We start from the raw sequence: 57,671 nt of genomic DNA on the forward strand, positions 1-57,671 counted from the left end.
CCGAATCCGAGGTCAAGGAAAAGAAGGACCGCATCGACGATGCGCTGAACGCCACGCGCGCGGCCGTTGAAGAAGGCATCGTTCCCGGCGGCGGCGTCGCGTTGCTGCGCGCCAAGGCTGTGCTGAAGGGGCTGACCGGAGCCAATGCCGATGTGACGGCAGGCATCTCGATCGTGCTCAGGGCCCTTGAAGCGCCAATCCGGCAGATCGCCGAGAATTCCGGCGTCGAAGGTTCGATCGTCGTCGGCAAGCTCGCCGAGGGCAAGGATCACAATCAGGGCTTCGATGCCCAGAACGAGGTCTATGTCGACATGATCAAGGCCGGCATCGTCGACCCGGCGAAGGTGGTGCGCACCGCGCTGCAGGACGCCGGCTCGATCGCCGCCCTTCTGATCACCGCCGAAGCGATGATCACCGACATTCCGGCTCGGGATGCCGCACCGGCAGTTGGTGGTGGCGGCGGCGGTGGCGGCGGCAGCATGGGATACTGAGACCTTGGCGTCCGGAGAAGCCCGTGCGTGAGCCGACGCTGCTTCCGGTATTCGGCAGACTTGGGGTCAAGCCGCCGGTCGGCGTTGCGGCCACGCCGGGCAGGAGAATGAAGAACGGGGTACCCCGCATGCGGGAGGGCATCTCACGGCACGGGGGCCTGGCTTTGAAGGTGTGCGTGGTGCTGTGGACAGTCGTTGGCCTGGCGGCAGTCTTTGTCATTGTGCAGGCCTGAACCGATCGACACAAATTGGTGCCGGCAAAAATGAATAGGACGCGACTATGGCAAACCGCTACGCGCTTCGCATGGACCGCCCGGACAGCTGGACCGTTTTCGACGTTTTCACCGGCCAGCCCGCCGAGTCCGATCACAAGATCATGCTCGGCATCAATGCCGGCGAAGCGGACGACATGGTCGGCCGGCTGAACGATGAAGACGCCAAGCGGCGGGAACAGGCCGGCCGCTGAGCTAGCACACCGGCGAGCAAATTCGCCGGAATGATTCGCTAAGCACCTGTGCGGGGCGTACAGTCCGTTGTCGCCGGCCACAGAACAATGGGCACCGGCGCTTGAGAGCGTCCATCGTACTCCCGCCCCCTCGATGGGAGCCGCATTATGGACAACGATCAATCGGCCGATGTGATTTCGACTTTTGACTGCAGTATCCTGCGTGACGCGTTCAGAACATCGGTCATTGAAAAGCAGATCCCCGAGGATCAGTGGCAGGCATACGCCGCGCTTTTGATCCGCGACTATACCGGCAACTCCGATTTTAATCCGGCGTTGCTGGCCTGGATCGTGCGACCGTAATTTTATCGCCGTGCAAGGTGCCGGGGCGGACAGCCGCTCCGCGCTCTCTTTCATTTTTGCCTAAAAGGATAATAAGCATGAGGTACATGAAAACTCCGGACGCTCCGGCCATACCGGTCAAGCCAATCGTCGAAACTGGAAAAATCCTGTCGAAGCGGCTGACGATCAGAAGCGACGAAGCAACAAGACGAAAGTCCGCCGACACCGACGGCACGGTGCGGCGGGCGCGTCAAATTGCGGAAAGCAACCGCCTGATTTGATGCCCCTATGTCCCTTTGGGCAAAACCCGGACATCACCCGATGCCTTGGTACAACGTTCGCGTCATGCCGGAGAGCGACATTCGGTCATTCTATCGATATGTGAAGTCGCTCGGTGATCCCGGCGCCTTCCTCCCGAGAACGGCGAGACCGGGGGAAGAGCCGAGGACGCCCTTCGTCACGCTGGAGCCACCGCAAATGCCGGAACCTTGTTCACGCGACCTGGACTGCGGCGTGGGCGAAGTTTGCTCGGCCGCACCAGTCCGCCAATGCGTTAAGAAGTAGGCACCTTGGGCAGCGGCCCTCTTAAGACAGCCGACCCCAACTACGCGGTAGGGCGAAACCTTAAGTTTCGGAATAGTAGCGAACGCCGCCCTCGGGCCAGACGTCAAGTCAGACCGTCAATGATAAAGCTTAGGGTGAGCGCCTCGCGGATCGCCTGTGGATTTGGGCTTGACGTTTTTCGGAATCGCCAGGGCATGAGTTCCTCGATCTGGGTCTGCGGATGGCCGTTTGATGATGGCGTCGAGGGTTTCGGCGAGGTAGGCGACCGGGTTGACGTCGTTTAGCCTGCAGGTGGCGATGGAGGCGAGCAGCGCCCAATTTTCGGCCCCGACTTCGTGACCTGCAAACAGGGCATTTTTTTCTGGTCAGGCATACTGGCCTGATCGCGTTTTCGACCGGGTTGGTGTCGAGTTCCAGGCGGCCATCGTCCAGGAAGCGGGTCAGGCCTTGCCAGTGGCCGAGCCCATGCCGGATGTCTTCGGCTAGGCCAGAGCCGGAGGAGATCATCGATAGCTGCTTTTCGAACCATGGTTTCAGGGCAGCGATGATGGGCGCGGAATGCTCCCGTCGGGCGGCAAGCCGGGCTTGAGGTGATGCGAGCATCCGCGCGTGATCCGCACCCATTACCCCTACGCCGATAATTCCAACGCGTATACTCAAGTTGACCTCCGTATTATTCCAATGCGTTCAGTCAAGCCAGCCGGTTGTCCGGGCTTTTCCGGCCTCGTGCGAGTCGGCGGCCGCCTGGATGAATTTCACCCAGCGCAGCCCGTCGAGCACGTTCGGAAACAAGATCGTGACTGCCTCCGCATGAACGGTTGCACGGTACAACGCGGTACGCGATGCCGTTTCGTGAGACGCTTCTCGCAATGAATCCTGGCCGGCTCCGCGGGCGAAAGCGCGTCAGAGAAGCAGCCGCTGGTCCGTTGTAGGCAAGATGCGGATCATATCCGCAGTAGGATGAACCTGCCGTGCCGGCGTGTCTATCTTCTGAGGCTGACCGGTGCTGGCGGCGCGCTCAATGGCAAGCAGGGCGCGCACGTCGGCAAATCCTTCTCCACCGTCGGCTTCAGGCGGTTGTGCATTCAGGATGCAGTCGGAGAAATACGCGGTCTGTCCGGCGAAATGGTCTGTCTGCGGGAACGTCGTTTCGGTTCTGATGTCGCCATGCCGAAGCTTCATTTGCACGGCAGTCTCGAAACGGAAGCCAGGGTCGGCTGTTACGCTCCCCTTCGTTCCGGCCACGTGGTAAAAATCCGAATTGTCCGCGCCGAAGCTGGCAATGAACTGTGCAAGCCGGCCCTCGGGGAAGCGCAACGTCACGGCAATGCTTTCCTCTACCTCCCCGACTGAGGCGCTGCCGAAACTCCTTACCGCGACTGCCTCGATCGGCTCAGTGGCAAAGATATGGCGCGCGGCATTCAGGCAATAGACGCCGATGTCCTGCAAGGGACCGCCCCAATAGGCGGCCTTGAGGCGGTGATTGTCGGACGACGCTACGAAGGAGAAGACCGCGGCAAAGATGCGGGGATCGCCGATCTCACCGCTGCGGATGCGCTCCAGCACCTCGACAGTGCCGGGCTCGTTGTGCAGCCGATACGCCGTCATCAGGTACGCTCCGCTCTCATTGGCGGCGGCGATCATCGCCTCGCATTCCGCCTCGGTCGTGGCCAGCGGCTTCTCAACGAGCGCGTGCTTGCCGGCTCTCAGGGCTCGGATCGCATAGTCGGCATGCATGGAGTTCGGCAATGCCACGTAAACTGCATCGGCGACGTCCGATGCGAGCATCTGGTCGTACTGCTCATAGCTGAAGACGTGTTCCACGCCGTAGAATTCGGCGAGCTTAGCGGCGTTTTTGGCCGAGCCGCTGACGATCGCCGTGATTGTCGAGTTTCCGGTCTGGGACACACCGGGCATAAAGGCTTCCTGTGTGATCCAGCCCGCGCCCACCACGGCATATCGTATCTTTCTCAATTGCTCCTCCCGAATGGGATCACTCCCGGCACTCGTCTAAAAATGGTCACGCCGTGGCCAGCGGAGCGTCTCTGAGGCCTGACGGCAGCGGTCGATTTGAGCCAGTCGCTCGATGGGTCTGTTGTCGCCTCTCAGGGGCAAAGGCGGGCAAGAGTCATCCCTCGCCCGCCGCAGAGTTGCGCCCCCCGCCTACTTTCCGATGCAGGTGTCGGCGGTTTCGGGGGTGCAGACGTCGAGACCGGTGTAGGTCGGGTCGGCCGGCGCGGGCTTGCCGTCCTTGATGTCCTTCAGCGCCAGCATGGTCTTGTAGCCCATTTCGAACGGCCGCTGTCCGACCTGGCCGAGCGACAGGCCTTCCTTCATCTGGTCCATCTGCACCGGCAGCGTGTCGGCGACGACCAGAGCCAGCTCCTTCTTGGCGATCTTATCCTTGTACGGCTCGACCGCAGCGCGATTGGCATCCGGTATGAATTGCGGAAAGCCGCCTGTCGGCACGAAGGCGTCGAGGTTTGGCGTCTTCGCCATGAAGTCCTGGAACTGCTGAACCGACAGAGGGAAGTCGTCGTTGGTATAGAGAGGGCAGCCCGGTGCTTCCGTCCAGCCGTTCTGGCCGGTCAGGGCATCACCTGGCGAGGCAGCCGACTCCTTGCCGGCCAGCGTATCGCGTATACCCTTCATGCGCTCATTGTGGTTGGCCGCGGCAGCTCCGCCCGACTGGATACAGATGGTGCCGCCTTTCGGCTTGATGGTCTGCACGATCTTGGCGAGGTTGACGCCAATTTCGTAATTGTGCGTGCCGATATAGGCGACACGCAGGTCCTTGTTCTCCGGTAGCACATCCGAGTCCCAGGTAAGCACGGGAATGCCCGCTTCCCTGGCGGCCTGAAGCGCGACGGCCATTGCCGCGGCGTTCGACGGGGCGACGGCGATGCCGTCGACCTTCTTGGCCACCAGGTCCTGCACGATCTGCACCTGCTCCTCGCCGCCGCCATGCTCGCCGGGGCCGATATACATGCATTCGATCGCGCCGCTGGATTCGGCTTCGGCCTTCTTGCAGCCGTCACGAGCCTGGTCGAAGAAAGGATTGTTCATGTTCTTCGGCACAAGGGCGAAGACGTATTTCTGCTGGGCATAGGCCTGCCCTGCCATCAGCGCGGAAAACGCCACGGCCGCCGTCAGAATGTATTTTTTCACCTGTTCCTCCACTTTGTTTTGACGTCCACTATCCCCGACGGCTTGCGGCCGCCGGATTCTATTTGCGCTTCCAGGTAAACATACCCTCCAGCGTCGCCCGCAGCGACTTGCCCGAGGTCTGCATGCCGAGAAGCACGGCAAGAATGATGAAGGCCCCGACAAAGGCGCCCTGCCAGTTCGAATCGATCCCGGCCATCAGCAGCGCGTTGCGGATGACCTCGAGGAAGGCCGAACCGATCACAGCGCCAAACGCGGTTCCGTAGCCGCCCATCAGGCTGGCCCCCCCGATGACGGTGCCGGCGATCACCCTCAACTCGTAGCCGGTTCCCATCGCGTTGATGGCCGAGCCGCTGTAGCCGAGCAGCAGCAGGGACGCGATCGATGCGGTAAATGCGCAGAAGACATAGGCCTGGAATTTGATCCAGTCGACGGGGACGCCGGTCATCCGCGAGGCGTTCTCGTTGCCGCCGATCGCGAAGAGGTGGCGCGCCCAGGCGGTGAAAATGAAGACGGAGCCGACGATGAGCGCGAGGATCACCATCACCCAGAACTGCGAGGACAGTTCCGGGATCCAATGAGGCACCCAGCCGTCAGGCGTGTGCCTCGGCCATTTGGCCTGGCCGATGGCCTTGACGATCGGCGCATCGGGTCCGAACTGGTAAAGCATCTGGTTGCCGGACAGCACGACCGCCAGCGAGCGCGCGATCGACAGCATGCCTAGCGTCACCACGAAGGACGGCATGCCGATATAGGCCACGAAGAAACCGTTAAAGGCTCCGCAGGCGATGCCTGCGAGCAGACCCGCGCCAAACGCCACATACCAAGGCTGGTGCCAAGTGAGCAGCAGGCCGGCGACGATCGCGACCAGCCCCATCACCGAGCCGACCGACAGATCGATGCCGCCGGTGATCAGCACCACCGTCATGCCCAGCCCCATGATGGCGATAGGTGCAAAATTGCGGGTGGTGTTGGTAACGTTGTCGACCGTGCCGAAGCTGGGCTCCAGCCACGTCATGAAGACCACCAACACGAAAAGCGCGATCGCGACCCAGAAGGCCTGGCTGGCGATCATCTTCTGGAAAACGCTCTGCTCTATTATGCCGACCACATCACCGATGGACGCATGGCCTTCCTTCAGCATGTCGCTCTGGCTATGCATCACGGATTGCTCCCGTAATTAGGCCGGTGATCTCCTCCGGCGATGTCTTCTCCGTCGCCTTGTCGGCCACTTTCGAGCCGCGTCTCAGCACGATGATGCGGTCGCAGACCGCGAACACATCGGGCATGCGGTGGCTGATCAGCATTACCGACACATTTTGCGATTTGAGCCGCCGGATCAGCTCCAGCACCTCGGCTACCTGGCGGACGGAAATCGCCGCGGTCGGCTCATCCATCAGCACGAGCTTGGAGTTGGATAGCCGGGTGCGGGCAATGGCGACCGCCTGCCGCTGGCCGCCTGACATTTTTTTGACCAGATCGCGCGGCCGCGTCTCCGACTTCAGCTCCGCGAACAGTTTTGCCGAGCGGTTGATCATCGTCTGCTTGTCGAGCACGCGGAGCGGCCAAAACCCCTTCTTCATCTCGCGGCCGAGAAAGACATTTTGGGCGGCCGTCAGATTGTCGGCCAAGGCCAGATCTTGATAGACGACCTCGATCCCTTCGCCCCGTGCCTCGATCGGCTTGTGGAAATGGCAGACCTTGCCGTCCACCGCGATTTCGCCGTCGGAGGGTGGGAAGTTCCCCGCAATCAGCTTCACCATGGTCGATTTCCCGGCACCGTTGTCGCCCATCAGGCCAACCACCTCGCCGGCAGCAACCGCGAAGCTAACATCTGACAAGGCGCGGATAGCACCAAAGCTTTTCGAGACGCTTCGTACGTCCAGCACAGACACATTCTCCTCCCTGTGCGACGTCGACTTGAGCACTCAGCCGACGTACCTCTCTCCGGCTGCAATCTATATTGCAAAATGTACAAACATGCAACGTTTATTTCAGACGCATGCGGGGCGGCGACCAACTCTCCCTCGCATCAGTCTGTTCGCAGCCACTTGCTCTCCCGGGCCGAGCCCTGAATTGCCTCCACGAGTTCCTGGATGCGTTGGCCGGCCCGGAAGCCGAAAGACTCGTCTCGCTTCCCGGCGATCGCATCGACGAACCGCGCAATCTCGATAGCCTTCAGATCGTTGAAGCCGAGCTGATGGCCTGGTGCGACGCAGAAGAATCCATAGGGATCGTGATCCGGACCGGCCTCGATGCGCCGAAAGCCACGCCGGCCGCCGGGATCGGCCGTGCTGTAGAAATGCAGCTCGTTGAAGCGCTCCTGGCTGAAGACGAGCGCCCCCTTGGTGCCATAGACCTCGAAATCGTGCTGCATCTTGCGGCCGGTGGCGACCCAGCTCGCTTCGATGCTGCCGGATGCACCATTGGCAAAACGCAGAAATGCGCGACCGATGTCGTCGACCTCGATGGTCCGGCGCCCGCCTCGGCCATCCTGACGGCTCGCTATGACGGTGACGGAATCGCCGAGGACCCGTTCCACCGAGCCAAGCAGAAACTCCGCCGTGGCCAGAGCATGGCTGCCCAGATCCACCAATGCGCCACCGCCGACAGGATCGTGCCGGAAGGTAAATGGGCTTTCCGCATCCGCCATGTAATCCTCGGCGTGAATGCCGCGATAGCTGCGGATCTCGCCCAACTCGCCCGCGCGGATCATCTGCCGCGCCAGCGCGAGCAGCGGGTTGCAGAGATAATTGAACCCGACCTGCGTCCTGACGCCGGCCGCTTCCGCCGCCTCGGCCATCCGTCGGGCATCCGCCGCAACGGGCGCCAGCGGCTTCTCGCAATAGACGTGCTTGCCGGCGGCAATGGCGGCGAGCGCCATCTCCTTGTGGAAGGCGTTCGGCGCCGTGATATCGATCATATCGATCTCCGAGTCCTCGACCAGACGCCTCCAGTCCCCGCTCGCCCGCGCGAACCCCAAGGCCTGCGCCGCCTGCGCGGCGAGGTCATCGGTTCTGTCCGCAACCGTGTGGAGCACCAGTTCGTAGGGAAGATCGAAGACACGTTGTGCGGCAGCAAAGCCGAACACATGGGTCTTGCCCATGAAGCCGGTGCCGATCAGGCCGATTCTGAGTTGAGGTTTTTCACCGGCCATTCAACGCGGCTCCGTTTACCACCAGCGCCGAGTCAATCCGCCCGGCGAAAAAATCGAGCACGTTCCGCACGGACGAGATCGCCATGCGTTCTCCGCATTCGGCGGTGAGCCCGGCTAGATGCGGCGTCAGAATCACTTGGTCGAAGCCGAAGAGCGGATGGTTCGCGGCAGGCGGTTCATCGTCGAAGACGTCGATACCGGCTGCGGCGATGCGCCCCTCTCGCAGCGCCGCGATCAGCGCCGCCTCGTCGACCACGCCGCCCCGCGCAGTGTTGATGAGTACGGCAGTCGGCTTCATCGCCGAGAGTTCCATTGGCCCGATCACCGGGCGCTCGGCCTTGGGTACGTTGACGGAGATCGCATCGGCCCAGGCGAGTCCCGTTTGCAAGTCGCTCACCGACGCGACCGGCCCCTCCGGCCAGCCTTGCCTTGCAAGGAATGGATCATATGCGCGCACGTTCATGCCGAATGTCGCCGCCATGCGCGCCAAGTGGCGGCCGATCCGGCCGAACCCGAGGATCAGCAGTCGCTTGCCCGCGAGTTCGTTTGGCTCCAGCCGGTTGCGCCAACCCCATTCGTTGTCGCGGACCGAACGATCCGCGCGGATGAGCCGCTTGGTTGCCGCCAGCAACAGCATCATAGCGTGCTCGGCCACCGACACCGAATTCACGTCGCCGACTATCGCCAGCGCGATACCACGTTCGTTGAGAGAAGGCAGATCCACGGCGTCGTAGCCGACGCCATGGCGCGAGACGATCTTCAGTCTCTCGGCGCGTGCGACGGTCGGAGCCGACAAGGGCTGGGTGCGGATGACGAGACCATCGGCCTTGCCGATCAGAGGTGCATAGCTTGGCTCGGAGACATCTTCGACATAGTCGTAGGTGACGCCGGGCGACCCATCGAGAAGTTCGATGCCGCTCGGATGAAGCTTTCCGGCGACCAGGACGTGGGGCATCAATAGCCTCCCTTGCCGGCTTCGGCCGGGACGGCTTTCGCACCCGTCAATTCGCGGAAGCGAGCGACACTTGCCTGCGCGGCGGAGGCAAGCAGTCGGGAGTCACCCGAGATGGTTGTCATCTCGAAACCCCATTCGACGGCACGTGCGGCGTAGTCGGCCGTGCCGCAATGGAGCGCGGCGCGTTTGCCGTTCCTCTTGCAGGCCGTAACGATCGTCCGCAGAGCGGCGATCATGTCAGGCTCCTCGCGATCGAAGGACGGCGCGAGACGCCCCTGGTGCAGGCTGAAGGTCAGGTCTGCGGGACCGACATAGATGCCGTCGAGCCCTGGCGTTGCGGCGATCGCATCGAGATTGCGCATTGCCTCGGCGGTCTCGACCATGGCGAAAGCCAGGATCTCGTCATTGGCCTCGGCCGCGTAGTTGGCACCCGCCGAGAAGTTGGCACGCGTCGGCCCAAAACTGCGCTGGCCGGCCGGCGGATAGCGCAGGTAGCTGACGAGCTGAGCCGCCTGTTCCGGCGTGTTGATCATGGGACAGATCACGCCATAGGCGCCGGCATCCAGCACCTTCATGATGATGCCCGGCTCCAGCCACGGCACGCGCGCCATGGGCACCACCCTGGATGCACGCATCGCCTGGAACATCGGAAGCAGCATCGAATAGTCGAGCGCGCCGTGCTGGACATCGATGCTCACGCTGTCATAGCCCTGCGCGGCCATGATCTCGGCGGTGAATGGATTGCCGATCGAAAGCCAGCCATTGATCGTGGGCCGCCCTTCGGCCCAGATCTGCTTGAGCTCGTTCTTGATCAAGGCGGCCTCCTCAGAACACGATCTGCGCAAGCTTGGTGTCGAGGTAGTCACCGATACCTTCGCTGCCGCCTTCGCGACCCATTCCGGAATATTTCGTGCCGCCGAACGGAGCCTCGGACGCGGCAAGAGCGAAGCTGTTGATGCCCACCATGCCCGCCTTGAGCTCCGCGACAACTCGCCTGGCCCTGTCTGGACTGCGGGTGAACGCATAGGCCGAAAGCCCCACCGGCGAAGCATTTGCTCGCGCGAGCACCTCGTCGTCGGAGCTGAATCTGGCGATCGCCGCGATGGGTCCGAAGTTCTCTTGGGCAAAGACCGTCATGTTGTCGGTAACGTCACTGAGAGCGGTGGGCTCATAGAAATGGCCCGCATTGAACGAGGCGGCGCGACCAGCTCCGGTCGCTACTTTTGCTCCGGCCCCCACCGCGTCGTCGACGATGGCTTCGATCTCCGCAAGCCGGCGGTCGCTGATTAGCGGTCCCATCTGAACCGAGGGGTCGAGGCCGTCGCCCAGCTTCAATGCTCTTGCGCGTTCGACGAAGCCTTCGACGAAAGAGTCGTGGAGGCTTTCGTGGACGAAGAAGCGATCAGGCGTCACGCAGACCTGCCCGGCATTAGCGTATTTGGTTGGCACCGACAGGTTGAGCGCAGTGTCTAGATCTGCATCGTCGAAGACGATCAGCGGCGCGTTGCCGCCAAGCTCCATTGACACCTTCTTCACGGTGTCGGCGGCATCGCGGATCATTTGCTGGCCGACTCGAGTGGAGCCGGTCAGCGATACCTTGCGGACAGCAGGCGAAGCCATGATGGGCGCATAAGTCGTGTCCGTCAGGCCGATGACGAGGTTCACCGTGCCGGCAGGAAGCCTGCCGGCGCGCATGCAGTCGACCATCACCATCGCCACGCCGGGAGTCTGGCTCGACGGACGGATGATAGTCGAACAGCCGGCAGCTAGCGCCGGCGCCACCTTGCGGGCAACCAGAGCAGCCGGAAAATTCCAGGCCGTGAACGCTGCCGCAACCCCGACCGGTTCGCGCAGGACCTCAAACCGGCCGCCCGGTACGCGGCTTTCGATGACTCGACCATAGATGCGCCGCGCCTCTTCGGCATACCAGCGGAACTGGTCGATCGAGAGTCCCCATTCCCGCTCAGACTGGGCGATTGGCTTGCCGGTCTCGGTCGAGATCATCCGCGTCGCTTCGTCCTTGCGGCGGATCATCTCGTCGGCGATGGCGTGAAGCGCGTCAGCCCGCTCGAAGGCGCTTTTGACTTTCCAGGCGGCGAAGCCGCGGACCGCACTTTCCAGAGCCTCCTCGGTATCGACGAAGGCGGCAGATGGCGCATTCCCAAGTGACTCTTCTGTGACCGGGCTCAGGACCGTGGAGGTGGCATTTCCGAACGCCGGTCGCCAACGACCATCGATAAACAATCCGTATTTCGCGTACATGGCTTATCCGATCTCGCTGACCTTCACGGAGCGGCCTTCGACCGCCGATTTCATCGCCGCTTCGGCCAAGACCAGAGCGCGGCGCCCGTCCTCGAAACCGACCAGCGGCCGCTCGGCCTTCTCGACGCAGGTAACGAAGGCGTCGATCTCGGCATCGAACGCTTCGCGGTATCGCTCGATGAAAAAGTCGAGGTAGGGCGTGGTGGCTTCGGCCCGCGCGGCCGAGTAACGGCGCAACTCATGAGGCTTCCGGTTGCCGCTGATCACCATGCCGGTGCTGCCCAGAAGCTCGACGCGCTGGTCGTATCCATAGGTTGAGGTGCGGGAATTGTTGATGTGGCACTGCTTGCCGCTTTTGGTTCGCATCACGACCATGACGCTGTCGTAGTCGTTTAGTTCCTCCATCATCGCCGGGTCGATCAGCCGGCCTCCTATGGCGAACACCTCCTCCGGCTCCTCTCCCAGCATGAAGCGGGCGAGGTCGAAATCGTGGATCGTCATGTCGCGAAAAAGCCCGCCCGCGACCTCGTAGTAGGAACGGGGCGGCATGCCAGGATCACGCGAGGTGATGATGACCTGGTGCAGGTCGCCGATCTCGCCGGATCGTACGGCGTTCCACGCCGCACGATGACCGGGGTCGAAACGTCGGTTGAAGCCGATCTGGACCGGCACGCCCTTGGACAAAATTGCTTCGGCGCAACGGTTCACCCTTTCCAGACTAAGATCGATCGGCTTCTCGCAGAGCACGGGTTTGCCAGCGGCCACCGCCTTTTCGATGTAGTCGGCATGCGTGTCAGTCACCGTCGCGACAAGGACCGCATCTACATCTGCCGAGGCAAATACCTCGTCGGCGGATCCCGAAGCGCGAACGCCGTGCCGCGCCGCGACAGCCTCCGCGGACGATTCGTCGATGTCATAGACGGTGGCCAGTTCCGCACGGGGATGCGCGGTGATGTTTGCCGCATGCATCCTACCTATCCGACCACAGCCGAGCACAGCAATCCTGAGCAAGAAATCCTCCCGGTTTGAATTTTTGCAATGATCGTTGCAAACATATTGATTTGTCAATGGGCATTCCGTATAGATTTGGAAAGACCGTCGTTAGGGAGGAGACAAAGATGACCAGGGCCACCGTCCGTCTGACCATGGCACAGGCGCTCGTGCGCTATCTGTGCAACCAGTTCACGGTCGTCGACGGCGAGAAAGTTCCGCTTTTTCCGGGAGTCTTCGCCATCTTCGGGCACGGCAACGTGACGTGCCTTTCTGAAGCACTCGAGGCGGTGAAGCACGTGCTGCCGACCTGGCGCGGCCAGAATGAGCAGTCGATGGCGCTTGCAGCGATCGGCTTTGCAAAGGCGAAGCGCCGGCGCCAGATCATGGTTGCGGCGACCTCGATCGGTCCGGGTGCGCTGAACATGGTGACGGCGGCGGGTGTCGCCCATTCGAACCGGCTGCCGGTGCTGATGCTCTCAGGCGACACCTTCGTCAGTCGCCGGCCCGATCCGGTCATGCAGCAGGTCGAGCACTTCGGCGACCCAACCATCAACGTCAATGACGCCTTTAAGGCGGTCACGCGCTACTGGGACCGCATCGTCCATCCCGAGCAGATCATCTCGTCGTTGCCGCAGGCGGTTGCGGTGCTGCTTGATCCGGCCGATTGCGGGCCTGCCTTCATCGCTTTGCCGCAGGATGTGCAGGAGATCGCCTGGGATTATCCCGAAGCCTTCTTCGAACAGACGGTGAATGAGGTGCCGCGCCCCCGGCCCGATCGCAGCCGGCTCGCCGAAGCGACCCGCCTCCTCAAAGGCGCAAAGCGGCCGCTGATCATCTCGGGTGGTGGCGTGCGTTATTCGGGTGCCGAGAAGGTTCTTGGCGATTTCGCCAAAAGGCATGGGATCCCGCTCGCGGAGACGATTGCCGGCAAAGGCACGGTTACGCACGACCACCCCGCGCATGTCGGACCGATCGGCATCGTCGGCTCAACCTCCGCCAACGCGCTGGCGGCGGAAGCCGACGTGATCATCGCCGTCGGCACACGGCTCATGGACTTCACCACCGGATCCTGGAGCGCCTTCTCGGCCGACGCAAAGTTCGTCTCGATCAATGCCGCACGCTGGGATGCCACCAAGCACCGGGCGCTCGCCGTCGTCGGCGACGCGCTGGAGACGGTGAGCGAACTCGAAGGTGCCCTCGGCGACTGGAAAGCGGAGAGGGCCTGGACAGACAAGGGTCGCATCGAGTTCGCCAAGTGGAACACGATGCTTGACGGCTTCCAGAAGCCGACCAACGAGCCGGTCCCGACCTATGCGCAGGTCGTAGGCGTGGTGAACGCCAAGGCGGGCGAGCGTGACCTGCTGATCACCGCGGCCGGCGGACTGCCCGGCGAGGTGATGAAGAACTGGCGGGTGAAGGAACCCAACACTTTCGACTGCGAGTTCGGCTTCTCCTGCATGGGTTATGAAATCTCTGCCGGCTGGGGCGCGGCCATGGCCGACCCTACCCGCACGCCGATCGTCATGATCGGCGACGGCACCTACATGATGATGAACTCCGACATCTATTCGTCGGTGCTCGCCGGCCACAAGATGATTCTCGTGGTATGCGACAATGGCGGCTATGCGGTGATCAATCGGCTGCAGAACGCCAAGGGCGGCGCCTCCTTCAATAACCTTATCAAGGACTGCCGGGTCAAGGAGCCGTTCTCGGTCGACTTCGCCAAGCACGCGGAAGCCATGGGCGCGCTGGCGCGGCGTGTCGAAAGCCTTGCCGATCTCGGCCAAGCGATCGAATGGGCGAAGACCACCGACCGAACCACCGTCATTGCCATCGTCTCCGACGCCTTCAGCTGGACGCCCGGGGATGCATGGTGGGACGTCGGCGTGCCCGAGATCAGCGGGCGCCAGCAGGTCTGCGACGCGCATGCCGCGCAAACCGAAGGTCGCAAGAAGCAGCGCGTGGGTGTCTGAACCGTTCGGGCGCGCGGGGGCGTCCCCTGCCGGAACGATGCAAAACTCCCTGAGCATTGTTCCGGCAGTTTTTTGTCGCTGCGCAGGCAGCCAGCAGCATTCGAAAATCATGATTGGAGATGACGATGAGAGCCAAGCTTGGCATCGCGCCGATCGCCTGGTGGAACGACGACCTTCCCGAACTGAGCGACGACGTCTCGCTGGAGGAGTGCCTGCGGCAGGCCCGTGAGGCCGGCTTCACCGGCATGGAGACTGGCCGCCGCTTCCCGATGGACGCGGCCGTGCTTGAGCCCATCCTGAGGCAGCATGCCATGAGCGTCTGTGGCGGCTGGTTCTCCGGCCGCTTGCTGGTCGGCAATATCGATGAAGAGAAGGACCGCATCGCCGCGCAGATGGAGTTGTTCAAGGCGACCAACGCGCCCTGCATCGTCTATGGCGAGACGGGTCGCACCATTCAGGGCGACCGCGGAACGCCGCTGGCTATGCGCCCGCGTCTCGACGACGATCAGATCAAGGCCTACGGCCGTAAGCTCACCACTTTCGGCGAATGGTGCGCGGGTCAGGGCATGCCGATTTGCTACCACCACCACATGGCCGCGCCGATCGAAAGCGAACAGGACGTCGATCTGCTGATGAAGCATTCCGGCGAGGGTCTGCCCCTGCTCTACGATGCCGGCCATATGGCCTTTGCCGGCGGCGACGTGCTGCGGGTGGTGGACAAGCACCACGCCCGCATTTCGCATGTACACACCAAGGACATCCGCCAAGCGGTCGTGGACGGGCTCGACCGCAGCCGGGAAAGTTTTCTCGACGCAGTGGTAAAGGGGGCCTTCACCGTACCCGGTGACGGCTCGCTCGACTTCGAGGCGATCGTGAAGCGGCTGGCCTCCTACGGTTACGAAGGCTGGTTCGTCGTTGAAGCCGAGCAGGATCCCGTCAAAAGTCCGCCACTCGAAATGGCGAAGATCGGGCATAAGGAATTGCGGCGCGTCATGGCCGCGGCTGGCTACACTGTGGAGAGCTGAAGTATGAATCGCATGGATGGAAAGGTCTGCGTTGTCACGGGTTCAACGCAGGGGTTGGGAGCGGCCATTGCGCGCCGGCTGGCGGAAGCCGGCGCTGCCGGTCTTGTCACTCTCGGCCGCAACGAGGCGAAGGGCCGTGCCGCGGCCGAGGCGATCACGCACGACACCGGCGTGCCTGTCCACTTTGTCAAGGCCGATCTCGGCAAAGTCGAAGATTGCCGAAGCGTGATGGCGGAGGCCGAGCGCGTTTATGGCAAGATACATGTGCTGGTGAACGCCGGTGCCCGCACGGACCGTGGCACCATCCTCGATACCTCGCCCGAACTTTTCGACGCCCTGTTCGCCGTCAACGTGCGCGGACCCTACTTCCTGATGCAGGAGGCCATCCGCCGCATGATCCGCGACGGCATTGAAGGCGCCATCTGCAACATCGGCTCGATCTCGGAACATGCCGGCCAGCCTTTCATCAACGTTTACTGTGCCACTAAGGCGGCGCTGGCGACGCTGACCCGCAACACGGCGTTTTCCGTGATGAAGAACCGCATCCGCGTCAACCAGCTTGATGTCGGCTGGATGGCCTCCGACCATGAGCGGGAGTTACAGGCGAGTGAGACGGGCGATTCCAATTGGGAAGCGAAAGCGGTCGCAAACCTGCCCTTCGGGCGCCTGATCGACCCCCGCGAGGTCGCGCGGGCGGTAAACTTCCTTGTTTCGGACGATGCCGGGCTCATGACAGGTTCGGTGGTGGATTACGACCAGACAGTCCTTGGTGCCGCATCCGGCCCCATGGCCGTGCCTGAAAAGGCGATGGCGTTTTAAGCTTCCGACACCGATTGAGAATCGACGGCCGGAGGATCGCCGGTGCTGCGACAGGTTTCGCGGTTTGGAGTCCCTACCGCTCGGTAACCGTTGGAATGCGGGGATTGACTGCGTTGTTCTGAAGCCTGGCCGCCAAGGCCACGGTCAAAGCCTGGGCAAGACACATAGGAGCCGCCAGCGAGCGCGAGAAAGTGTATTCGTGCTCCGGAACGGCGAAGAGAACGCGCGCGCTCTTGGCCAATGGAGACAGCGTGCTGTCCGAGATCGCCACGATGGGTATACCTCTCCCCGCGGCTTCTTCCACAACATTGACGACCTCGTTCGCATAGAAGCGGAACGACACCGCAAACAGCAGGTCCGTCTTCCGCATCGCGCGGGCCATATGCGTGGCCAGTCCGCCGCCCGGATCCAGGAGCACGCAGCGCTTACCCAGCATGGTCAGTATATAGCGAAGGAGTTCGACGACCGGTGCCGAGCGAAGTTGTCCCATCAGATAGACGACGTCGGCCTTCTCGAGCAGGCTAACGGCTTCCGCCAGATCCTCGGGCTGAATACCGGTGAGCATCTCTTTCAGGGACGCGATGTCACGGACGACCAGATCGTGCATGAATCCCATCTCGCTGCGATCCGTCCGCTCCCCCAGTTCCTTCTCCAACGCCTTGACGCGGGCTTCGAAGCCGGGAGCCGCGGTGGACAATCGTTTCTGGAAGAGGCTCTGCAGGTCCTTGAACCCCTCATACCCCAATGCTTGGGCAAATCGGACGAAGCTGGACGCGTGAACGCCGCTGCCTTCCCCGATCGAGTTCACCGATCGCACCGCGACGTCATTCGGATTTTGGGTGAGATACAACGCAATCTTCTGGTACGACTTGCTCATCCCATCATACCGGTCGTGTATCGCGCGGATGAGATCCTCATAGTCCTTGGGAGCCTCGACCTTCTCGTCCACGATGCACATCCTTGCAATTTTTGTTGCATGATGGCGTCTTTGAAGGTTTTTGACCAGCAGAGAGTTGTCAACTCTGTCCTCGGGCCACAAGTTGTGACTTCCGGTCGTACTGCGCAGGTCAGCTTCGCGCTAGAAAAACGGATCGGAGCGCCGAAGAGTGCGCATCGCGCGTCCGCGCACCAAGAGGGCTGCGACGGGTCCGTGCGAAGGAGACGCGTCAGAGGAGCAGCGGTTTCGGACAGGCGGTAGGAATAGAAGACCGGAAAGTCGACCGCTCCACCGCCCGACCAAAAGGCTTCCCGGCAGCGAAGATTTTTGCCGCCGCCGCCCACTACGACTTGGAGAATTCCTGCTGCCTTATGCGATCCGCAGAGTTACCGATCCGAAAGCAAGCCTCATGTCTTCCTGGAGAGCACATATCGCGCCGCCGCAGACCTCGCGGACTGGGATTCAGCCGGTCTCGAATGTGCATTCGGGCAACCTCTGCCACCACGGGCTCCGTAAGTGCTCTGTCGCGCCGACGTTCGCAACGGCAAGTCCGTCCTACGACCCTGAAAACATCATGGGCTGCGCTTCAGTCGGTGCTGCATTTGGTACTGCATCGCCAACTTGAATCCTCTTAGCTTTGATTTTTATTAGCTTTCCCGGCTCAGTCCGTCCCATCCATCATCGTCCCGACTCGCAATTTCGAGTTCGTGGTTGCTCGATCTCGATTTGTTGTCAGGCCGCTTGCCGACGATAGCAAAAGAACGCCTCCTCGATAGGGGGTCTTGCGATGTAGCGGTCTAGCGACTCGGCCCCCCACATTTGCAGCGGAACATTCTGTGGAGTATCATTTGTCCGATTTACACGTCGCTGTTCGCTTTTGCCGAACGAACTATTGAGGCTGCTTCCGCACAAAGCCACATCCTATTATGGCAGGACGATCTCGCCCTGTTGGGGGATATGGATATGCGGATCTGGTTGCACTCATGGCAACATAGCCCTGTTTCTTTGCCACGAAGCTGCCGAAGCAACTGCCTATTTTGGCTTCGCGCGGCTGCGGCCTTTTCGCGCCGATATCTCCGAGGCAGCGTCTATGAAGAGTGACGCGATCTCCTACCCGCCGAGAGGACTCTCTCGCGACGAAGCCGCACGCTACGTCGGTGTCGGATCGACGCTTTTTGAAGAGATGGTTGCTGACGGGCGCATGCCCAGACCTAAACACATCAACAGTCGGGCCGTTTGGGACCGTGTAGCGCTCGATATCGCGTTCACCTCGTTACCCGACAAACACAACGGTCTGCAACAGCTTTTGGAGCGGAGCAAAAAAGGAAGCAAGGAGATAGAATAGGCAGCTTGCGCATACGCTGCTGGCGTAATAAAGTCGCGGGCTCGTACGGAACACGCGACGTGAACGATCGTGAAAAGCTTGCGCATGAAGTTAAAACTTGGCGCGCCAAGGCAGGATTCACGGCCGAAGCCGCAGCCAAGGTGCTTGGGATACCCAAGCGCACATTTGAAGGCATTGAGCAAGGCAGGGGCTTCCCTTACCCGTTGCTCCTTCGGGTCGCCATGGAGAGCAAAAGCCCTTCGTCTCCGGCGACGATCGAGGTGCCCCGGCGCTTGGAACAGCAGAAGGCTGGAAGGAGGGCTTAATGGGCCGGCCATTCAAGGATGACAAATATCCCGGAGTCTCGTCGCGCCTGAAAAGCGGTAAGCTCGTCTATCGTTACCGCGGCAAGGGAAAGCCCGAAATTCGGCTTCCAGGCCGGCCGGGTGATCCAGAGTTCGAAGCCGCCTATGGACGGGCAACTCAAGGCCAGAGTCAGAAGGCCGTGATCATCGACTTGCCTGGACGGGCGTTGCCAAAGACTTTCGGTCATGCTGCCCGCCGACTTGAAACGACGATGGAATGGCTGGACTTCGACCAAGCGACCCAGCAGAAGAATGCTCGGCTTATTGAACGCTTCCTTGAGATGAAGGTCGATCCCGCCTATCCGCTGACCTGGCGCGACACGCCGATCGAGCATCTCGATGCCGACCGTCTGCGTGCGATTATCGAAGGCGTCTTTGGCACCAGACGGACAGTCGCAAAGCACCTGCTGGTAGCAATCAAAAAGCTCCTTTGGGTGGCGATTGACGTTGAGAAGTGGATCAAGCCGCAGGACGATCCTTCGCTGTCAATTCGCGTTCGCATTCCCAAATCGACGGCCAATCCCGGGTGGCCGATGGCCATTCGTGAAAAGTTCGAGTCGCGCCATGCGGTCGGCACAGCGGCGCGCACCTGCTATGCCCTCGGCTTCTGGCTCGGGAATAGACGCGGCGATATCGCCACACTGGAATGGGAAGATCTGGTCAGCGAGGAAATCGAACTGTTCGATGGCTCGCTGGTTTTGATCGAGGCCTTCGAGTTCCGGCAGAAAAAGAACCGAAACCGCCACGGCGGCAGGGAAGTGTTTATCCCCGTCGTGGACAAGCTGGCGCAGGCTCTGGAGCCGCTAGACCGTTCGAAAGGTGGACCGGTATTGAGGAATGGCTATGGGCGTCCGTTTGCGGAAAAAAGCCTCACCGGCATGATGGCACATTGGAACAAGCAGGCCGGCATTCCGGAGGGCTACACCCTGCACGGGCTCCGGCGTACCTTCGGCACGTATCTCGCCGAATGCAACATCCAGGCACGCGCCATTATGGAAGCGATGGGACATTCCTCGATGACGGTGACGGACGCGTACGTACGGGAAGCCAACAAGAAGCGGATGGCCGTCGATATCGCCCGCGCGATCAACGAGCGGGAGGCGAAACGCGACGCCATAAAGCAGCGGACACCGCTTCGCGTCATCAAGTGAATGGTTTCAATTGGCCGGTGCAGGGCGGCTTATCTGCCGCCCTTTTTTGTTGGGCCCATAACGGGCCCAAAACGTTTTGGGCCGAGGCCACTTTTTCGCAATAAAATCAAAGACTTTGGTGGGCCCGGAGGGTATTCAGAAAGCCATAAAAATCAATTGGTAAGAGATCAGTGGGACTTCAGAGCATTCAAATCTTTTCCAATGTTTTTCAATGTTGTTGTCCCACTCAGAAGTGCCTCAGTCCACCAAGCCGACGCACTGAACGCCTCACTCGCAAGGGAGGTTTGCGCAAGGTGAAAGGAAGATCGCGTCGGTGGGCAGCCTTCCTGAGAAAGGTCGCGGTAGAGCCAACTGCTGACGCTCAGCGCGAAGACATCAATGTCCTGTTATGGGGCCGTCAGAGGACCGGCCGCTTCTCGCGCCCAGAAAGCGATAGCAGACATGCAATAGGTGGTACAAAAGTCTCTAGCGTGACCCTTTCGAGACATTTGCGTGCGGCATTTGCGTCTCGAAAGCGGTTCTTCAGTGCTACCAGCACCAACGACCGTCTGCGGTCGTTCAGAACACGGGTTACCGTCTCTAAACCGGATATTGGACCGGGCAGCCGCCGGAAATTGATCGAATGGAGGTGATCGCCTGTCAGGAGGCGTTCAAAAACGACCTACGACCGCGATCTTCATCGCGGCCGTTTTCATGGTGTCATTCCCGGCTATGCTGACAAGTTCTTTATGATCGGCAGCTTGCGGATCGTCTTGCCCGTCGCCGCCCGTAGCGCGTTGGCGACGGCCGGGCCGATCGGCGGCACACCGGGCTCGCCAACGCCCGTGGGCGGCTCGTCGGACGGCACAATGTGCACCTCGACGCGCGGCATCTGCTCGATCCTGAGCGGCGTATAGGTGTCGTAGTTCTCTTGGTCTATGACACCGCCCGTCAGGGTCAGCTCCTCCTGGAGGATCGCGCCTAGCCCGAAGCCGATACCGCCCTCCATCTGAGCGCGGATCTGGTCAGGATTTATCGCGGTGCCGCAATCTACCGCGCAGACGACGCGGTCGACTTTGAAATCATTTCCATCGTTGAAGGTGATCTCCACCACCTCGGCGACATAGGTCGAGAGGCTTTCATGCAGGGCGACGCCGCGGAAACGGCCTTCCGGCAGAGGCTTGTCCCAGCCTGCCTTCTCAGCAGCCAATTTCAGCACGCCGGCATGCCGTGGATGGTGACCGAGCATCGACAAGCGGAAATCGACCGGATCACGGTTCGCAGCGGCGGCGAGCTCATCGATCAGGGTTTCCATTGCGTAAGCGGTGTGGGTGGAGCCTACCGAACGCCACCACAGCACTGGGATGTTCACGTCCGTCGTGGTCAGCTCGACCTTCAGGTTCGGGATCGCATAGGGCAGGTTGGTGGCGCCCTCCACGGAGGTCGGATCGATGCCGTTCTCGATCATCGCCGCAAAGGGCGAACCGCCCGCGATCGATTGGCCCACGATGTGGTCATGGAGAGCGACGACATTGCCTTCCTTGTCGAGCCCCGCCTTGACTGCGTGCACATAGACCGGCCGGTACCGCCCACCCCGCATGTCGTTCTCGCGGGTCCACTGCACCTTCACTGGCTTGCCGGGTCCCAGTGCACGCGCTGTGGAAACAGCTTCGATAATGAGATCTGCGTCCGAGACCGCTCGGCGGCCGAAGCTGCCGCCGGTCTTCATCACGTGCAGCCTCACCTTGTCCGGCGTGGTGCCGCCTACTTGAGCGGCAGCCGCCTGATAAAGGTCGGGCATCTGGTGTCCGCCCCAGACGTCGATGGTACCGTCTTCGTTGATTCGGGCGGCCGCGTTGAGTGGCTCGATCGAAGCATGGACAAGATAGGGGAATTCGTAGTGCCCTTGGATGACTTTCTCAGCACTGGCCAACGCTGCGGGAGTGTTACCGTCGTCGCGCGCGGTGGCCGCGCCCGGATCGTCTGCTGCCTTAGTGTATTCGGCCATGATCTCGGCCGTGCCGCGCCTTTCGGCCTTCTCTTCGTTCCAGGTCACCTCCACGAGATCGCGGCCCTTGAGCGCCGTCCACATGTCCCTGCCGACCACGGCAATGCCGCGCGGCGTCTGGACGACATCGACAATGCCGTCGAGTGCCTTGGCCTTGGAGGCGTCGAAGCTCTCGATCTCAGCGCCGAACTTCGGCGGATGGATCATAACGGCCGTATTGAGTCCATCCATCTTGAGGTCGATCGTGTAGGTCTGCGCGCCATTGGTCTTGCCGGCGGAATCGTAGCGCTTGAGGCTGTCCGATCCGATCTGGGCCCACTTGTCGCGCGGCTTTAGCGGCACGTCGTCGGGAACCGGCATTCCCGCTGCGGCTTCAGCCAGGTCACCGAAGCGCGCCTGCATCCCTGAGGCGTGCGACACGACCCCGGAAGCGACTGTGATCTCGCCGGCTGGCACGTCCCACCGCTGCGCGGCGGCCGCCACCAGCATGGCCCGTGCGGCAGCACCCGCCTTGCGGTAGCGCTCCCACGACGAGCTCATCGACGTGGAGCCACCGGTTCCCTGCGCGGCCCCTCCCCAGGCGAGATTGCCGTAGAGCGCGGTATTGCCATATCCGCCGACCACGTGGACCTGCGCCCAGGCGCCGTCGAGCTCTTCCATAACCAGGGTGGCGATGCCGAAATAGGAGCCTTGTCCCATCTCGAACTGCGACGAGTGGACGACGATTCGGTTCTCCGGTGTGATCTCGACATAGGTCTGGAAGGGGTTCGCCTGGACCGTTGCAGGCGTCGTTTGTGCGTTGGCGGGCGCGGCCATCATTAGCCGGTAGCCCACGGCGAGGCCCGCGGTGGTGACGGCCGTGCCGAGGAGGAACTGGCGGCGCGTAGGCCCCACGGCATTATGCTTCGGGAGAAACTGCAACATGCCTCAAGTCTCCAGCCGGTTGGCGGTCTCGTGGATGGCCGCGCGGATGCGATGATAGGTGGCGCAGCGGCAGAGATTGCCGCTCATCGCCGAATCAATATCATCGTCCGTCGGCTTCGGCGTCTCTGTCAGGAGGGCCACGGCCGACATGATCTGGCCAGACTGGCAATAGCCGCATTGAGGTACGTCGAACTCGGCCCACACGGCCTGGACCGTTTCGCCGATCTTGCCCGACACGCCCTCAATGGTGGTGATCGAGGCTCCTTCGATGTCGCCGACTGCGGTCTGGCACGAGCGCGTCGGCATGCCGTTAACGTGAACCGTGCAAGCGCCGCACTGGGCAAGGCCGCAACCGAATTTCGTTCCTGTGAGTCCGATGCCGTCACGGATCGCCCAGAGCAGCGGCATCTCTGGATCGACGTCGAGTGTTCGCGCCTCGCCATTGAGGGTAAAAGCGACCATGGTTTGCTCTCCTTGTCCTGAGCTGGCTATCTCGTTGCGCCTCCGCCCGGCTAGGAACCGGATTCTTATTGCTGAGGCATAGCGACCACAGACTAGGATCGCGCAGCTCGAGCAACAAGCCGCTAGCTGGCAATCGCGAGATCGTGAAGTGGCTCGTGTCGAAAGGCTGGAGGCAACTGAATGTCATTTTTGGGCCGACCGGCCGGTCAGTTTCCGGCTCGATGACCTGGTTGGCAGTCATTCCGCTTCTAAGCCGAAACCCCAGACATGAACTGTAGCAGCATCATAAAAGGCGACATCAAGCGGCGATTTTTCGTTGCGCTGCACCGCTAGCTCGTTCGCGTGGTTCATGATCCGCTGGTTATCCGCGGATGCTGGTTCACCATAGATGCCAACACAGAGCTTGCGAAACTTGCCACGCGCTATGCGGTTAAGGATGTGGTCGTCATTCGTAGCGAGCGAATGGCCGAAAATGAAGAAGCAATGGCTGGCGGTCTTCACATTCGCGGTGAACTGCTTGAAGCCTTGGTACAGGTAGGCATTGTGACGGATCTTCGCCTTCTTCTGGGCGCTGGTGGGCTGATGAAGGGCGGCTTAGGTCATGATTTCCGGTCATCGCGCTGCAATGACCCATGAGTCACAGACGCTGCATTTCGCGCTAGACCGCAGCTGCGGTATTCTCGATCATACGCTCAGCCATCCTATTCGCACCTCGTTGCCGCCGTTCGCCGCACCTATCGATCGGAGGCCTTCCAGCCTCGCGATAGCCGCGCTATGTGGCTGCACACAACCTGAGGACGAACAGGAGCAAGATTGGACACATAGAAGCCAGCACAAGATCGCCCTCCCCCTGTCCTTGCTCGTTTTCAACGAAAACAATCAAACTGAGTGCTGCGGGAATAGCGAGCTCGATTTGGCCCACTTCAGAGCGAAGTCGGCCATAAGCCATTGATATAATTTTGGTGGGCCCTGAGGGTGCTTGGAAAGTCAGAAATATCAAAGGCTATTCGACAGTGGGACTGTGTTGCGTTACTATGCTGTCCGGTCTTTTCCGGTTGATTTGTCCCACCCTGATGCCGATTGCGGTCATTCACCGCTGCCTTGGTCAATTCCCGATTCCACAAGCATCCGGTCCTGAGTGGGCAGACGGCCTTCCTAGTGGTAATTAGTCAGCGACACGTTGACCGTTCTCGTCATGCGGGTGAAATCTACGTTCGACCATATACGTCGTCGAAGCGAACGATATCATCCTCGCCGAGATAATCGCCGCTCTGCACTTCAATGATCACCAGGTCAATTCTGCCTGGGTTCTCCAGCCGATGCTTATGGCCGCAGGGGATGTAGGCTGATTGGTTTGTCGCCAGGAACAACTCCTGCTCGCCATTGACGATTTTCGCGGAGCCGCTGACCACGACCCAGTGCTCCGAACGATGATAGTGCATCTGCAGGCTCAGCCGCCGACCGGGCTTCACCTCGATGCGTTTGATCTTGAAGCGCTCGCCTTCCTCAAGAACCGTGTAGGTACCCCACGGCCGGTGTACCGTGCTATGGACCAGGTGAGCTTCATGTCCTGAAGCCTTGAGGCCCTCGAACAGCTTCTTGACGTCCTGAACGCGGTCGCGGGATGCGACAAGCAAAGCGTCCGGGGAATCGACGATCACCAGATCGCTGACACCGACCGTGCCGATGACGCGCTTGTCGGAGCTCACATAGCTGCCGGTCGTGTCGACCATATGCACATCGCCGCGTATCCTGTTCCCGCTTTCGTCGGGGGCGATCAAATCGGCCATTGCGTTCCAGGATCCGATGTCGTTCCAATCCATGTCGCAGGCAACCACGGCAAGTTTGTTCGTCTTCTCCATGACAGCGTGGTCGAGCGAGATTCGCGGGGCGGAGCCGAAATGCTCAGGCGCGAGTTCGATTTTGGCAAAGCCTTCGCCTTGACTGAAGCGCCCGTTCTCGTAGCTGTCGGAGACGGCCTGGATCACCGCGGGGCAATGCGATGCCATCTCATCGAGCATGGTTTGTGCGCTAAAGCAGAAAATGCCGGCGTTCCAGAAGAAGCGCTTGGACGCGACATAGGCTTTGGCTGTGTCCAGATCCGGTTTTTCAACGAAACGGACGACTTTTTCACCATCCGCTTCGATATAGCCGAATGCCGTGTCCGGTCTGGTTGGGGTGATGCCCAATGTGGCGATCCGCCCGAGCTTCGCATGTTCGATGGCCCGGCACATGACGTCTAAAAATGCAGGCAGGTTGCCAACCATGTGATCGGCTGGGAAGACGCATAGAATCGCGTCAGGGCCTTGCGTTGCCTTGGCATGGATGGCGGCTGCCGCAACGGCTGCGGCCGTATCCCGGCCTTCAGGCTCGAGCAGAAAGGTGCGTGGCAGGACCACGGAATCTAGTTCGTCGAACTCGTCCTTGGTAAGGAAGAGGTGTTCCCCAGATGTCACGGCGACGAGTTCCACTACGCCCTTTATCGAACCGACGCGCAGGACAGTGTGCTGAATGAGAGAATGTCCATCTGCTACTTTAAGGAAAGGTTTGGGGTGCGATTGCCTCGAAGCGGGCCATAGCCGCGATCCGGCTCCACCGCTGATGATGACGGGAACCACTTTCATTAAACAACCTCGATTTCGTCTCTGGACGTCATTGCCCGCGCCCTTAGCGTCAGCGTCACGACCGCCGTCGCTCTAGGATGGTCTTGCGGCGCTCCGAGTAACAGCGAAGTTCTGGCGCGTTGCCGGACGGCCGCAGATGAATGATCTCGTCATTCTGTATTCGTGCCCTAAGGCCGTTGGTTTCATCGACGTCGGCAACAGTCCCGAATGGAGCCAAGAACTGCTGCAGTGTGTCCGGATCCTCAAGCCTGCGGATCAAGCTGAGCAGCTGCGGGACATTTAGCGTATGCCATGGCCCGCCTCTCGTGGATTGCGGTCGATGTCTCTATACCTGTTCGTTCCATTTGCCGAATTGCCCAGGTAGCGGTCTTAATCAAGATGAGAGATTCTTTGGCTGCCTTCTATCAAAATCAAACGACTTGGGTCCTTCAGATCGAACTCAATTACCCGCGGTACGAAAAGGCGTGCATATCGTGTAAAGGCGCTCGTCGGAGGAAACCGAACTACAGTATCGCAGCGCCCGAGAAGATACATCTCAACGAGGGCGGAAATTGCGCCGTCCATCCCAAGTGCTGCAGTGTGTAAGGGGCCGTCTTGATCGGATCGGAAATGCTTGGGGACGGTGAGAAGATCGGGAAACTTGGCCGACAGATGATCCAGGATTTGCGCGCTGTCCGTGCACAAGAACAGCCGCACAGGCTTGGGGTGCGGTAACGCTTTAGCCTTATCAACCGCAGTGCACACTTGTCGAACGGCGAACTCCGGATCGGCCCAGTAGGGCGCATGGTCCATGATGTCTTCACCGTTACCATGTCGAACATGAACCCCGATGATGCTGTGCCCCTCAAAACATTCTTGGTAAATGGCATCTATGCGTGTTTGAATTTCAGACCGAGGCTTGAGACTCTGGAAGACCTGCCGCTCGGCATCCTCATCGCAGCGCCACATCAAGCAAGCGTCACACACTACTGTGTTCGCTTCGACATCGTGTTCGGCCTGAAAGAGCTCGCCCAACTCGTCGCGCTCTTGGAAAATCTGCTCATCTGGGCGGTAAAGGCAGTCGATCGCTGGCCTATTCCACCACTCCGGGAAGAATGGACCCGGGAAGGAAAAGTCGTTGATCCGGTCGTCGCAAATAGCCGGTACGCCAGCGATGTCATTGATCGGTTGGAAGAACACCGGAAAGGCATTTGTGAAGGGTTGGTCGAGATAGCAGGACCCGCGCCAGTCGACGGCTAGCGTTCGTCCCGACCGCTGAGCGTAGCGCCAAGCGGCCGCCAGCGACCACAGACAATCACCGAACCCCGTACGCCTCTGAGAGACGACGAACCTGCGCTTTACCAATCCACTGACCTGCATTTTCGGAAATCTCGTTTCAGAGACGAGGTTGCATCTGGCTTGGGATCTCTTAATCGATACTAGTCGACCGTTACGCCGGGCGATTTGGTAGAGGCTGCGCGTGGGGCAGAAGAGCTCCTCAGCACTGCCTATCCTTATCTCTGTGACGCTCGCAAATCTTGACGCCGGGTACGCTCGCTTCCGGTTTAAATTCAGCGTTCTCTAATGCGCCCGGCGACATGTGTAAAATTGATTGCGTGAATGTGGCCCATCCATGTGATGGATACTAAGGCGTTCCTTGACCATGAGCCTCTGCTGACGTGGGGCCGCGCTTTGCTAAGCGAAACAACCGGTCGAGGCAGTCCACAAAGTCCCTTTTTCAAGTCCAATTCTTAACTGCCTCAACGTAACATGTCATTTGCGGGCGTTTCTTGAAGGACGGATGTGCAGGACCCGCCAGCCGTCGAATGTCAGGCGCAGGCCATCCACGTCATTTATGGCCATCATGGCGTCCGGTCCCATCGAAAGATGCGACACGGCGCCCTCTGACGCTTTCAAGTGCGCCAACATGGCGCAATTCCTGCCGGATAGCTTTCGAGCCGGCTGGACTGAGCGACTGGCACGCGATGCTGTGCCACGATGGCCGGGAGAGGAATTTTGGCGTCTGCAGCCATGTGGAGGATCGTTCCGACGGTTCTGCGGGTTCTCGGTGTCAGAGCGGACACCTGTGCGAACCCGCTCTCGTCCGTTTTCGACAGGCCCTTGAGGTTCATGACCCTGTTGTTCGCCGAGATCACCCGCCAGTTCAGCGATCCAGGTGAAGATCGGCACGCCTGTCGATGCGGCGATCATCGCCTCGGCCAGCGAAGATGATGAAGAGGGCCATTGGGTCAAGTACAAGCGCCGACCAGCGTTTCATTGCTTCAAAGCCCATTTCGGTGCCTACGCCGATACGGCCCTTGTCGAGGAGATCGCCGTCACGGCGCCCACACCGAGGACGGCAACGCCGTTCCTGATGCTCTGCCCGACAATCCCGGCGAAGTGTTTGCCGACAGCGCCTACCGAGGCAATCATCTCGGCGACGCGGTGCGCGCCAAGGGTGGAAGGCCGCGCATCGTCGCAACCGCTATGTGGGGGCGCGACGAGGCCGAGAGCTTGACGCCTGGAACCAACCGATCCACAGAATTTGTACTCGGATCGAGAAGATCTTCGGCACCTGTAGCCGGATGCGATGGCGAGGGCTGGCAAAGGCGGCCGTTCAAATTCGCCGCACTGCGATCGCCTACAGTATGAATCACAGTTTGATGGTCGCCTCGTCCCGCCCATCGTTGAAGCCCAGCCACCGTTTTCGGGCTAGCGCGCCCGAAATTCCTTGGAGGTCAATACGTAATGCCCTACCCGGCTTTTCGCCGCCGTCTCAGATGTGCGGTTCGCCCAAAGCCCCCGACTGCCACGAACTTTGTCTTCGCGCGGAGCGAAACCTCGCGCCCACGACTTTGTGCCGCCGATGTGCCGCGCTGCCCTGTCAAACAATCCATTTTATGGATGCACCTCATCCAAACAATCGATTTCACTGATCAAAACAATTTCCATTAGAAGACGCTGAAGCAGGCAAAGATTACTTGGTCAGCGCAAAAGAGGGATGGTGGAGTTCTAGTGTGGCTTGGACCCACATGCTCGCCATTTTATCTGGGAACGGCTACGTGCCCTGCTGGCGCAGGGCAATACGATTCTACTGGCCACCAACTTCGTGGAAGAAGCGGAGCGGCTATGCAACCGACTGTGCGTGCTTGAGAACGGATGTAGAATCCCAGAAGGGCGTCCTAACTCGCTGATTGATGAGCAAATCGGGTGCGACGTGATTGAAATCTATGTCGCTCACCCCGTGAGCTGAGTTCGGCACTCAGGCCGCATGTGCGACTTAGGCAGGTTAGCGGCGAGACTCTGTTTTGCTATGCCTCCAAGCAGGAGCAGGTGTGCTCGCTGGCTGACACTGTCAATGACGAGCTCCGCGCCACATCTGTCGAAATCCTACCATAGGGTATGAGGCGGGCCGCCGGTGTGGCGAGCCAGATTCGAAACTTCAACTACCATAGAGCAGGAAGAAAATGGGCGAGAACAGGAAAGTTGCTCTGGTTACGGGCATAACGGGACAGGATGGTGCCTATCTCACGCGTCTTCTGCTGGAAAAAGGCTACGTCGTTCATGGGATTAAGCGACGTTCCTCTTCCTTCAACACGGGTCGCATCGAAGACATCTACCAAGACCCGCACGATCCCGATCCGCGCCTAATTTTGCATTACGGTGACCTCACTGATGCGACTAATCTCATCCGAGTAGTTCAGGAATCCCAGCCAGACGAGATTTACAACTTGGCCGCTCAGAGCCATGTCCAGGTGTCGTTCGAAACGCCGGAATACACAGCAAACGCCGACGGTATCGGAACATTGCGACTTCTTGAGGCGATCCGCCTCCTCGGTCTGAAGGACAAGACCCGCTTCTATCAGGCCTCGACTTCAGAGCTCTACGGCCTCGTGCAATCCGTACCGCAGAACGAAACAACGCCCTTTTATCCGCGCAGCCCTTACGCCGCCGCCAAGCTCTACGCCTACTGGATCGTGGTCAACTATCGCGAGGCCTATGGTATCCATGCTTCCAACGGCATTCTCTTCAATCATGAAAGCCCACTGCGCGGCGAAACTTTTGTGACGCGCAAGATCACCCGCGCCGCCGCTGCTATCTACCTCGGCAAGCAGGACAAGCTTTATCTCGGCAATCTCGATGCTCAACGCGATTGGGGCCATGCGCGTGAGTACGTGCGTGGTATGTGGATGATGATGCAGCAGGAACAACCGGATGATTACGTGCTGGCGACGGGCAAGACGACCCCTGTCCGCCAATTCGTCGAATGGGTTTTCGAAGATGTCGGCGTCGAGCTCGAATGGCGTGGTGAGGGAGTCGACGAAAAGGGCTATGATGTCGAGACCGGCAGATGCCTAGTCCAGGTAGACCCACGCTACTTCCGCCCCACGGAAGTCGATCTTCTCCTGGGCGATGCCACCAAGGCGAAGGAGAAGCTCGGCTGGGTGCATGAGACATCGGTGCGCGAGCTCGCCGCGGAAATGGTGCGGGAAGACCTCAAGGTCATGCAGACATCGGTAATCATGAAGGAAGCATAATGTACGATCTGAAGGGAAAAGCAGTGTGGGTCGCGGGCCACAAGCATGGTGGGCAGGGCTGTTGTAGGCCGCCTCGCGTCTGAAGACTGCAAAGTTATGGCCGCCCTGACGTTTCCCCCAAATTTTATCCAGTCGTGAGTTCGTTTCCGGGGGTGGATTTGCCCTGATGGCCGGTGGACGCGACGGGTGCTGGCGCGGAGCGTTTCACGTTGCGCAGCGCGAGCGACCGTCGCGGGTTGAAGGTCGATGCACATTCGTTGGGTGTCTGCCATCCGATGTGCGAGTGCGGACGCGCGCCGTTGTAATCGGCGCGCCATACATTGAGCCTCGCGCGGGCCTGGGCCAGGGACGTGAACCGCGTCTCGTTGAGGAGTTCATCGCGAAGGGGGCCGTTGAAGCTCTCGCGTTAGGGTGCTAGCCAACCTCCGACTGTGAACTCGCGGAAGCGATTTACGGCAAGCGCACATAGCAGCTCGTCCACGGCGTTCGTACATGAAGTTTGGAAACTTATAATACTGGTACACACCTCCATGGGGGAACATTATCTCCAATATCTCAGCGATTGCCGGATAGCTATCTGCCTTCACCTACCTCGGCCTAGTGCAGAATCTTGGCCGAATGAACTCGGCGCTCTTGCTGCACACCAATGGTCCGTCCCGCGCGAAGTGCGATCATACCGCCGCAGCTTACCTTCAAATCCGGCACTGGCGAGGATCTAGATCCAAGCCGACGGCGCCGGGCATCAAATAAAAGGCCGCCGACCGAAGCCAGCGGGCTTGATTGGGATGGCCCGCGCGGACGGTCAAGACTGCGCCGGCCGACCATGGCGGAGGGACCACCTTGGTCAACGGCACGGCCCGATGACGGCGTGCCGATGTACCACAACATGCGGCGAGATAGAGCTTTCCGGCGTCGTGGAAAAAAGCCCGCCGGTTTTGAGCCTGCGGGCAAGTTCTGGAGTAGCTGAGTTCAACCCAGCATCAGTCAACGACCGGCGGAAGGGTTGGTTGCAGTGGATGCCAGCTAGCCGCAGCATGCTGTGAATCGTAGCAAAGTGAAAAACAAAACTCTGGACTTCCAGGTCGGACTCGCCCCAATATTTGTTTGGGGGAATTCACATGAAAATTGGAGCACTCATCGCAAGTGCAGCCCTGTGCGTCAGCGGCTGCTCTACGAGCACTGTCGTGTCGGACAGCGATCTCACGGCAATGAATACCGTTGCGCTATGTCACGTTCTCGCCAGCAGCACGGACGAACAGTATCGTAGTCGGGTAGCGTCCCTTCTAGTGCGCAGGGGCGCAACAGCAGAGAAGTGCACCAGGCTTGTGCAAACCGACAATGCTGTCGCGACGGGCATAGCGGTCGCGGCTGTCGGCGGCGCAGCTGTGGGTGTCGCTGCCAACAACGGCTATGGAGGCGGAACATATTACCGGCCACCGCCACCACAAACCTATGGCGTCGCGTGGGACCAATTCTATGGCCAGAACTACAGCGTTATCTGGCGCTGCCGCGACCGGTCCACCGGGCGGTTCGTTGACGATTACTATTGCGCCGGCCTGCCCATGGTCGACAGCGCATGGCCGGGCTGGTCGGCGTAGCGGATGAGCAGGCCATACCGCAAATATCGATCCAATCGGTGGCAGAGACCCACCGGTGCCAAGCTGTGGCGGCGCCAACTTGCGAGCGTGCCGGCAATGCTCGGTCTTACGGCAGCGGCGGCAGTGGCCGCCTTCCTGGCGCCGTCGAGCGCGCAACGTAGCAACGATGCATCAAAGGCCAGCCCACGAAGGGTGGCGCCCGCTTCGCTTACCGGTGTCGCTTCCGTCATTGACGGCGATACGATCGAAATCCACGGCCAGCGCGTCCGCTTCAACGGCATCGACGCGCCAGAGAGCCGGCAGCTGTGCCGCGATGCGAATGGCGCCGAGTATCCTTGCGGCCGGCGATCGGCCGAAGCGCTGGACACTTTCCTGGCCGCGTCGAGGCCGCTCGAATGCACATTCGTGACGTGGGACCGCTACCACCGCTTTGTCGGCGATTGTCGGCGCGCCGACGGCGCGGGCGTGGCCGCCTGGATGGTCGAGCACGGCCAGGCGCTGGATTGGCCTCACTACAGCCAGGGCGCTTATGCGGGGCAGCAGGCGCAAGCCCAAGCCTCAAAGATCGGCCTGTGGGCCGGGACGTTTCAGGCACCCTGGGAATGGCGCGCTGCGCACGCCGACGGCGCGGCGCCGTCGAGTCGCCCGCTGGGCATCATCAGCCGTAAGCTGGTCGCGCAGAGCGGCTATTCTTGCGAGCCGCGGAGAACGTGCAAGCAGATCGGTTCCTGCGACGACGCCAACTGGTACCTGCAAAACTGCTCATGGGGCGGAAAACTCGATCGCGACAAGGATGGGATCCCCTGCGAAACACTCTGCTAGCTGAAATGTAACGGAGTAAGCGCGCTACGGCCTGTTCGGCTTTCCGCTTACACCGATCCAAGGAAGACCATGCATGGGCGGCGCGGTCTGCTAGCCCCATTTTTTGACGAGGTATTCTATATCTGAAGGGCAGAAAAAGTTGTTGCGACAATAGAGAGAAGACGCCTTAACTAAGACTTTCAAAACCGTTAAGTGTATGCTGGCAGGCGATCAAGGCGTGATGTTGCCCTGTCGGGGGGGCGAGTAAAATGCAGACTGTGATGAGTCAAAAGCTGGCAAGCTATGGCCAGTGGACCTACCGTGGTGCCTGGGCCCTAGAGATTGCGGCCGCAGCGATTGGTCTTACGACAGGTGTAGCATTAGGCGTACAAGCGTTTTCTGCAAGCGAGTCTGTCACTGCAATGGATTTGACGCTCGCCAGTGCACCCTTTCTCATGGTGGCAATCGCGGAGCTCACCAAGATACCGATAGCTACACTGCTTTTCAGCGCGTCTTGGCTCTGGAAGCCCATAATCTTGGTCTTCCTCCTGGTTCTTGCAGGCATCACTTTCGAAACTGTCTTTATGGGGATGGAGAGGGCAGGCGCATTGCGTCAGCTGCGTTATGAGGAACTCGTAAACAAGATTGATGCCCTTGAGCAGGAAGCGACAAAGCTCGCCTCTGCTGACGAACTTGGTCGAAGAGCCGATCAGGTCGATCAAGCCCGTTCCGAAATTGAGCAGCTGACTTCTCTTGCAGAAAAATCGCGTGCGACCTCTCAGTCGCAAATTGCCGAGGCCAATGCGGAATTGGAGGGAACGACAGCCCTTACTCCAGAGGCCTCGCGTGTTCGCGATCAAGTGGATGAGAAAAATGCTGTTCGATCGGCGCTGATTCAACAGCGTGATCGCGAAGTTAAAGACGCTGTCGATCAGTTTGAGCGCCAACGCGACAGCTTTGTTGAACGTATCAAGATGGCGCGCGATTCAGGCGACAGCGACTCGGCACGCAGGCTAGAATCGGAAGTGGCTAAACTTGCCAACCCCCGCACGAAAATTATCACCAAGTTCGACACTCGGATTGAGCCGCTCGATCAAGAGATTGCTGCGCTGCGCGAAAATTTCGATCGTTTGCGGGCAAATAGCCCTCCTATGACTACTGACCAGAGGCAGAAGCTTGTCGATAGGCGTTCGTCTCTGGAGCAAACGCGCGATAGTGATGCCGCGGCTTGGCAGCGTCGATTGGATGAAGCGGGCAAACGGCTCGCAGATGCCCAAGCGGCAGAAGCCAACAAGGCAAACACCTCGGCGCAAAACCAGGTCAGACAGGACCAGATTGCCAAAGCCCTCAGCGCCTTTGCCAAGGAGCGGATCCCAATGGCGCGGACAGATCAGGTCCGCCGTATTGCCTCACGGTGGTACGGCAGCAAACCTGAACTGGTGACTGAGGCACAGGCCGGAATAATCTCTGTGATTTGGTTCGGCTCGCTCGCGCTCATCGCCGCGCTCGCGGGACCAATTACGGCAATGGTCGCTCTGGCGCTCCAGCGCATTGCCGCCCGAGAAGAGGACAATTCAGAGAGCAAGACTTCCAGGCTGCTCCGCAGAATGCTTCTGAGTTGGCGTTGGCGCCGAATTCGGACGATTAAGGTACCAGTCGAAGTTATGGTCGAGAAAGAGGTTGAGAAGCGGGTTGAGGTGCCTGTGGAAAAGGTGGTCAAAGAGATCCTCTATGTTCCGCTCTTCACCGATGATCCCGAAGTCCTTCGCAAGGCCCTCGACCAGGATTTGCCGCCTGAGGTTTCAGACCTCGTGACGGTATCAATGAAGGGTCGCAAAAGTGCTCGTCCGGCATAACACCACCCTGCTTGAGCAAGCCGTCGATCTCGCCGTCAAAAGGTCAGCGATTCCAACCTTGCAGGCTCAAGCCGCGGCCCAAGAGAAGACAGCCCGAGCGACCGCCTTTCGCCGAATGGCGACTGGCGGAGCCATTGCAGTGGCGGCGGTCGGGATTGGGCTAGGCATCAATCTTGGTCTATGGGACAAAACCTTGCCGGAGCCGGCGGCTTTGCCGACCATAGAGCAGCCAAGCGATCTCACCTCCCCAAAAGACGAGCCGCCTATTCCTGTTCCAACTCCAAAGCCAACTCAGGAGCAGGCGCCCCAGGCTGACGTCCCTACCAAGCCTGACGTGGTGACCGTCGACTTCAACAAGTTCGCCACCAAGAACGTCGAGTTCCAAGGCACCACTTGGGAGTTAATCACAGGTCACCACTTCAAGGATGAGAACGACGAAAACTGGGACCGAGCGTGGTGTTACTCTCGGCGGAGTGTGAACGGCGTAGACGTAAATGTATCATTGGCAGCTCGTTCTGCCCCGACAGCGCCACCAGCCGGGCCTGGCGCTGCTGCTCAGACGCTTCAGTTGGTCGGCCTTAATGATTCATCCGCCGTCGATCTTGCAACAAGATGCGCGTGGCTGGATGGTCGCACATTTGCGTCTTCAGACATCATTCCTGACCCGTCACGAGAGCAGGCCGCAACTGTCCCCGCAGAAACTCCTGCGACAGAGGTCGATCCAGATATTGGATTTGTTGTTGTGTCCGGGTGGGACGCGATCGGAAACGACCTGCCGGATATGCCAATTAGGAACGTGAGTTCTGAGCAGTGTCAAACCGCCTGCGATACCGACTTCAGGTGTCTAGCGATTACTTATAACACAAAATTTCGAGCTTGTTTCATGAAAGGGGACGCATCGCTACTGGTCAAAAGCGAAGAGTCGATCATGGCCGCAAAGAAAGTGGTAGAGAGCAATTTGCGCTACTCGAATTTGGTGTTCGCCACAAAAACGGAAATTTCTGGCAATGCCTATTGGACCTCTCCGCTCCGATATCCCGACTGCATACTGCAATGTGCAAACGACAAATCCTGCTTAGGGTTCAATTTCCGCAAAAAAGAAAGTGCGTGTGTCCTTTTCAACAGCATAACCCAATCCGCTGATAACGCAGCGGTCGCATCTGGCATCAAGAGCGTCGCCAACTAAAGTTGAAGCAAAGCACCTATCCTCAAGGAGCGATTGAAGCCAAGCCACTTGTCAAAGAAAGTGGCTAGCAAAATTCCACGATAACCTTTGGGTTAGCGGCAGACTGTCCGGTGCTGGTGTCAGATCGCGAGAAACTGCCGTTCGCGCCGATGATAAAACCCTCCTGGCAGACCAGAATGACCACATTGGCCTGATCCGAAAGGATGAAGCGCGATGGTCACCAACGTTCCTCCGGATCGGACCAGAGCTGGGGAACGCTTCTGATGTCATCCCCGATGACATCGAACACCAGATCGACTGTGCCGAGATCTTCCAAGGCATCGTTGTTGAGGTCGACCAATTCGTTTGCGCCGAAGTCGAGCGCCTTCTGACGGTCGACCGTTATCACCTGTGATGACTCGTCGAGCGCAGCCGACATAGCGGAGACCCGCCGCAACATGGTCTCGAAGAGTTCCAATCGCAGTCCAGACGATGCAATGTCCCTACCATCAATGGAGGGCAACATGACGACGCTCAGCGATAACGAGATAATGACTGAACTTGATGCCGGAAGGTTGATCCGGAATCCGGACCCGGACATGCTGGATGGCGCCTGCTACGAGCTCCGGCTTGGAAGCGTGTACTATGACCTTACTGAAAATGGCACGCGCTTTCAGCTGAAGCCGGGCGAAAACGCGTTAATAAAGCCCGGGCATCGGGTCGTCCTGATCACCGCGGAGGAACTCGACACCCCCGCGCATATCCTAGTCCGCGTAGTCAGCAAGGGATCCCTCTTCAGCATCGGCCTGAGTCCGGTTGCGACCTACGCCGATCCGGGCTTCAAAGGGAACCTTGGAATCGTGACCCAAAACATTAGCGACAAGTATGTCGAGCTGCCCCAGGGCGAGCCCATCGCCAAGGCAGATTTCACTAGGCTTTCGAGTCCGGCCACGAGGCTCTACGAGGGGCAGCACGGTTTTCAGCTTGGCATCTGGCCTATCAAGACGCACCTTCAGAAGACTCACAGCGAGGTCGCAGATGATCGACGTGTGTTGTCCGAAAAGCAGGAGAGCCTCGCCCTACTTCCCGCAGCAACACGAACCGTGCTACGCCGCATGGAAACGACACAGCTCTGGACGAACATCGGACTGGTTCTCGCCATCATCATCAACTCATTCGCGATCTTCGTGATGGAAAAATGGCTTGTCGATGGCATGATAGGCGTCATTGCAAGCCTCGTGGCCGCGTCGATAATCAGCTTAGGATCACTGACGATCAATCTGCTCGGAAGGAATAGGTGATGGATTTTTCTGCGATCGTTGCCCGGCAGATCGGCGCTGACGAGCGGCGAGGATTCCCGGTTCTCTTCGGCTCCGACGCTGAACGGCACGATCAACTCGTTCGCGACCTCGTCGGCCTTATCGGCGAGATAGGGGAGTTCGCGAACGAGCTCAAGAAAGTAGGTCTCGGTCTGAACAATCCAAAGTACACAGGTCCAAGCCTCGGGGAGGCTACACCGCACCTGCGCGAGGAGCTAGCTGATGCCGCAATTTATCTTTTTCGTCTCTCGACCATCCTCGGCGGCGATCTGGAGCGGGACATTCTTTCTAAGATGGACGTAAATGACGACCGCTACCGCAAGCTGGAGCGATAAGCTCGTCTTCTTGCTGGGGGTGAACACAGGCTTCGTGACTGACGGGGAACCGGACGCGCGGTACATCGATTTCTACAGCCAGCGAAGCTCAGCTGATCTTCACTGCGCCATTGTTGGCAACGTGGTCGTTCCCGGAGGTCACGGGAGCAATCGTTCAACGCCATCCATTGGATCAAACCCGATGTGGGCGCACTTAGCCGGCGCGATACGCGAGCGTGGATCGCTCCCGGGTATTCAGCTCGCAACAGCATGGGAGGGGTACGAAGGCGCCCGGAAGTTTCGATCGACTGATACCGCCCAGGTTATAGGGCGCGCGAGAGAGCTCGTCCGCTCGCTTGGACGTCATGGGGGTGACCGCGTCCTCGACTCCTTCGGAGCCGCAGCGGCCATCGCCATTGAGCATGGCTTCAGTCACGTTCAGGTCCATGCGGCCCACGGTTACTTGCTTAACCTTCTCGTAGACGAGCGGATCAATCCCGACGCGAGCCACGTCGAAGACAGGCTAGAAAGATTGGCTGAGTGGCTGCGCGCACAGGGCGTCGAGAGCTCAATCCGGATATCGATGCGGACCGGCGATATCCAATTCGACGCGTCCGGTGCCATAGCGTTGCAAGACCGCATCGCAGCCCTGCCGTTCGATTTCATCGACCTCTCCTCTGGATTCTACAATGTCGACAAGAGGCTCATCTATCCGGCCCGAGCTGAGATCACGATCACGCGCTTTCGAGATAGCGTTGATGTCGCTCAGCGCCATCCGACGCGGCGCTTCATAGTCTCGGGCCGTATCGCTCAAAGGGCTTCAGAGTTGCCACAGAATGCGCATATTGGGCTCTGTCGCGACCTCATCGCCAATCCCCGCTTTCTTGTTGAGCCGGAGAATGGGTGCCGCAACCACGGGAAGTGTCATTACTACTCGCGTGGGGGAGAACACGTGACATGCCCACGGTGGAGCGAGCCCGGCGGCTGAAAGGCAGCAATGATCGGGGTGCCTGGGCGCGGCGCCGCGTCTTTAATCGAGGGGCAGCTTCCGGGGAAGCCCCCCGATGCCCTGCATGGCGGAGAGGCGGCGCGTTGATGATCGGCAGGGTCGGGGCCGGATACGGTTATAGGGTCTGGTCTGGCTTCCTTAGCAGCATGCGCGCAAAAGCAGACGTTAAGAATGGTAATACATCGGTACCGCAACATTCATTGCGTAATTGGGGGGTGAAGTGCGAAACGGGTCTGCAATGTGACGATCTTGCCGCTAGCTTTCCGATCACCGGGTTTGGCGAATGTTTCACCACTCACGCGCCACACCGTAATCTCTGGCTCGTAGGTCCGGGCAATAAGCAAACAACATAGGCAGAAAATCTTCGGGCCAAAGGGAACGAGAACCGGCCGGGAGGATTGGAGTAGGCCGAACACAAGGTTTTCAAGTATGGCGTGGACTCGCGCCGGCGCGTCCACCTGGTAGTTCATCACGCGCTCGTCCCTGAGCATTTCCTTGAGATTACGATTTGCCTGATTTACGGCGTCGTCATACCGCCGATCCTCTCCCCTCGGAACGAAAACCCAGACGTTGGTAGGCTCGAGGTACTCGATGGTGCCAAGTGCGAGGTCATGTTCGTAACCCAAGCCAACCAGGGCCGTGATCGGGCGCTCAGGAGTTGCGGTCCAACCTGCATAATCGGACGTGACAGGCTCCGTCACCGCAACCGGTGCGTGCTCGGCGTTCTCCTTGACGAATTCTGCGGGGAGGTAGACAAATGTCACAGTTACACTGAGCGCGCGTTCGACCTTGCTCAGCTCAAATACTATATCAGCAAGCATGGGGCGTGACATAGATGAGATATCGACGAGAATAGAGAAGTCCCGTTCCGCGTCGGCAGGGTGGTTTTCTATAGCCGTGGCTAACAGTTGTGGGAGCGTACCGGAGTCCTTCGGCAAAATCTCGAAGTGTGTGCTGTTAAGAAAGTCACGGTTGCTCAAATATGCGGCGTAATCCTCCTCGGGAAATGCCAGCGCGATCTTCCGTTTCGCATTTATCAGGTCGTGTCGAGCGAGGTGGCTGGACCTAGTCTCATAGCCGAGTGTTCCGATAAACAAATCGAACCGGTCACCCAACGATCCGTCGCCGATAATTTCTATGCCGAGCATTACAGCTCTCCTCCGAACAGCGGAACGGAGCTCTCGCGATCGTCGGCAAGCAGACGTTGAAGTGAGCCCTCGCGCCCAAGCAGCAAGGGTAGGTCGTAGTTCGTTGCGAGCATGTAGGAGAGACGGAAGCGCTTTCCGCGAATGGAGCTAGCAATGGCCTCTGCGGCGGAATCGGGCACCAGGATGATCGCACCGGCGTTCAACGCCCGGCCCAGCGCGAGAAGAAGACCATCGGAGATATTTGCGTCGACCGTGAACGACAGCACCGGATCAGGTGAGAAGTAGTCGATAATGATGTGACGGCGAAAGCGCGTGCCGAGAGCATCCAGCAACGTTAGCAACCCACGGGATGCCATCTGCTTGTGGCGGAACGGGCTCGTACCGTCGGGTACATAGGGGATGGTGCGTAGGAGCGCGCGAAACCGGTTAGCAGCAGTCGATATCGCAGTTGCCTGGACGGCACGCGGCACGCGTTGTCGGTCATCCTTGAACCGCCTGATCATTGGGCCCATGAGGCCAATCAACCAGCGAGGATTGCCCTCGACGACCGCGAGCAGTGCATCGACGCCGTAATAGATGTTGGCGTTCTTGCGGCTGCGGCCGAGCCGTTGCCCACCGCCGATCGCCTGCGGCTCTGAGCGATAGGCTTCGCGCACCATAACGATTGAAGTGACCTTGCGAATTATGCTTGCTCGTTCAGCCGAGGGCAGCTCGTGCATCCGGTCGAGATCGACCCGGTTCTCGCTGATATATGTAGCAAAGCTCGGATCCTTGATGGCCAGTCGTTTGTATCGTTTGTGCAGATCGGTTCCTGGGCGGTAGTCCGATGACTGCGCGCCTGAAGCTTCTTCGCGCATCGCGATCGAGGCGGTACCAAAGATGTCTTCCGGAGCGACACCGGTACAGCCAGCGTCCGCAATCATAGCTTCGACGAGGGCGCGTGAGAACTGGAACCCTTGCTCCTTGCGTGCATACCAAAGTTCGATGGGCTGATAATCTTGCGCCGGCATCGCTGAGATCGCAGTGTTAAGCAGCCCGGCATCCTGATGGTAGGGGCTGAGCGACAGCTTAAAAAGCAGGTTCGAGTTCGTGCTGCGCAAGGCCTTGAGCAGCGCCTGACGGATTGCCTGGGGTGCGATTTCGAGCTCGTCGAATAGCAAAGCCCATTTGCGATATGGCTGGTCGGCATAGGTATTGAACTGTTCAATTCCGAAGGACACCGCCGACAGGGCGTCAAGATAGAGAAACCGTGTCTCGGCCGCATTGGGGTCAAGCTCGCGCGCGCTGGCCAAAGCCAGCTGGTTGGCAATCTGGGCGATTCTCGACAGTCGGCCCTGGAGAGCGGTCTGCAACGCGAATAATGTTGGCAGTTCGGGTGTGATCTCCCATTCCCTGGCGAGCGACCGAACTAGCGCAGCGATAGTCTCGCGATTCAGATTAACATAAAGGCGGGCAAGCGAAGGGATCTCGGCAATCGCGGAACTCATCGCTTCTTTCATCGCGCGTACCAGCGCTGATAACATATGAGTCGTGAAGGCCGAGAAGCCGAGCAACGTGCGTAGATTATCGGACAGCCTTGCTTCACCGAGGGCCGTCAGTTGCGCACCCCAGCTGATGTCCGCCGCAACAAACACCCCGGTGAAGTCAATCTTCATTCTAAAGCGGTCGGCGTCCTGATGCTTCCAGGACGCGAGCGCCGGCAGCTGCAGCATCTTTAGCAGCGTGGTTTTTCCACTGCCGCGCGGTCCGACCACGATACTATGATTTCTGAGTATCAGTTCGTCGAATTGGCGGGGCGGGATGAAGCGTTGCGCAACCTGGGTAGGATCAAGGTTGCGAGCATTGAAGGATTCAAAGACGCTCGGCGCTGACATGAGTGTATTCATGATCGCCCCACCTCGGAGATCATGCCATCCTTGAGTTGAGCTACAATCCCATGTGATGAGCGTAATCGCCGCACAACGGCTTCAAGTTCCTCCGGGCGCAGGAAGCGCAATCTGGGCATAACGATAAGCAACTCCTCGCCGGTGATAACGTCTGTTTTATCTTCCAGATGTTTCGCAATCGTCGTCGCGATCGTACGGGCGGATTCCCGCCAGCCAAAACCGACTTGATGCGGCAGGCCTGAGCCGACGCCCGCGGGTTGCCAGCCGGACATATTGATCCAGTCCCATGCGGTTACTGTTCCGGCCAAATCCAGCTCCAACGCATCGAGATCATCTATTGGGATCTCAATGATGTAGAACTGATTTCGCGCGCGGCTGGCAATCTTTTGGTACAGAAATGCGCTCAGCGATCCGGCCGAGAAAATAATCGGCGATGATGCTCCGCCAGAGGCATAAGCGAGGCGAGGATAATGCTTGTGGCCATGGATCAATAGCCATGACCCATACTCACCTGAATCGAGTAGATCAATCAGTCGATCGCCTCCAACCATCTCGCTATAATCCTCTTCATTGACCGGATTATGCGTAACGGGGTGATGATGACAGACCAGGATGTTGATCCGCTTCTCGCCGATGGTGAGCGCCATGCGAAGCGCAGAAATCGTCTTCGAGCTAATCCGGCCGTGACGAAATTCGGGCTTGGCATCCGATCCATAGCCATGGAACGCGGATGAGTTGAGCAGTAAGATTCGCACATCCTCAAGCTCGACGATTACGAAATTGCGTGACCAGAAGCGGTCGCAGAGGGCTTCGTCAACGCCCGGAAACATTGGATCCAGCGATTGAAGATTGCCCTTAGGGTCATGATCGTCGTGCTGGTTGCGAGAATCGGTGTCATGATTTCCTGCCGTGGCTAGGAGATGCTTGGCTCCTAGCTGATACTTCAGCTCATTGAGTTTGTTCCAGGCAAATATCAGCGCGGCTGGATCAGCTTTGTCCGACAAGTCTCCCGGACAGATCAGCAGGTCTGCGCTCAGCTTGTCACGTTGGATGATATCGGCAAGGCCGCGTAGCGGATGGCGCTCGGGCGCATCCTGAGCATCGGCTGTGCCGATCGTCGACGGGCTTTTGGAATCTTCGGACGAGCCGTTGAACACGTGGAGATCGCTCACTACGGCAATCTTAAGGGTACGTGTTGTCACGCAGCGATATCCTCCACCTCGGCGATTGGGGCTGGCCCAGTTCGTCGCGAGGCAAGTGCTCCGTCGCCATCTTTGCCGTGCCAGCGCGCGAGAGGGTCCTGATAGGCGACAAAAATATTCTCATCGACTGCTTGCTTCTGCGCACCTTTTGATCCGCCCATCGTTGAATGGAGATGCGGGATGACAAGTGGCTGGTCGACGTGCGCAAACTTTTCCAATAGCAATTCGAGCACGCGCTCGGTCGAGTCCTTCAGCAGGCCATTAGTCGGGTAGCTGAGTATAAAGACAGATGGGAGCTTGGCGGCAGCGGAAACTAGCTCCTTGAAGGAGCCGTCAACGCCGGCCTTGAGCGAGAAGCCGGAGGTGAACCGGTCGGGTCGATACTGACCTTTGCTTGAAACCTTCGGGTAGTCGTATAGGACGGCATTCTCGAGCACATGGTAGTACCGAGAATATTGATCGCTGGTATAAGGCGGGTCCGCGTATATAACCGCGGGCTGCCGCACATTCCTCGATAATTTCTTGAGCAGCGTGGTGGCGTCCGACTTGAAAACGCGGTTGCTACGCCGCCAAGCAACGTAGCCAAGCGGACCGCTTTCGCGAAGCGCGGTCGACCATATCGACCAGCAGTTCAGTCTCCGCTTGCGGACCACGCGTCGAATGTTGGCATAACTCGGATACAAGTATTGGGCAAAATGGCCTGTGGAATTGCTGACCGTTGAAATCGTCTGACACAACGCCAACACCATCCAGCGATGCTCCTCGGCGGTCACCTTGCCTGCGTCTATCAGATGGTCGGCAGCGTAGCGGATCGAATCGAGGTCGATTGCCTGGCGTATCCCGAGATAGGTCGCCCCGTGCAAGCCGGTAAAGAGGCAATGGACCTTCTGGCGGCGCAGCGTGCTGATTTTCTCGTCAATTTGCGACATGGTCGCAATGAGCTCGCGTGCGCCTTCCGCGTCGTTGGTTGAGAGTGCTCGCTCCTCATTAGCAAGCGCCTCGCCGAATGTTGCTTCAAGCCCGGTACGATTGACAGCAAACGGCATTTCTGCGCGTTCAATGATGCTATGCGCCGTTCTGAACGGTCGGGCGGCCCGAAACTTCTGACCGGTAAGAAGCGTCGAGAAGCTCTGCACGTCATTGGACCAGATCGAGCGCTGGGTGCCAACTTGTGAGCCAACGGCGGCGATGCCCGAAAACAGGTCGAGGAATGGGCCGTTGGCCATGTCCGCAACGAGATCGGCGATTTGGGGCGCCAAGAGCTTTTTCGAGCCCATGTAGGTGAAGTCTGCCACGATCGCGTTACTCGGCCTTGCCCCTGGCCTTAGGTCGACGCCGCCCTATGGCATACACCCCAAGCCTATTCCCCGCGGGCAGACTTTAGGGATTTTACCCCTGACATGCTAGAGGAGTCATCGTCATGGCCGTGTACAAATGTCCGCTTTCAGGCCGACGGATGAACCGCTGAAACGGCGTGCAATGGGCGCGTCTCGGTCCTTTCTCTGCGGCCATACATACGTCACGTGTGATCGCGGAAATTCAAGATCGATGCTCGAACGTATTGCGGAATATTGAGGTAGGCAGACCACGCCGCTTTTCCCAAATGCCCGCGAAGCTTGACCTCACTGCTCAATGGATTCTCGGCTGGGTTGCTGCAATCTGGAACAATGTGGATGGCATGGATGATTTTGTTGCAGGCCTGGTCGAACGTAAGAGGGATCTCTTGATCGCTATTGAGGATGTCCGGGTGAAGTGTCCCACACTTTAGGATAATCGGCTGGTGCTGATGCTCTGCAGGGTCAGCGCGCAAGCGACTCATATGTTCTAGGTGAATGCGATTGGCGACCGCAGTGCCTACAAGTAGGTGGGTAATCTCGTCAGCGAAGTGAGCGTCCCGCATCAGCCGAAGCGGGTCATCTGGCTTCGGTGCGAGTTCGAAAAGTTGCTCGTCGCCACTGAACACCAGAAACAGGCGGTAGACGTCTCGAATGGCAATCGACGAATTCAGCTCGAAATTATTGCGTCCGTAGGTGGCCAAATAGCGTCTCCTTGTCTTTATGGCTTGCCATAATAGCTTTGGCTGCCACTCCCAGACTAAACTGGGTGTCCGCTTTTAGCCCGTTCAAGATGATCGGTGAATGTCTCGAATTGGGCGCAGAGCCGGCATTGGTTCGGGGCAGTCAGCTCGTCTATTGTGCCCTATGTTTCGGCTTGCCGCCGACAAATTGCTTCAATGCATTTGCCCGCCTGGAAAGGTGCCCCTCGGACTCACTGGTCGCTGTGAATTATTCGGACCCTGAAATTGGCTGCCGCCGCGATTTCTCTGACTTGTCGACGACAGGGAGCCCTTCCTTTCTGGCCTTGGCAAACGCTCGATCGCTCTCCAGGAACTCCGCCAGCATGAACGGGATCAGTTCCGCTACCGATTCGGACTCGCCATAGGTCTGACGATAAAGCGCCGCATAGTCCTGCAGTGCTTGGTTCAGGTCTGCACTTACGCTTATGGTGATCTTCGAAGGTGTCCGATCCGGAAGTTTGCCGAGTTTCAGATTGGTCATGATGACTCCAGTCAATTCGGGTACGGCCGCAGCACAAGATCCTTGTGCACGATGACGCGCAGTGGCCAACCGGGCCGGACAGTGATGGTGGGTTGGAGATTGAGGTTCTTCTCGGTGATGCGCTGGCCAGCTTGACTGACGTTCTGCTGAGCGGATTCGCGGATTGCTTTGACCAGGTCGCTTTCCTCTTCCCCGAGGCTCAGCTCCGTGCCGACCCCTAGCAACGTGGCCAGCGCAACGCCTTTCATCAGCTGCCAGGTGTGGAAATCCACCTTGTCCTCAAGCCCGGCATAGCCGGCGGTGTCCGTCGCCGGCAGATTGTCGATTTCGATCGAAGAGCCGTCGGGCAGCAGTATCCGTTGCCAGACCAGCAGCGCGCGCCTTTGTCCAAAGGCAACAACGCTGTCATAGGTGCCAATCAGGCGAGAGCCTTGCGGAATGAGCAAGGTGCTGCCGGTGACTGTGTCGTGCACATTCTCGGTGACCTGTGCGACGACGAGGCCGGGCAAGTCGGAATTGATGCCAGTGATCAGGCTCGCTGCGATGACGCTGCCGGCCATCAGCTGATAGGGCGAAGCCGGCGTCTGCAGTGCATGCAGATTGTAGATTCCACTTGTGTTCCGCTGGCTGACAAAATCGAGCTTGCGCTGTTGATTGTTTTGGTCGCCCTCGGCCGGTGCAACGGAAGCTGAATCGCGTGCGGCATCGGATTGTGGAGCCGTTGCCTCAAAGGGTGGACGCCCGCCCTGCCCGTTGCCGGCGGCATCTGCTTGCCGGGGTCGATTTTCGATCCGGAAGAAGACTTGCGATTCGCGCGCCTCGATCGCCTGCTGTGCAAGGCGCTGCTCCTCCGCCGAAACCTCCTGGCCCGGCGCGATGCCCAGCTGGCGTTGGTGCTCAAGGATGGGGCGGCCGAGGTCGCCGGGCAGCGGTGGTCCAAGCACCGGAGGCTTGGGCCTGATCCCGGAATAGTCCTTAGGCAGCCTTTCAATTGCCTCCGCGGTTGGCTTCCGCTCAGTGTTGTAAAGCTCTTCAGCCTGCTCTTTGATGCGCAGCGCCGGTCCCTGCAGCGCCATCATGGTGACGCCTAGAACGGTCCCGGAACCAACAGCAGCAATGGCGACAATAATGCCGCGCTTGAAGCGCACAGCGCGGCGAGGCGAGGCCCGCAGTTGCAGCTGTTCTGGATCGAGTTTCGGTGGAGCATCGGAGCGGGAAGTATCCGTCATGGGCCGTCCCTCACCTGCTGGAACGCGAAAAGAGCAATATCCGCCGCGGCGCTTGCCTGCCGTCGGTCCTCGTGATGCGCACCACCTGCTGCTGCTTGGCGCCGAGGCGCAGTTCGGCCGCGGCGAAGAGGCGATCGACGATGTAATAGTTGCCCCGTATGCGGTAGTTGACGAGCTGGTTGTCCCCGTCAGCACCGACGATGAAGAGTGGCGGGGCCTCGCCCTGATCGATGCGGCGCGGGAACTCGATGTAGACCTTGCTGCCATCATCGAACGCGCGCGTCGGCCTCCAGGGCGGCATGTCGCCGGTAATCGAATAGCGGAAGCGAATATTTTCGAGAGCCACATTCGACGCCACTGGCATAGCGGCGTCGGCCTGCGCATTGCGCCGGCGTAGCGCGATGATCTGGTCCTCGCTGTAAGTCCAGGAGATGGCCGCCATGGCGGTCTTATCCGTGCTTTGAAGCTGCAGGTGATAGCTTCGCCGGTCCGTGGTGATCACCAGATTGGTGGCAAGTCCTGGCGCGAAGGGCTTCACCAGCACATGGGTGCGCTGGTCATCGCCGGAGCCACTGACGGTGTCGCCAATTACCCAGCGCACTGTATCGCCGGCCGACACGGATTGGAGTTTCTCGCCTGACTGCAGAGCGATATCGCTGACGCGCTCCGGTGCGGCATAGAGCTGGTAGAGCGCGCCTTCTGTAAAAGGGTAAACCTGCACCGCATTCACATAGCCATATTTGGTGGGTTGCTGCGTCGCCGCCTTGTTGGCATCGGCGACACGTTCTTCAGGCGAGCGCTTGTCTTCAGCAGCCTTGCCCGGCTCGGGCTGCAACTGGCCGGGCAGCGGCAGCGGTTTCGGCACTTCCACGACCTTGACGGGCTTCTCCGGCGCCTTCTCAATCGCGGCCGGCTTGAAGTCAGCATGGTCATAGGAAATCTGCGGTGGCGGCACCGGCTTCGAGGCACAGGCCGAAAGTACCGCGGTCGACGCCGACAGGATCAGGACGGTGCGGAGCGATGGGGCTCTATTTGTCATTGGCGGGCTCCTTCGGAGTAACGGTTGTCGGCGCGGCGCTGTCCAGCTCGCGCGACCAGTCGATGGCATTGATGAAGACGCCGAGCGGGTTTTTGCGCAGCTGATCGGTATTGTTCGGCGGCCGGATCACAATGGTGAGGATCCCGGTCCAACGCGTTGTGCTGGCGAGGCTGCCGCGCTCAAAGACCTGCTCGGTCCATTTGACTTGAAAGGAGTTGTCGGACGCTCGAACCACGCTCGTCACCTGCACCGAGACGCTGCGCGTGCCGATCTTGCCGAACGGGTCATTGGCCTTAGCGTACTCATTGAGAAAGAGGGCTGCACGGTCGGTGGCGAAGTCGTAGGCCGAGAGCCAATTCTGCCGCACCAGCACCGCATCGGTGGAGACGGAGCGGACATTCTGGATGAAATGGCCGAGATGCCAGGCAATCTGGGCATCGTCGGGCTCGTAGGTTTGGATTGCCGGCGCGACAGCCCGTGTTTCACCGAAGCGGTCGACCTCGACAACATAAGGCACGACGCGGCCCTGCATCGACTGCCACAAGAGTCCACCAGAGAGCCCGATGGCCAGAGCGAGGCAGCCAAAGGCCATCAGGCGCCAGTTCCTTGCCTGCACGCGCGCAGTGCCGATGCGCTCGTCCCAAAGTTGGGCGGCCTTCTGGTATGGTGTGACGGGGTGGGGCGTCTTCCCGTAACGCTGAACAGGTCGCTTGAAGAGCATCTAGTCTTCCTTATCGTTGAGAGAGGGGTTGGCCCCGCTTCCACCCCGATCGCCATCGCGGACGGCCTGCGTGGCGGCGTGGCGATGGGCGCGCGCGGTCTGTTGGGAACGCAAGCGCCTCGCCCACGCCGGCGCGGCATTGGCACCTGACGCGGCAGGGTTTCCGGTCGTTGATGCGGTCGGCGTGCCGGCCGTCGCGGTCCAGGCTGCATCGCGGCCGGCATCGGCGCTGCGCCGGAATGGTTCTGTTGCAGATCGCATTCCCCGCATCGCGGCGCCGCCAGCTGCGCCGGCAACGCCCTGCAGTCCAGCAGCTACGCCGGCGAGGCCGGACTCGGGCGATGTTGCACGCCCCATCTGCCAAGCTGTGGAAGCAGCCGATCCCATGGCCGTGCCGGCTCGAACGGCGGCGAGACCGCCGCCGGTTGCCATGCGCGCGCCGGCAAGCGCCGCACCTCCGGCAACGAGCGTTGATCCGGCAGCCGCCGCGGTGGTTCCGAGTGCGGCTCCCGCGCCAAGCTGCGGCGCGCCCGAGACAAGACCCGAGGCAATTCCCGGCCCGAAAATGCCGAACCCAAGCAGCGCCAACGCGCCCAGTACCTGTGACATGGCCGCGGCCAAGTCCGGCTCCTTGCCTTGCAGCGCGGAAGCGAACTCGCCGAAGAGCGTGGAGCCGATGCCGACGATGACAGCAAGCACCATCACCTTAATGCCCGACGAGATCACATTCCCGAGCACGCGCTCGGCCAGAAACGCCGAGCGGTTCCAGAGCGCGAAAGGCACCAGAACAAAACCGGCCAATGTGGTGAGTTTGAACTCCAGGATAGTGATGAAGAGCTGAATTGAAAGAATGAAGAAGGCGATGAGGACCAGAAACCAGGCGAGAAGCAGCACGAAGATGGTCAGCGCGTTGCCAAAGATCTCGGGGAAGCCGACTAGCTGGCTCGCTTGATTGAGCAGCGGCCAGGCGCCCTCGAAGCCGGCCGCGGCAATGCGGCCTGGCCGCAGGAGACTGTCGGCGGACAGATTGCCGGCCGATGCGTTGATGCCGAGCCCGGCAAAGGAATGGTAGATGATGTCGGCGAGGTTCTTAAAATTGTTCAGGATGAAGGCGAAGGCGCCGACATAGAGCACTTTTCGGACAAGCCGGCCAAGAACATTGGGCTCGCCGCCGAACGCCCAGACCAGGCCTGCCAGCGTGATGTCGATGCCGATCAGGATGGTGGTGAGAAAGGCGACGTCGCCCGAAAGCAGACCGAACCCGCTATCAATATAGCGGGTAAAAGTCTCCATGAAGCGATCAATGACGCCGAGGTCATTCATGTCGCCGCCTTCCTCGTTGTCTTGAAGAACTGCTGATCAGTTGCCGGGATAGGCCGTACCGGTGCCCAGGAAACGCTTCGTCGTCTCGCGGGCGGCTTCCTCAGACTGCGCCTTGCGGGCAGCATCTTCGGCTTCAGCCCGGAACTGGGTCGCGAGCAGCGTCTGGATCTGCATCTGCTGCTTGGTCGAAAGCGCGATCAGCTGATTGGTGGCCTGGCTTGCCTCAAGGGCACCTGCCGCGCCCTGACTGCGGTTGACGAGATCGGTAAGCAGGTCGCCGTCGGCCCGCACGTTCTCCACGATCTGCGACTGCGCGCTCATGGTTTGGCGGAACGCCTGCATGGCGTTTTGCCAGCGCTCGCGCGCGGCGCTCGCCACATCGTTGACCTCGATTGTGGCGTCGTAGCTTTCCGGATATTGCACACGCCACTGGTTCTGAAGCTTGTCGAGATCGAAGCTCAGGCCGCTGGCCTGGGTCATCAGGCCGTCGATCCGTTGGAGCGAACCTGTGAGCTGGCCCACCGAAGAAAAATCCAGGCGCTGAAGGTGCCGCGCCATGTTCTGCAGCATCGTCGCCTGGTTCTGAAGCGACTGGATCTGGTTGTTTATCTGCTCCAGGGAACGTGCCGCTGTCAGCACGTTCTGCGCATAATTCGACGGATCGAACACGATCAGGGCGTGGGCCGGCTGAACGTAGTCGGCCATTGGTTTTGCGATCAGGGAAACGGTGATCAGGCTGGTGAGAAGGCGGCGCCGCATCATGACGATTGCTCCTTGTCTGGTTGAGGGAATTGCTGGAGAAGCTCGGCAGCCCAATCGAGGCCGCGCGCACTCAGGAACCGGGAGGCAAAGCTGTCCTGCCCGTGCTCTGACAGGACGCTGTCGATCAAAGCTTGCGTGGCCGGATCAGAGGCGCCGCAGAGCGCAAGAGCGATCGGGCCGAGCCCGAGCTCGAAGAGGCGGTTGCCGCGGCGTGACTGCAGATAATACTGGCGCTTCGGTGTGGCACGGGCGACCAATTCGATTTGCCGCTCGTTCAGGCCGAAGCACTCATAGGCTGCCCGCACCTGCGGTTCCACGGCACGGTCATTGGGAAGAAAAATGCGCTGTGGGCAGCTCTCGATGATTGCCGGCGCGATCGACGAGGCAGCGATGTCTGCAAGTGACTGCGTGGCGAAAATCACGGAGACGTTCTTCTTTCGCAGCACCTTCAGCCATTCGCGGATGCGGGCGGCAAAGAGAGGGTTGTCGAGATAGACCCACGCCTCGTCGAGCATCAGCAGCGTCGGCCGTCCGTCGAACCGCTCCTCGAGACGATGGAACAGATAGGTGAGCACCGGGAGCACAGCGCCTTGGCTGTGCATCAGCTCTTCGGTCTCGAAACACTGCACATCCGACAAAGCCAGCCGATCTTCATCGGCATCGAGCAGCCGGCCGAAGGGACCGTCGAGCGTGTAGGGCATCAACGCGGCCTTGAGCCCATTGGACTGAAGCAGAACCGACAGGCCCGTCAGCGTGCGTTCCTGCACCGGCGCAGTCGCAAGGCTGATGAGTGCCGACCAGATCGCCTCCTTTACCTCCGGCGTAACGCTGACATTCTCATGGGCAACGAGGCCGGCTATCCATTCCGCCGCCCAGCTGCGAGTAGTCTGGTCGCCGATATTGCTCAGTGGCTGGAAGGCAAGCGCACCATCCGCGCCCAGCGCGTGGTGTTCTCCGCCCATGGCCAGTGTTGCCGCACGAGCCGAATTGCCCTTGTCGAAGACATAGACCTGCGCCCCGGCATAGCGTCGAAACTGCAGAGCGACTAGCGCGAGCAGAACCGACTTGCCGGCACCGGTCGGACCAACGATCAGCATGTGACCGACATCGTCGACATGGGTGGAAAGCCGAAACGGGGTGGACCCGCTGGTCTCGGCAACAAGAAGCGACGGTGCTTCGATCCGGGTGACTTTCGCGAGATGCTCGTTTGTCGCCGGACCGGCCCAAACCGACGATAGCGGCATGAGATGGGCAAGGTTCAATGTATGAATGAGCGGCTGGCGAACGTTGGCATAGACATGGCCGGGCAATGAGCCGAGCCACGCCTCGACCGCATTGATGCTTTCACGGATCGTGGTGAAGCCGAGCCCATTGACTATGCGCTCAACCGCTCGGAGCTTTTCCGCGGCGGCCTGCCGGTCCTGGTCCCATACCGTCACCGTTGTGGTGAGATAGCCGAAGCCGACGTGATCGCCGCCCAATGCCTGAAGGGCGGCATCCGCATCGAGCGCCTTGTTGTCGGCGTCACTATCGACGAGAGGGACGGGTTCGTTGGTCACGACCTCGCGCAGGATGGCTGCGACCGATTTGCGCTTGGCAAACCACTGACGGCGCAACCGGGTCAGTGTCTTTGTGGCTTCCGTCTTGTCGAGCGGGATGAAGCGCGTCATCCAGCGGTAGGCGAAATCCTGATGGTTGAGCGCGTCGAGGATCCCTGGCCGGGTGACGTTCGGGAAACCAAGGATGGTGAGGGTGCACAGATGCTGCTCACCCAGCATCGACTCCAGGCCGCCGGTAAGCGGCGCGTCAACCAGAACACCGTCGAGATACATTGGCGTTTCCGGCATGGCGACCGGATGTTGGTAGGTCGAGATTGTGCCGTGCAGATAGGTTAGCGTCTCGGCATCATCGAGGGCGCGCACTTCCGGCATGAAGCCGGACAGCAAATCCAGGACGCGGTCGGTCTCGTCGCGAAACCACGCCAGCTCCTGGCGCCAGTCTCTAGCCCCTCCCGAGTGATGCGAGTCGACCAGTGCGCTTTCCGCCCGCGCCTGGCCATCTGGCGCCGGCATGAAGACCAAGGTCAGATGATAGCGACTCTCGAAGTGCGCGACCTTGCCCTCGAAGGCCGCGCGCCGTTCCTCATCGACCAGCCATGAGGCAGCATCGGGAAAAGCCGAGCTCGGATAGCCCAGCGCTTCAACGCGCTCGGCCTCGAAAAACAACCCCCATCCGGAGCCCAACCTTCGTAGCGCATTGTTGGCTCGTGCGCAGATGCCGACCAATTCGGCTTCGGTCGCGCTTTCAAGGTCGGGGCCACGGAACCGGAAGGTTCGCTGGAAGCTACCGTCTTTATTGAGCACGATGCCGGGCGCGACCAAAGCGGCCCAGGGCAGATGATCGGCCAGCCGATCGGCTTTGCCGCGATACTCCGAAAGGTTCAGCATGCAAGCCACCCCTTCAGGCGAAGATGACGGACAAGCACGCTGGCGAAGTCCGGATCGCGGCGAGCGGCAAAGACCGCGAGCGTGTGGCCGGCGATCCAGAGCGCCAGTCCGGCGATCCACTGCTGCAGGCCAAGGCCTATTGCCGCGGCCACCGTGCCGTTGAGGATCGCCACCGCTCGCGGCGCGCCGCCCAGCAGGATCGGCTCAGTCAATGCCCTGTGAACGGGGACTTCGAAACCCTCGATATGCTGCTCTCCGGTGGCCATCAGACGAGTGCCCCGCCGCCGAAGGAGAAGAAGGAGAGAAAGAAGCTCGATGCCGCGAAGGCGATCGACAGGCCGAAGACAATCTGGATCAGCCGGCGAAAACCGCCTGCCGTGTCGCCGAAAGCAAGGGTCAGGCCGGTGGTGATGATGATGATCACCGCGACGATCTTGGCGACCGGTCCCTGGACCGACTCAAGGATCTGCTGCAGCGGCTGTTCCCAAGGCATGCCGGAGCCCGCTGCGTGGGCCGGGACGGTGAGAAGAAACGCGAGCCCGGTGGACGAAAGGAAGCGAAGCTTCTTGAGCATGAGGTGACCTTTCAAAACTGCTGGAGTTGCGGAAGCGTGAGCGGGGTGACGGCGTAATCACCGCTGCTGTCGAGACCGGTGACCTCAGCGATCGCGTCAATGCGGCGCGAGGATCCGCGCCCAGCGATGAAGACGATCAGATCTACCGCATCAGCGATGAGGCGGCGGGGAACGGTGACGACGGCTTCCTGGGCGAGCTGCTCGATACGGTAGAGAGCGGAGCGCGCCGAATTGGCGTGAACCGTCGCGATGCCGCCGGGATGCCCGGTGTTCCATGCCTTCAGCATGTCCAGGGCTTCCGCGCCCCTGACTTCGCCCACGATGATGCGGTCGGGTCTGAGCCGCAGGGTCGAGCGCACGAGATCGGCGAGCGTGATCGACCCCCGCCTCGTCCTCAAGGCAACGCAATCCTTCGCCGCGCATTGCAGTTCGCGCGTGTCCTCGATCAGGATCACCCGCTCGTCGCAATCGGCGGCTTGTGCCAGCAGCGCATTGGCAAGTGTTGTCTTGCCCGACGACGTGCCGCCGGCGACCAGGATGTTGCGCCGCTCGCGGACCGCCTTCTTCAGCGCATCGGCCTGCAGCGGCAGCATGACCCCGTCGGCGACATAGTCGGCCAACGTGTAGAGTTTCGCCGCAGGCTTTCGGATGGCGAAGCATGGCCCCAGCACGACAGGCGGCAGCAGACCCTCGAAGCGCTCGCCCGATGGCAATTCGGCGCTGACAATCGGATTGTCCGCATGCGCCTCGGCGCGCACGTGGGAGGCGACCAGGCGGATGATGCGTTCGGCCTCAGAAGGATGCATGTGCACGCCGGTGTCGACCCGGCCTTCACCCAACCGGTCGAGCCGCAGCGCACCGTCGGGATTGACCATCACCTCAATGACGGTCGCATCGGCAAGGGCTTCGGTGATCGCCGGACCCATGGCGGTGCGCAGCATGGCGCGGCGGCGATGGTCGGCTTCCGGATGAGAACTCATCCTTCCCCTCCCCTGCGATCGTCGGTGCCAAGTGACCGTTTCCCGGAAGCGATTTGGCGGCCGACTTGTTCGACGAACTTCTCGAAGCGCTCCTGGGCAATCGCTTGCGTCGCCTTGTCCGGCACCGGCGTGTGAGCATGAAGCGTGATCGAAAAGCGGATGAAGCGCGCCAGGCTCTCCAGGATCATCTCGACATCGCGCCTGACATGTCCGAGGTCACGGGAAAGACGGTCGAGCCTCTTGCCGTAGCGGTGGTCGAGTTCATTCTCCCCACGCCGCTCGATAAAGGCCTCGACCGCGTGCGCCACAATGGCCGATTTGGTGGTCGATGGATTGCGGCTGAGGTTCTCCAGCTTCTCGCTCAACTCGGGTCCAAGCAAAAACTGGTGACGAATGCGGTGGGGCTTCATGCTGCTTGTTCCCTCTGACCGGCGCTGATGCACCGGCGACGGGAACGAGCATCGTCGAGATCCTCGAAATCGCTTACGGCCGTTATCTACGCTGAGATGCGCCCGCGTATGGCGCGCCGTTCAGAAGCCGGGCACGATGTCCTTGTCGTCGCCCATTCCCTCATTGAGGCCGTACGCACGTGCTGCGGTGGAAATCCGATCCATGACGCGCTTGTCGGCGAGCGTCTCGCAGTCATCGTCTGCGGGCGTGAACAGATCGCCATGATCAGGCTCCTGGGCGACGAGGGTCCGTTCTTCGGGCAGGCCCGGATGGCGCTGCTGCTGGACACCTCCGTCTTCGATTGCCGCGCCGGCACTGTCGTCGTCGCCAGCAAGACGCCGATCCACGCCGCGCACCTGTCCGCTCCAATCGTCCGGGCGCGACGTGGGCCGATCCGCGTAGGCACCGTCGCGCAGCACCGGCGAAGGCAGCACTCGCTCCGTGAAATTCGGATCCTGGTAATAACGCAACTTCTTGGCGCGAATCGGCGGCAATCCCGAAACCAGGATTAGTTCGTCAGCCTGCGGCAACTGCATCACCTCACCCGGCGTCAGCAGGGGGCGAGCGGTCTCTTGGCGGCTTACCATGACGTGGGACAACCAGGGCGCCAACCGATGGCCGGCATAGTTACGCATCGATCTGAGTTCCGTCGCGGTACCGAGCGCGTCCGAGATGCGTTTGGCCGTGCGCTCGTCATTTGAGGAAAAGGCAATCCGCACATGGCAATTGTCGAGAATGGCGTTGTTCTCGCCATAGGCCTTGGAGATTTGGTTCAACGATTGCGCTATCAGATAAGCGCGGATGCCGTAGCCTGCCATGAAGGCGAGCGCAGTCTCGAAGAAGTCGAGCCGACCGAGCGCCGGAAATTCATCCAGCATCATCAGGAGCTGATGCTTGCGGCTCTTCTTTGGATCGCCCTCCAGGCGCTCGGTCAGCCGCCGGCCGATTTGATTGAGCACCAATCGCACCAGGGGCTTAGTGCGGGAGATATCCGACGGCGGCACGACCAGATACAGCGACATCGGTCGCTCGGCATCCACAAGGTCGGCAATGCGCCAGTCGCAGGCCGATGTTGCCGCGGCCACCGTTGGATCACGATAGAGCCCGAGAAACGACATGGCGGTCGAGAGAACGCCTGAGCGCTCGTTCTCTGACTTGTTCAGCACCTCACGAGCCGCCGAGGCCACGACCGGATGGACCTGGGGCTTGTCCACCGTGCCGAGGTGGTTGGTGGTCATCATCCGCTGCAGTGTCGCAGCGAATGAGCGTTGCGGGTCCGACAGGAAGGTGGCGACACGGGCGAGTGTCTTTTCCTCTTCGGCGTAGAGCACGTGCAAGATGGCGCCAACTAGAAGTGAATGACTGGTCTTCTCCCAATGGCTCCGCCGCTCCAGCGCGCCTTCCGGATCGACGAGAATGTCGGCGATGTTCTGAACGTCGCGGACCTCATCTGGACCTTTGCGCACTTCCAGCAGCGGGTTGTACCGCGCCGATCTCGGATCGGTCGGATTGAACAAGAGACAGTGCGAGAACTTCGACCTCCAGCCAGAGGTCAGCTGCCAGTTCTCGCCTTTGATGTCGTGAATGACGGCCGAGCCGGTCCAGGAAAGAAGGGTTGGAACAACGAGTCCGACGCCCTTGCCCGAACGTGTCGGCGCAAAGGCCATGACGTGTTCCGGTCCGTCATGGCGCAGATAGCGATAATTCAGTCCGCCAAGGAAAACGCCGGCCGGCTGAAACAGCCCCGCCTTCTCGATTTCCAGCTTCATGGCCCATCGTGAGGACCCATAGGTGGTGACCAACCCCCGCTGCCGTGCGCGCCAGAGGGACCCAGCTATCGCGGCGGCACAGCCCAGGAACCCACTGGCTCCGGCAAGTATGCCAGCCTTGTCAAAGACCTCAGGCGCATAGGCGTCAAATTGGAACCACCATTCGAACAGCTTCCACGGCTGGTAGATCGGCCAGCCGACTGTCACAAACCATGGTGCGCCGAGTGACGGCTGATAGGAGAGCATGTGGGCGCACCATTGGGTTGCAGTCCACACGCCAAGAATGACAATTGCGAATACGACAGCGATCTGCCCAATCAGCAACTTCGTGGGTGTCAATGGCTTGCTCCGCTCTTCTGGCCAGACGGACCAAACATCGCGCCGAGCGATGAGAATTCGAACGGCCGCTACGTGCGACTAGGTGCGATGACAAGGTTGATAGGCATTATTCAGCTGCGAACAGCGAAAATCCGCCGCAGCAACCGATCGGCGGTGCCAGGTACGCGGTTAGGTCGCAGAAGATGTTGGGGCTTCAGGCGCGGGCACATTGAAGATGTGCTGACAGACAAACCTTTGGAGCCGACGCGTTTGTGCGAGTAGCGAGCTGAAGGGCTCGGCGAGAAATCGTCGTTCTCAATCGGGCGACGGGGGATACATCGGCGAAGACAGGGAGGATGGGCCAGACCGAGCCGACGGAAAGGTCGTAGCCAAGGCGGCCTTGGAGCGCATAGCGCCTGGCCGGGAGGCCGCCGCCAGTCAGATTTACGCGGCGCGTCGTTGAGCGAGGTGAAGACCCGAACGGGCTCGACGAGGGTCCACGGCGGTCACAATGTGGTGGTGGTGATCGCAGTAGACGCGATCCGGCGAAGTTGGCCCAGCACAAAAACGATAACCGCCGGGTACAGAAGCGTCTTCGCTCACCGGGAAGCGGCACTGATAGAGGCCTAGCTGAATGAGGGGGACATCTCTCGAAGTTGGTCTGATATTTTCAGGCATGATGGTTTCCTAGTTCGTAGCAGTTACCAGCTGACGGCCGCAG

At 60.1% G+C, this 57,671-nt stretch carries 52 protein-coding genes and 4 pseudogenes; 19 read left to right on the forward strand and 37 right to left on the reverse strand.

The annotated features are described in order from the left end of the window. The 4 genes from NKH90_RS17225 to NKH90_RS17240 all read left to right on the forward strand — a co-directional run. The coding region (locus NKH90_RS17225) for a TCP-1/cpn60 chaperonin family protein (protein WP_352820152.1) at positions 1-491 on the forward strand (491 nt) is incomplete at its 5' end. Positions 492-771: 280 nt separating this feature from the next. Next, complete coding sequence (locus NKH90_RS17230; RefSeq protein WP_352820153.1) at positions 772-957, forward strand: hypothetical protein; 186 nt, start codon at positions 772-774, stop codon at positions 955-957. Between the two features lie 147 nt (positions 958-1,104). Continuing rightward, positions 1,105-1,299: a hypothetical protein gene (locus tag NKH90_RS17235; RefSeq protein WP_352820154.1), complete on the forward strand. Its 195-nt coding sequence runs from the start codon at positions 1,105-1,107 to the stop codon at positions 1,297-1,299. A gap of 77 nt (positions 1,300-1,376) precedes the next feature. Beyond that, positions 1,377-1,559, forward strand: coding sequence for a hypothetical protein (locus NKH90_RS17240; RefSeq protein WP_352541463.1), 183 nt, complete (start codon positions 1,377-1,379; stop codon positions 1,557-1,559). A 386-nt stretch (positions 1,560-1,945) separates the two neighbouring features. Here NKH90_RS17240 and NKH90_RS17245 read toward each other — a convergent pair. From NKH90_RS17245 to iolG, 10 genes and pseudogenes are all read right to left on the reverse strand, one after another. Then, positions 1,946-2,433: pseudogene (locus tag NKH90_RS17245) on the reverse strand (IS66 family transposase); the annotation flags it as partial. A gap of 312 nt (positions 2,434-2,745) precedes the next feature. Beyond that, complete coding sequence (locus tag NKH90_RS17250) at positions 2,746-3,795, reverse strand: Gfo/Idh/MocA family protein (RefSeq protein ID WP_352541464.1); 1,050 nt, start codon at positions 3,793-3,795, stop codon at positions 2,746-2,748. Positions 3,796-4,005: 210 nt separating this feature from the next. Next, positions 4,006-5,010: a substrate-binding domain-containing protein gene (locus NKH90_RS17255; RefSeq protein WP_352541465.1), complete on the reverse strand. Its 1,005-nt coding sequence runs from the start codon at positions 5,008-5,010 to the stop codon at positions 4,006-4,008. 58 nt (positions 5,011-5,068) lie between these two features. Then, positions 5,069-6,169 carry an ABC transporter permease gene (locus NKH90_RS17260; protein ID WP_156937342.1) on the reverse strand — a complete coding sequence of 367 codons (1,101 nt, stop codon included), beginning with the start codon at positions 6,167-6,169 and terminating at the stop codon, positions 5,069-5,071. After that, positions 6,162-6,902, reverse strand: coding sequence for an ATP-binding cassette domain-containing protein (locus NKH90_RS17265; protein WP_352686825.1), 741 nt, complete (start codon positions 6,900-6,902; stop codon positions 6,162-6,164). Before NKH90_RS17265 ends, NKH90_RS17260 begins: the two co-directional genes overlap by 8 nt. Before the next feature lie 137 nt (positions 6,903-7,039). Next, a complete protein-coding gene (locus tag NKH90_RS17270; RefSeq protein WP_352541467.1) occupies positions 7,040-8,164 on the reverse strand; it encodes a Gfo/Idh/MocA family protein in 1,125 nt (374 codons plus the stop codon). After that, positions 8,154-9,119, reverse strand: a complete 966-nt coding sequence (locus tag NKH90_RS17275; RefSeq protein WP_352820156.1) for a hydroxyacid dehydrogenase — start codon at positions 9,117-9,119, stop codon at positions 8,154-8,156. The genes NKH90_RS17270 and NKH90_RS17275 overlap by 11 nt, the downstream gene beginning before the upstream one ends. Beyond that, a complete protein-coding gene (locus NKH90_RS17280) occupies positions 9,119-9,934 on the reverse strand; it encodes an HpcH/HpaI aldolase family protein (RefSeq protein ID WP_352541469.1) in 816 nt (271 codons plus the stop codon). The genes NKH90_RS17275 and NKH90_RS17280 overlap by 1 nt, the downstream gene beginning before the upstream one ends. Before the next feature lie 10 nt (positions 9,935-9,944). Next, positions 9,945-11,381 carry an NAD-dependent succinate-semialdehyde dehydrogenase gene (locus tag NKH90_RS17285; RefSeq protein ID WP_352541470.1) on the reverse strand — a complete coding sequence of 479 codons (1,437 nt, stop codon included), beginning with the start codon at positions 11,379-11,381 and terminating at the stop codon, positions 9,945-9,947. 3 nt (positions 11,382-11,384) lie between these two features. Continuing rightward, entirely contained in the window at positions 11,385-12,392 is a 1,008-nt protein-coding gene (gene iolG, locus NKH90_RS17290; protein ID WP_352820157.1) for an inositol 2-dehydrogenase, read from the reverse strand. A gap of 107 nt (positions 12,393-12,499) precedes the next feature. Between iolG and iolD the strand changes: the two genes are divergently transcribed. The 3 genes from iolD to NKH90_RS17305 all read left to right on the forward strand — a co-directional run bounded on the left by iolD (position 12,500) and on the right by NKH90_RS17305 (position 16,191). Further along, on the forward strand, positions 12,500-14,347 hold the full coding sequence (iolD, locus tag NKH90_RS17295) for a 3D-(3,5/4)-trihydroxycyclohexane-1,2-dione acylhydrolase (decyclizing) (protein ID WP_352820158.1): 1,848 nt from the start codon (positions 12,500-12,502) through the stop codon (positions 14,345-14,347). 125 nt (positions 14,348-14,472) lie between these two features. After that, positions 14,473-15,372, forward strand: coding sequence for a myo-inosose-2 dehydratase (iolE, locus tag NKH90_RS17300; RefSeq protein WP_023676597.1), 900 nt, complete (start codon positions 14,473-14,475; stop codon positions 15,370-15,372). A 3-nt stretch (positions 15,373-15,375) separates the two neighbouring features. Then, positions 15,376-16,191 carry an SDR family oxidoreductase gene (locus NKH90_RS17305; protein WP_352541473.1) on the forward strand — a complete coding sequence of 272 codons (816 nt, stop codon included), beginning with the start codon at positions 15,376-15,378 and terminating at the stop codon, positions 16,189-16,191. Positions 16,192-16,264: 73 nt separating this feature from the next. Here NKH90_RS17305 and NKH90_RS17310 read toward each other — a convergent pair whose 3' ends face one another. Further along, positions 16,265-17,140, reverse strand: a complete 876-nt coding sequence (locus NKH90_RS17310) for a MurR/RpiR family transcriptional regulator (RefSeq protein ID WP_352820159.1) — start codon at positions 17,138-17,140, stop codon at positions 16,265-16,267. 1,078 nt (positions 17,141-18,218) lie between these two features. Here NKH90_RS17310 and NKH90_RS17315 point away from each other — a divergent pair. The 3 genes from NKH90_RS17315 to NKH90_RS17325 are packed head-to-tail and all read left to right on the forward strand — an operon-like array spanning position 18,219 to position 19,968. After that, positions 18,219-18,473 carry a helix-turn-helix transcriptional regulator gene (locus NKH90_RS17315; protein WP_352820160.1) on the forward strand — a complete coding sequence of 85 codons (255 nt, stop codon included), beginning with the start codon at positions 18,219-18,221 and terminating at the stop codon, positions 18,471-18,473. Positions 18,474-18,532: 59 nt separating this feature from the next. After that, on the forward strand, positions 18,533-18,778 hold the full coding sequence (locus NKH90_RS17320; RefSeq protein WP_352820161.1) for a helix-turn-helix domain-containing protein: 246 nt from the start codon (positions 18,533-18,535) through the stop codon (positions 18,776-18,778). Beyond that, complete coding sequence (locus NKH90_RS17325) at positions 18,778-19,968, forward strand: tyrosine-type recombinase/integrase (RefSeq protein WP_352820163.1); 1,191 nt, start codon at positions 18,778-18,780, stop codon at positions 19,966-19,968. The genes NKH90_RS17320 and NKH90_RS17325 overlap by 1 nt, the downstream gene beginning before the upstream one ends. 709 nt (positions 19,969-20,677) lie before the next feature. Here NKH90_RS17325 and NKH90_RS17330 read toward each other — a convergent pair. The 7 genes from NKH90_RS17330 to NKH90_RS17360 form a co-directional block, all read right to left on the reverse strand. Then, the gene (locus NKH90_RS17330; RefSeq protein WP_352690738.1) at positions 20,678-22,879 is read right to left on the reverse strand and encodes a xanthine dehydrogenase family protein molybdopterin-binding subunit; all 2,202 of its coding nucleotides are present in this window, start codon (positions 22,877-22,879) and stop codon (positions 20,678-20,680) included. Between the two features lie 3 nt (positions 22,880-22,882). After that, entirely contained in the window at positions 22,883-23,341 is a 459-nt protein-coding gene (locus NKH90_RS17335) for a (2Fe-2S)-binding protein (protein WP_352467057.1), read from the reverse strand. Positions 23,342-23,578: 237 nt separating this feature from the next. Next, a complete protein-coding gene (locus NKH90_RS17340; RefSeq protein WP_352820207.1) occupies positions 23,579-23,893 on the reverse strand; it encodes a DUF4917 family protein in 315 nt (104 codons plus the stop codon). 656 nt (positions 23,894-24,549) lie between these two features. Further along, positions 24,550-25,965 (reverse strand): mannose-1-phosphate guanylyltransferase/mannose-6-phosphate isomerase, encoded by a 1,416-nt coding sequence (locus NKH90_RS17345; RefSeq protein WP_352449728.1) that lies wholly within the window; start codon positions 25,963-25,965, stop codon positions 24,550-24,552. A 55-nt stretch (positions 25,966-26,020) separates the two neighbouring features. Next, positions 26,021-26,224 (reverse strand): hypothetical protein, encoded by a 204-nt coding sequence (locus NKH90_RS17350; protein WP_348633214.1) that lies wholly within the window; start codon positions 26,222-26,224, stop codon positions 26,021-26,023. A 110-nt stretch (positions 26,225-26,334) separates the two neighbouring features. Next, the gene (locus tag NKH90_RS17355; protein WP_352489772.1) at positions 26,335-27,324 is read right to left on the reverse strand and encodes a nodulation protein NodZ; all 990 of its coding nucleotides are present in this window, start codon (positions 27,322-27,324) and stop codon (positions 26,335-26,337) included. A gap of 393 nt (positions 27,325-27,717) precedes the next feature. Continuing rightward, positions 27,718-28,197, reverse strand: coding sequence for a hypothetical protein (locus tag NKH90_RS17360; RefSeq protein WP_352820165.1), 480 nt, complete (start codon positions 28,195-28,197; stop codon positions 27,718-27,720). Between the two features lie 766 nt (positions 28,198-28,963). Here NKH90_RS17360 and NKH90_RS17365 point away from each other — a divergent pair. Together NKH90_RS17365 and gmd are read left to right on the forward strand one after the other, a co-directional pair. Beyond that, positions 28,964-29,280 (forward strand): annotated as a pseudogene (locus NKH90_RS17365) (nodulation factor ABC transporter ATP-binding protein NodI); the annotation flags it as partial. Between the two features lie 131 nt (positions 29,281-29,411). After that, positions 29,412-30,482 carry a GDP-mannose 4,6-dehydratase gene (gene gmd / locus NKH90_RS17370; RefSeq protein WP_352489769.1) on the forward strand — a complete coding sequence of 357 codons (1,071 nt, stop codon included), beginning with the start codon at positions 29,412-29,414 and terminating at the stop codon, positions 30,480-30,482. A 124-nt stretch (positions 30,483-30,606) separates the two neighbouring features. Here the strand turns inward: gmd and NKH90_RS17375 are convergent. After that, positions 30,607-30,885: pseudogene (locus tag NKH90_RS17375) on the reverse strand (integrase core domain-containing protein); the annotation flags it as partial. 922 nt (positions 30,886-31,807) lie between these two features. Between NKH90_RS17375 and NKH90_RS17380 the strand changes: the two are divergent. The 4 genes from NKH90_RS17380 (at position 31,808) to NKH90_RS17395 (ending at position 35,923) form a co-directional block, all read left to right on the forward strand. Next, positions 31,808-32,080: a hypothetical protein gene (locus NKH90_RS17380; RefSeq protein WP_023803258.1), complete on the forward strand. Its 273-nt coding sequence runs from the start codon at positions 31,808-31,810 to the stop codon at positions 32,078-32,080. Between the two features lie 123 nt (positions 32,081-32,203). Then, on the forward strand, positions 32,204-32,902 hold the full coding sequence (locus NKH90_RS17385; protein ID WP_352718578.1) for a thermonuclease family protein: 699 nt from the start codon (positions 32,204-32,206) through the stop codon (positions 32,900-32,902). A gap of 248 nt (positions 32,903-33,150) precedes the next feature. Further along, positions 33,151-34,737, forward strand: a complete 1,587-nt coding sequence (locus tag NKH90_RS17390; protein ID WP_352820168.1) for a hypothetical protein — start codon at positions 33,151-33,153, stop codon at positions 34,735-34,737. Continuing rightward, positions 34,721-35,923: a PAN domain-containing protein gene (locus tag NKH90_RS17395; RefSeq protein WP_352492283.1), complete on the forward strand. Its 1,203-nt coding sequence runs from the start codon at positions 34,721-34,723 to the stop codon at positions 35,921-35,923. Before NKH90_RS17390 ends, NKH90_RS17395 begins: the two co-directional genes overlap by 17 nt. Positions 35,924-36,138: 215 nt before the next feature. Here NKH90_RS17395 and NKH90_RS17400 read toward each other — a convergent pair. Then, positions 36,139-36,299, reverse strand: a pseudogene (locus NKH90_RS17400) (NADP-dependent oxidoreductase); the annotation flags it as partial. Between the two features lie 127 nt (positions 36,300-36,426). On the opposite strand from NKH90_RS17400, the gene NKH90_RS17405 reads away from it, so the two are divergent. The 3 genes from NKH90_RS17405 to NKH90_RS17415 are packed head-to-tail and all read left to right on the forward strand — an operon-like array spanning position 36,427 to position 38,523. Further along, positions 36,427-37,203, forward strand: a complete 777-nt coding sequence (locus NKH90_RS17405) for a dCTP deaminase domain-containing protein (RefSeq protein ID WP_352492284.1) — start codon at positions 36,427-36,429, stop codon at positions 37,201-37,203. Further along, a complete protein-coding gene (locus NKH90_RS17410; RefSeq protein WP_352492285.1) occupies positions 37,203-37,556 on the forward strand; it encodes a hypothetical protein in 354 nt (117 codons plus the stop codon). The genes NKH90_RS17405 and NKH90_RS17410 overlap by 1 nt, the downstream gene beginning before the upstream one ends. Beyond that, positions 37,525-38,523, forward strand: a complete 999-nt coding sequence (locus NKH90_RS17415) for an oxidoreductase (protein ID WP_352820170.1) — start codon at positions 37,525-37,527, stop codon at positions 38,521-38,523. Before NKH90_RS17410 ends, NKH90_RS17415 begins: the two co-directional genes overlap by 32 nt. A 218-nt stretch (positions 38,524-38,741) precedes the next feature. Here NKH90_RS17415 and NKH90_RS17420 read toward each other — a convergent pair whose 3' ends face one another. The 17 genes from NKH90_RS17420 to NKH90_RS17500 all read right to left on the reverse strand — a co-directional run bounded on the left by NKH90_RS17420 (position 38,742) and on the right by NKH90_RS17500 (position 56,971). Further along, the gene (locus tag NKH90_RS17420) at positions 38,742-39,692 is read right to left on the reverse strand and encodes a hypothetical protein (RefSeq protein WP_352492287.1); all 951 of its coding nucleotides are present in this window, start codon (positions 39,690-39,692) and stop codon (positions 38,742-38,744) included. Continuing rightward, positions 39,692-41,578, reverse strand: coding sequence for an ORC-CDC6 family AAA ATPase (locus NKH90_RS17425; protein ID WP_352820172.1), 1,887 nt, complete (start codon positions 41,576-41,578; stop codon positions 39,692-39,694). Before NKH90_RS17425 ends, NKH90_RS17420 begins: the two co-directional genes overlap by 1 nt. Beyond that, positions 41,575-42,780 carry a metallophosphoesterase family protein gene (locus NKH90_RS17430; protein ID WP_352820174.1) on the reverse strand — a complete coding sequence of 402 codons (1,206 nt, stop codon included), beginning with the start codon at positions 42,778-42,780 and terminating at the stop codon, positions 41,575-41,577. Before NKH90_RS17430 ends, NKH90_RS17425 begins: the two co-directional genes overlap by 4 nt. Beyond that, positions 42,777-44,075 (reverse strand): DNA adenine methylase, encoded by a 1,299-nt coding sequence (locus NKH90_RS17435; protein ID WP_352492290.1) that lies wholly within the window; start codon positions 44,073-44,075, stop codon positions 42,777-42,779. The genes NKH90_RS17430 and NKH90_RS17435 overlap by 4 nt, the downstream gene beginning before the upstream one ends. A gap of 224 nt (positions 44,076-44,299) precedes the next feature. Beyond that, positions 44,300-44,818: a hypothetical protein gene (locus NKH90_RS17440; protein ID WP_352820176.1), complete on the reverse strand. Its 519-nt coding sequence runs from the start codon at positions 44,816-44,818 to the stop codon at positions 44,300-44,302. A gap of 247 nt (positions 44,819-45,065) precedes the next feature. Then, positions 45,066-45,338: a DUF2274 domain-containing protein gene (locus tag NKH90_RS17445; protein ID WP_352449738.1), complete on the reverse strand. Its 273-nt coding sequence runs from the start codon at positions 45,336-45,338 to the stop codon at positions 45,066-45,068. 11 nt (positions 45,339-45,349) lie between these two features. Further along, positions 45,350-46,567 carry a TraB/TrbI/VirB10 family type IV secretion system protein gene (locus NKH90_RS17450; protein ID WP_352820209.1) on the reverse strand — a complete coding sequence of 406 codons (1,218 nt, stop codon included), beginning with the start codon at positions 46,565-46,567 and terminating at the stop codon, positions 45,350-45,352. Between the two features lie 10 nt (positions 46,568-46,577). Continuing rightward, positions 46,578-47,606, reverse strand: a complete 1,029-nt coding sequence (trbG, locus tag NKH90_RS17455; RefSeq protein WP_352492292.1) for a P-type conjugative transfer protein TrbG — start codon at positions 47,604-47,606, stop codon at positions 46,578-46,580. Then, positions 47,596-48,327 carry a conjugal transfer protein TrbF gene (gene trbF / locus NKH90_RS17460; protein WP_352820179.1) on the reverse strand — a complete coding sequence of 244 codons (732 nt, stop codon included), beginning with the start codon at positions 48,325-48,327 and terminating at the stop codon, positions 47,596-47,598. The genes trbG and trbF overlap by 11 nt, the downstream gene beginning before the upstream one ends. Then, entirely contained in the window at positions 48,328-49,650 is a 1,323-nt protein-coding gene (gene trbL / locus NKH90_RS17465) for a P-type conjugative transfer protein TrbL (RefSeq protein ID WP_352820181.1), read from the reverse strand. A gap of 36 nt (positions 49,651-49,686) precedes the next feature. Next, entirely contained in the window at positions 49,687-50,412 is a 726-nt protein-coding gene (trbJ, locus tag NKH90_RS17470) for a P-type conjugative transfer protein TrbJ (protein WP_352473678.1), read from the reverse strand. Beyond that, complete coding sequence (gene trbE, locus NKH90_RS17475) at positions 50,409-52,859, reverse strand: conjugal transfer protein TrbE (RefSeq protein ID WP_352820183.1); 2,451 nt, start codon at positions 52,857-52,859, stop codon at positions 50,409-50,411. Before trbE ends, trbJ begins: the two co-directional genes overlap by 4 nt. Continuing rightward, positions 52,853-53,125 (reverse strand): VirB3 family type IV secretion system protein, encoded by a 273-nt coding sequence (locus NKH90_RS17480; protein WP_023680309.1) that lies wholly within the window; start codon positions 53,123-53,125, stop codon positions 52,853-52,855. Before NKH90_RS17480 ends, trbE begins: the two co-directional genes overlap by 7 nt. Continuing rightward, positions 53,125-53,433: a TrbC/VirB2 family type IV secretion system protein gene (locus NKH90_RS17485; RefSeq protein ID WP_352509267.1), complete on the reverse strand. Its 309-nt coding sequence runs from the start codon at positions 53,431-53,433 to the stop codon at positions 53,125-53,127. The genes NKH90_RS17480 and NKH90_RS17485 overlap by 1 nt, the downstream gene beginning before the upstream one ends. Positions 53,434-53,444: 11 nt before the next feature. Next, positions 53,445-54,413: a P-type conjugative transfer ATPase TrbB gene (gene trbB, locus NKH90_RS17490; RefSeq protein WP_352509269.1), complete on the reverse strand. Its 969-nt coding sequence runs from the start codon at positions 54,411-54,413 to the stop codon at positions 53,445-53,447. Further along, positions 54,410-54,823 carry a CopG family transcriptional regulator gene (locus NKH90_RS17495; protein ID WP_352509270.1) on the reverse strand — a complete coding sequence of 138 codons (414 nt, stop codon included), beginning with the start codon at positions 54,821-54,823 and terminating at the stop codon, positions 54,410-54,412. Before NKH90_RS17495 ends, trbB begins: the two co-directional genes overlap by 4 nt. A 120-nt stretch (positions 54,824-54,943) precedes the next feature. Continuing rightward, on the reverse strand, positions 54,944-56,971 hold the full coding sequence (locus NKH90_RS17500) for a conjugal transfer protein TraG (protein ID WP_352509271.1): 2,028 nt from the start codon (positions 56,969-56,971) through the stop codon (positions 54,944-54,946). Positions 56,972-57,671: the final 700 nt, after the last annotated feature.

It is taken from the genome of Mesorhizobium sp. M0898, from assembly GCF_040319695.1.
In the GTDB taxonomy this organism is placed as follows: Bacteria; Pseudomonadota; Alphaproteobacteria; order Rhizobiales; family Rhizobiaceae; genus Mesorhizobium.

Bases quoted from the DNA above. Each gene is read 5' to 3' on its own strand.
- NKH90_RS17230 (WP_352820153.1), top strand. From the start codon at position 772: ATGGCAAACCGCTACGCGCTTCGCATGGACCGCCCGGACAGCTGGACC.
- NKH90_RS17235 (WP_352820154.1), top strand. From the start codon at position 1,105: ATGGACAACGATCAATCGGCCGATGTGATTTCGACTTTTGACTGCAGT.
- NKH90_RS17240 (WP_352541463.1), top strand. From the start codon at position 1,377: ATGAGGTACATGAAAACTCCGGACGCTCCGGCCATACCGGTCAAGCCA.
- NKH90_RS17260 (WP_156937342.1), bottom strand. From the start codon at position 6,169: ATGCATAGCCAGAGCGACATGCTGAAGGAAGGCCATGCGTCCATCGGT.
- NKH90_RS17270 (WP_352541467.1), bottom strand. From the start codon at position 8,164: ATGGCCGGTGAAAAACCTCAACTCAGAATCGGCCTGATCGGCACCGGC.
- NKH90_RS17275 (WP_352820156.1), bottom strand. From the start codon at position 9,119: ATGCCCCACGTCCTGGTCGCCGGAAAGCTTCATCCGAGCGGCATCGAA.
- NKH90_RS17285 (WP_352541470.1), bottom strand. From the start codon at position 11,381: ATGTACGCGAAATACGGATTGTTTATCGATGGTCGTTGGCGACCGGCG.
- iolD (WP_352820158.1), top strand. From the start codon at position 12,500: ATGACCAGGGCCACCGTCCGTCTGACCATGGCACAGGCGCTCGTGCGC.
- iolE (WP_023676597.1), top strand. From the start codon at position 14,473: ATGAGAGCCAAGCTTGGCATCGCGCCGATCGCCTGGTGGAACGACGAC.
- NKH90_RS17305 (WP_352541473.1), top strand. From the start codon at position 15,376: ATGAATCGCATGGATGGAAAGGTCTGCGTTGTCACGGGTTCAACGCAG.
- NKH90_RS17315 (WP_352820160.1), top strand. From the start codon at position 18,219: ATGAAGAGTGACGCGATCTCCTACCCGCCGAGAGGACTCTCTCGCGAC.
- NKH90_RS17325 (WP_352820163.1), top strand. From the start codon at position 18,778: ATGGGCCGGCCATTCAAGGATGACAAATATCCCGGAGTCTCGTCGCGC.
- NKH90_RS17330 (WP_352690738.1), bottom strand. From the start codon at position 22,879: ATGTTGCAGTTTCTCCCGAAGCATAATGCCGTGGGGCCTACGCGCCGC.
- NKH90_RS17335 (WP_352467057.1), bottom strand. From the start codon at position 23,341: ATGGTCGCTTTTACCCTCAATGGCGAGGCGCGAACACTCGACGTCGAT.
- NKH90_RS17345 (WP_352449728.1), bottom strand. From the start codon at position 25,965: ATGAAAGTGGTTCCCGTCATCATCAGCGGTGGAGCCGGATCGCGGCTA.
- NKH90_RS17355 (WP_352489772.1), bottom strand. From the start codon at position 27,324: ATGCAGGTCAGTGGATTGGTAAAGCGCAGGTTCGTCGTCTCTCAGAGG.
- gmd (WP_352489769.1), top strand. From the start codon at position 29,412: ATGGGCGAGAACAGGAAAGTTGCTCTGGTTACGGGCATAACGGGACAG.
- NKH90_RS17390 (WP_352820168.1), top strand. From the start codon at position 33,151: ATGCAGACTGTGATGAGTCAAAAGCTGGCAAGCTATGGCCAGTGGACC.
- NKH90_RS17405 (WP_352492284.1), top strand. From the start codon at position 36,427: ATGACGACGCTCAGCGATAACGAGATAATGACTGAACTTGATGCCGGA.
- NKH90_RS17410 (WP_352492285.1), top strand. From the start codon at position 37,203: ATGGATTTTTCTGCGATCGTTGCCCGGCAGATCGGCGCTGACGAGCGG.
- NKH90_RS17415 (WP_352820170.1), top strand. From the start codon at position 37,525: ATGACGACCGCTACCGCAAGCTGGAGCGATAAGCTCGTCTTCTTGCTG.
- NKH90_RS17420 (WP_352492287.1), bottom strand. From the start codon at position 39,692: ATGCTCGGCATAGAAATTATCGGCGACGGATCGTTGGGTGACCGGTTC.
- NKH90_RS17425 (WP_352820172.1), bottom strand. From the start codon at position 41,578: ATGAATACACTCATGTCAGCGCCGAGCGTCTTTGAATCCTTCAATGCT.
- NKH90_RS17445 (WP_352449738.1), bottom strand. From the start codon at position 45,338: ATGACCAATCTGAAACTCGGCAAACTTCCGGATCGGACACCTTCGAAG.
- NKH90_RS17450 (WP_352820209.1), bottom strand. From the start codon at position 46,567: ATGACGGATACTTCCCGCTCCGATGCTCCACCGAAACTCGATCCAGAA.
- trbG (WP_352492292.1), bottom strand. From the start codon at position 47,606: ATGACAAATAGAGCCCCATCGCTCCGCACCGTCCTGATCCTGTCGGCG.
- trbF (WP_352820179.1), bottom strand. From the start codon at position 48,327: ATGCTCTTCAAGCGACCTGTTCAGCGTTACGGGAAGACGCCCCACCCC.
- trbL (WP_352820181.1), bottom strand. From the start codon at position 49,650: ATGAATGACCTCGGCGTCATTGATCGCTTCATGGAGACTTTTACCCGC.
- trbJ (WP_352473678.1), bottom strand. From the start codon at position 50,412: ATGATGCGGCGCCGCCTTCTCACCAGCCTGATCACCGTTTCCCTGATC.
- trbE (WP_352820183.1), bottom strand. From the start codon at position 52,859: ATGCTGAACCTTTCGGAGTATCGCGGCAAAGCCGATCGGCTGGCCGAT.
- NKH90_RS17480 (WP_023680309.1), bottom strand. From the start codon at position 53,125: ATGGCCACCGGAGAGCAGCATATCGAGGGTTTCGAAGTCCCCGTTCAC.
- NKH90_RS17485 (WP_352509267.1), bottom strand. From the start codon at position 53,433: ATGCTCAAGAAGCTTCGCTTCCTTTCGTCCACCGGGCTCGCGTTTCTT.
- trbB (WP_352509269.1), bottom strand. From the start codon at position 54,413: ATGAGTTCTCATCCGGAAGCCGACCATCGCCGCCGCGCCATGCTGCGC.
- NKH90_RS17495 (WP_352509270.1), bottom strand. From the start codon at position 54,823: ATGAAGCCCCACCGCATTCGTCACCAGTTTTTGCTTGGACCCGAGTTG.